Raw genomic sequence first — 57,671 nt, 5'->3', positions numbered from 1 at the left:
GTCCGAGGGATTGCTAACCAATACCGTACGGAGTTCGATACTCAACTGCTCGGCCTAGTCGGCCGTCCTGATCGCACCACGGGACTGGGCACTTTCCCTAACGGAGCCTACCCAGTCGCGCTGTCGTCTGACGGTCATAGCCGCCAGAATACCTTCGACGTGATGGCGAGTGGTCCCTTCGAACTGCTAGGTCGCCAACATGAGCTAGTGGTGGGGGCATCGAGCTCCCATAGCACATCCAACCGGGAGGATATCGCACCGTATTATCCAGGCCTTGTGCCAGTCAATATCTATACGCTGAGCCCAGCCTTCCCAGAACCTAACTTCAGCGCCAAGACACCAACGCCGACTCACACCCGAATCAAACAGAATGGTATCTATAGTGCTGCCCGGTTTTCGCTGGCTGATCCTTTAAAACTCATTATCGGTGGTCGCATCAGCAACTACGAAGTTGACGAAAACGTCAACGGCACACCATCACACTACAAAAAAAGCAGTGAATTCACTCCATACGCAGGCTTGGTCTACGACATCAACAAAACCTATTCGGCCTACGTGAGCTACACAGCTATCTACAATCCGCAAACAGACTATCGGAACAAAAACGGCAACCTGCTCACGCCATCCAAAGGAAAAACCAAAGAAACTGGACTCAAAAGCACCTACCTGGACGGGCGTCTGAATGCATCGGTGTCCTTGTTCGAAACGGAGCTAAACAACGCAGCACAGCTTGTCGCTGGCTCCTATACACCGAGCGGCGCCCAAGCCTACAAAGGCTCAGATGGAACGAAGTCACGCGGGTTCGAGCTGGATTTACAGGGCGAACTGGCGCATGGCTGGAATATCTACGCGGGTCTTGCTCACTTCACCGCGCATGATGGCGATGGCGTCCGTTTGAATTCGCAAATTCCACGCACCACAGCCAAACTTTTCACTACCTACCAGTTACCTGGAGAGTGGAACAAGTTAACGCTCGGCGGAGGGGTGAGATGGCAAAGCCGTTTCTATCAAGCGCCCAATACTGGTACTAGCACCTTGGGAGGGGAACAAGCTTCCTATGCTCTGGTATCGCTAATGGGACGTTACGACATCACCAAAAAGATCAACGTGGCAGTTAACGTCAATAATGTGTTCAACAAGAAGTACGCGCTACAAAAAGGCGACTTTGACACGGTGAGTTATGGCGCACCGCGTAACGTAATGCTAACGCTGAACTACAAGTTGTGAGTGAGCCCTACATGGCACACCCGCTCAGTACTATCCTAACATTATAAGAGAGAAAACTATGTCATCCGAATCTAACTCTTACCAACGGCCTCCCGTGACCTTACCCCAACAGAACAGGGTTGCCTTGTTCTGGCTGACCACTGGCGCAGGTGCCGTGCTTTATGTCACCTTCCAGTTGTTCTTTTACGTAAACAACTTTGTGCGAGCCCATGGAACGGCCCCAGAAATTACCTTTGACCCCCACATACTGTGGGTGTTTTCCGCATTCTATGGTTGTTGGATTGTCACGATCCTGCTGGCCTTGAGCGGAACCACAAAAGCGCAATGGGCTGCATTAATTCTTGGCGGCCTGATGGTTGCCCTGAATACCCTAGGCGGGATTTCCGACGGCTTGCGCGACGGTTGGTACGTTGCCTTCTCAGCCGTTTTCTTTATCACCTTACCAGGCGTGTTCGCCATTGTGACCACCTGGCGCCACCTCAAGAGAAAAGGAGCACATTATGTCAATGAATAGCGCAAACTTCCCCTATGTTTGGATGAGTTTTTCGCACGAGCCAGGGCACGACCACGAAGAGGACTTTTCAGCGTTCGAGGCCACGTTGCAACGCGGGGAGCCCTTCGTGATATTGACCGATAGTGCACCAGACGAAGGCCATGAGCACTCGCCAGCCGAGAAGAAACGCACCGCGCTCTGGATGAAAAAGCACAAGACCGAGTTACGCAAGCTGGTTCAGGCCATGATTCTGATCGAATCCAACTCAGCCAAACGCCTTGGTTTCAAGGCGTTTGCAGTACTCTTCGCCAAATTCTGGGGCTACCCCTTGCTTCTTACTGCGTCCCGTGAGGAAGCGATGGAGATGGCTAAGGGACTGCTGTCTGAACAATCAGCGTCAAGTACTGCGTCATAATACACAGTACTTGACCCATCCCCCAGCCACTGAACACCAGTGACTGGGGGATAATGTCCGCCGTCAACGCGATCTCAGCGCAAGTGCTTAAAGCCTAATCTAGGTCTTTCGGCAACAAGGCTTTGGGGATATTTTGATAACACACTGGGCGCAAGAAACGACGAATCGATAACGTCCCCACGGAGGTTGCCCCAAAGTTCGTGGACGCAGGGTAAGGACCCCCATGTACCATGGTGTCATTGACCTCCACTCCTGTAGGGAAACCATTCGCCAATAACCGCCCGGCTTTGCGCTCCAGAATCGGTAAGAGTTTCTGACACGCGGCATAATCGCCGTCATCAAGGTGTATCGTGCAAGTCAGTTGACCTTCCAAATGACGGGCCAGCTCGACCATCTGCTCAACACTGTCTGCCAATACAACCAAGCCTAATGGGCCAAACACTTCATGGTGCAATGTCGGATTATCCAACCAAGCCTGAGCAGACACGGTAAACAGGTTCGGTAATGCGCTACGTCCTTGGCTATCTTCAGTACGCAGCACGGGCTTGATACCACTTTCATCCATCGCCGCCACCCCTGAACGGTAGGCATCAGCAATACCGTCCGTTAGCATGGTTTGCACAGGTATCTCTGATAACGCAGCGCTCGCCGCTTCAATCATGGCGCGAGAGTCAGCGTTATCCACCATCACCGCAATACCAGGGTTGGTACAGAACTGTCCTGCACCCATGGTTAATGAGCCCGCCCAGCCTTTACCTAGCTCTTGCGCACGATTTTTCAGTGCTTCTGGCATCACAAACATAGGATTCACCGACCCCAGTTCACCAAAAAAAGGAATCGGTTCAGGGCGTGCGGCACATAAATCAAACAAGGCACGACCACCAGCTAAACTGCCGGTAAAGCCTACCGCTTTGATAAACGGATGCTGCACCAGCGCCTGCCCGACTTGGCGATTACCGCCTTGAATTAGCGAAAATACACCGACTGGCATATTGCAACGTTTGATGGCCGCTTCTATCGCCTGCGCCACCAGCTCGCCAGTGCCAGGATGCGCCGAGTGGCCTTTCACAATCACCGGACAACCTGCCGCTAACGCCGCTGCCGTATCGCCACCGGCCGTTGAAAACGCCAACGGAAAGTTAGATGCCCCAAACACGGCAACAGGGCCAATCGGGCGTTGTACCATATACATATCAGGGCGCGGCAGTGGCGCACGATCTGGCAAGGCTTCATCAAAACGACGGTCTAAGTATTCGCCGGATACAATACGCTCTGCGAACAAACGCAGTTGTCCTGTAGTACGACCACGTTCCCCTTGCAAACGCGCAGCGGGTAAACCTGTTTCTTGCACACCCATGTCGGTAATTTGATCACCTAACACATCGATTTCGTCGGCAATGGCATGCAAAAAAGCCGCTCTGTCTTCACGAGCGCTATAGCCATAAACCTCAAATGCCGCTTCGGCGGCTTCCGCCGCTGCGTTCACATCCGCTACCCGACCCACAGCAAACTCATGTGCGGAGCCCGTAGCCGGACTGGAAGAAAATGTTGCATCGCCTTTTACCCATTTACCGGCAATAAAATGCTGTCCTGTTAACATACTTTCTCCTTCTCTTTTTAGTAAAAAACATCAATAAAACCTTATAACCCCCTCCCAGCTTCCCCCTTAGCAAGGGGGAGGAGCTAAGCGCCACAATACAGCTTTCTCTCCTTAGTAAAGGGAAGGAACCCTAGGCATTTCCAGTTCTCTCACCTTAGTAAAGGGGAGGAGCCTGAGGCATTTCCAATGCCCTCCCCTTAGCAAGGGGGAGGAGCTAAGCGCCACAATACAGCTTTCTCTCTTTAGTAAAGGGAAGGAACCCTAGGCATTTCCAGTTCCCTCACCTTAGTAAAGGGGAGGAGCCTGAGGCATTTCCAGTTCCCTCCCCTTATTTAAGGGGAGGGTTAGGGAGGGGTTGAAGAAGTAGACAACCTATTTGATGGCTGTCTTATTGCATCCTAGTGACTGTCTTTTGGCACCGCTGCACCACGGCAACCTTTTAAGAAATCAAAATCGGCTCCAGTGTCCGCCCCTTGCACATGGTCATGGAAAAGCTTGATATAACCGCCTTTGGGTTTTTCCAAATGACTTTCCCAATTGGCTAAGCGCTGGGCCATTTCTTCATCGGAAATATCCACATGTAAACGACGATTTTTCACATCCAGTTCAATCATATCGCCATTTTGAACCACCGCTAATGGCCCGCCAGCGGCGGCTTCCGGCGTAGTATGCAACACTACTGTGCCATAGGCCGTCCCCGACATACGCGCATCGGAAATACGCACCATGTCTTTAATCCCTTTGCGTAACACTTTTGGCGGCAAACCCATATTGCCCACTTCCGCCATACCTGGGTAACCTTTCGGACCACAGTTTTTCAGCACCATGACACAGTTTTCATCGATGTCGAGATTCTCATCGTTGATTTTCGCTTTGTAATCGTCAATGTCTTCAAACACCACCGCACGACCGCGATGTTGTAACAAATGCTCGGACGCCGCAGACGGTTTTAAGACTGCGCCTTTAGGTGCCAAATTCCCTTTCAAAACAACAATACCGCCTTTCTGGGTTAGGGCTTTTTCGACAGGCAAGATGACATCAGGGTTCCAATTTTTGACGTTTTGCACTTCTTCCCATATGGATGAGCCCGATACCGTCAGCGCGTTATTATGCAGTTTGCCTGCTTCGGCGAGATGCTTAATCACCACAGGTAAGCCACCCGCATAGAAGAACTCTTCCATCAAGTATTTGCCCGATGGCATCAGATTCACAATGGTGGCAATGTCTTGGCCAAACTTGTCCCAATCGTCTAAGGTGAGATCCACGCCCACACGGCCGGCAATCGCTAGCAAATGGATCACGGCATTGGTCGAGCCGCCAATGGCACCATTGACACGAATAGCATTTTCAAAGGCCTGACGGGTTAAAATGTCCGACGGTTTCAAATCGTCTTTCACCATATCGACGATACGACGTCCGGTCAGGTGCGCCATGACTCGGCGACGGCTGTCCACGGCCGGAATTGCCGCATTGCCAGATAACGCCAAGCCCAAGGCTTCTGCCATAGACGCCATGGTGCTGGCGGTGCCCATGGTATTACAGGACCCTACGGAGCGAGACATGGACTGCTCGGCCTCAAGGAAATCCTCCTGCGTCATGTTGCCCGCTTTAATGTCTTCCGACATTTGCCACAAAGCGGTCCCTGACCCAACTCGCTCACCTCGAAAGTAACCATTTAGCATAGGGCCACCAGACACCATAATGGCAGGAATATCCACACTGCATGCCCCCATTATCAAAGCAGGGGTGGTTTTATCACAGCCAGCTAACAGCACCACCCCATCCAACGGATTGGCTCGTAGCGCTTCTTCTACATCCATGGCCGCCATGTTGCGATACATCATGGCCGTTGGGCGGAGGGAGCTCTCCCCCACGGAAAACACAGGAAACTCCAAAGGCAGCCCACCCGCCTCATAAATACCGTGTTTGACCCGCTCAGCAAGATCGCGAAGATGGGAATTACATGGTGTTAATTGCGACCAAGTGTTACAAATACCAATCACAGGACGACCATCGAATAAGTCCGCTGGCAAGCCTTGGTTTTTCATCCAACTACGATGATAAATATGATCCCGTGAGGTACCGCCAAACCATTCTGTTGAACGTAATTTGCGTGGCCATTCTTTTGGTACGAACTTGTTTTTTTCAGAATCCGTCATACCCAACCTCCATCAACAATAAAGTTCTGGGCGGAGCACATGGCTGCGGCATCAGAACCTAAAAATAACGCCATATTGGCAACGTGCTTAGGCAGTACTTTGCCCTTTAAACACTGACTTTGTTTGATCTTCTCTTCAGCGGCGTCATCCACCCACAGGCGCAGCTGCTTTTCTGTCATCACCCAGCCTGGCACCAGGGTATTCACGCGAATACCATCGCTGCCTAAATCTCTTGCTAAACAACGGGTTAAACCATGAGCTGCGGCCTTACTTGCGCCATAGGTTGGATAACCTGCCGATGCCATCATCCAGCCCACTGAGCCAAAATTGATAATCGAGCCACCACCTAGTTCACGCATCATGGGCGCCACCGCCTGTGCGGCAAACATGGCATGTTTCATATTGACCGCCACCAGTTCATCAAAACGCGCTTCGGTCAGGGACTCTAGAGAATGGCGTACGTCATTGGCGGCATTATTGAGCAAGATACTGATCGGCCCAAACGCTTCTGCCGCATCACGAATCGCCCGTTGATAATCTGTTACCTTGGTAATATCACAGACCTCAAAACGCACTTCGCCACCTTCTTTTTTAAGGCGTTTCTCTAATGCTTTTCCCGCCGTTTCATCCAAATCGACAAACGCCGTTTTGGCACCTTGTAACGCATAGGCCTCAACAATCGCCGCACCGATGCCCGTTGCGCCACCAGAAACAAACACGGTGCGACCTTTTAAATCTGGGTAAACCGCGTCATTTTGCTTATTCATAATGGAGTAACCTCTGTGTCCAGCTCGTCTGCTTTCGCCAATGGATTACGCAACGGTAAGCCGAAGGTGGGTGACGAAATTTCAAACACATCCCCTTCTTTTGCTTGAATACCATCGGCAAACGACAAGGTGGCTGTGCCAAACATATGCACATGCAAATCCCCCGGTTGACGGAAAATGTCATATTTAAAATGATGGTGTTCAAGGTTCTTAAAGGTGTGAGACATATTCTCTTCACCGGATAAAAAGCCTTTTTCCCATAAGGTTTGCTCACCTCGTTCGATACGCGAATGACCCTCTATATGCTCAGGCAATTCCCCCACCAGCAATTCAGGACCAAACGCCGCCGGACGCAGTTTCGAATGGGCTAGGTATAAATAGTTCTGGCGCTCGGTGACATGATCCGAAAATTCATTCGCCAAGGTATAGCCAATGCGATGGACCTTACCGTTTTTACCAATCAGATAAAAACCGGCGATTTCTGGCTCTTCGCCGCCATCCAAGGCAAACGCAGGGGATGGCAATGCCTCACCCGGCGCGATGACGCCTGCGCCATTACCTTTGTAAAACCATTCAGGCTGCACCCCCACTTCACCGTTGGCGGGCTTGCCACCTTCGACCCCCATTTGAAAGATCTTCATAGAGTCGGTTAACTCCTCGCTTTTGGCATGCATGGCGTTACGTGTGGCGGCCGAGCCTAAGTGAGTCAAGCCTGTTCCCGTCAGATACATGTGTGCTGGGTCTGGATGACGCACCGGACAATCCAAGCGATTGGCCTTAGCCAGCTCGGCTAAGTTCACTTCTTCACCTAGGCCTAATTGCTCAACGAGGGTCGCCAACGAAATACCTTGTTCTATGGCATCACACGCCAATTGATAAATACTGACGGCATGGTTCACTTGATGGGCCATACCATTTGCATCCTCAGGGTAGCGACACACCACTCCGCCTTGTTTGATTTGGGATAAAAACATCATTTAATCACTCCCTTATTAGCGTGCTTTTTGTTTGTTGTAGACATCGAAAATCACCGCTAACAAAAGCACTAGGCCTTTGATAACTTGCTGCCAATCGATCCCGATCCCCATAATCGACATGCCATTGTTCATGACGCCCATGATAAAGGCCCCAATCACCGCACCGATGATTTTCCCCACTCCGCCAGACATGGACGCCCCACCGATAAACACGGCCGCGATTACGTCTAGCTCAAAGGCAAAGCCTGCTTTGGGGGTGGCGGTATTCAAACGCGCGGCGAAAATCAATCCTGCGGCGGCCGCAAGCATCCCCATGTTGGCAAAGGTCAAAAACGTCAATCGTTCGGTATTAATACCAGACAGCTTGGCGGCTTTTTCATTACCACCCAGCGCATAAATACGACGCCCAATAACAGTGCTGTTGGTGACAAAGGTATAAATGGCAATCAAGACGCCCATCGTGATCAATACATTGGGTAAACCACGGTAGGTACTCAGTAAATAGCACAGGTAAATAATCGCCCCAGCAATCAGCGCATTTTTGACGATAAAGAAAACAAACGGCTCATCTTGAATGCCATACTTCAAGGCGCGAGAACGGGTACGAGCGGCGAGAAAGACAATAATGCTGGATGTGATCACACCGATAGCAATCGCCGTGACATTAGGTCGGCCAACCCCGAAGACATCCGGAATAAACCCTGTGCTTAATAATTGAAAACTGTCAGGAAAAGGCCCTACGGATTGACCTTGCAGTAAGGTGAGTGTCAAACCACGAAACACCAACATACCGGCCAGAGTGACAATAAAGGCAGGAATGCGCCAATAGGCAATCCAGTAGCCCTGAATCCCCCCGATGATCAAACCAGCAATGAGGCAAACGGGCACAACAACGATGGTTGGTAGGTGGTAATTCACCGACATCACGGCAGCAAGCGCGCCAATAAAGCCCACCACAGACCCCACTGACAAATCGATATGACCGGCCACAATCACCAGCAACATACCAATGGCCATAATAATGATGTAGCTGTTTTGTAAGAATAAATTCGTCAGGTTCGCCGGACGCATCAAGGTGCCATCGGTGAGAAACTGAAACATGCCCATAATGACAATTAACGCAATCAGCATGCCGTAGTCACGCATGTGCGATTTTAAATAAGCTCCAACAGTCGGTGCCGCTTGCGCCTCTGTGGAGATGGTTTCTTTTGTTGTATCCATTGGTTTACTCCCGTTACGCATTCACAATCATCGACATGATTTTTTCTTGGCTGGCTTGTGCTTTGTCGAGTTCTCCCACAAAGCGACCTTCGTTCATCACATAAATGCGATCACACATCCCTAATAGCTCCGGCATTTCGGAAGAAATCATCACCACTCCTTTGCCGTCATCGGCCAATTGATTAATGATGCTGTAAATCTCAAACTTGGCCCCCACATCTATGCCACGCGTGGGCTCATCGAGAATCAACACATCTGGTTGCGAATACAGCCATTTACTGAGCACCACTTTTTGTTGATTCCCACCGGAAAGGTTCATGACTTTTTGAAACACACTGGGGGTGCGTATGCGCATGGCTTTGCGGTATTCTTCCGAGACTCGGCGTTCTATGGTTTCGTCAATTACACCTCGGGAAGAGACACGTTCTAGATTCGCCAAGGTGGTATTGGTTTGAATGGTTTCTTCGAGGATTAAACCCAGCTCTTTACGGTCTTCCGTTACATAAGCCAAACCACACTGAATGGCTTTCGGGACGGTTGATACATCGACCTCTTGGCCTCGCAGGCTCACCTTACCTTGAATGTTTTTGCCATAACTTTTGCCAAACAAACTCATTGCCAATTCAGTTCGCCCTGAGCCCATTAGCCCTGCAATACCCACCACTTCACCCGCACGCACATGGAACTCAATGTCATGAATCATTTGTCGATCAAGGGAATCTGGATGCCATACATTCCACTCACGAACCTGCATTAATAATTCGCCTATGTGGCTGTCTCGTGCTGGGTATCGGTTGGCAATATCACGGCCCACCATGTCACGAATAATGTCAGCTTCGCTGATGTCGTTAACTTGGCAATCTAGGGTGGATACCGATGCGCCATCGCGAATCACCGTGATGCTGTCCGCCACGCGACTGATTTCATTAAGCTTATGGGTAATCAAAATGGAAGAGATGCCTTGGGCTTTAAACTCCAACAGCAAATCCAGTAGTTTGGCGCTGTCGTTTTCTTGCAAGGCGGATGTGGGCTCATCCAGAATCAGCAGTTTCACATCTTTCGCCAATGCTTTGGCAATTTCCACAAGTTGTTGTTTACCAACGCCCAGACGCCCAACCAAGGTGGCAGAAGATTCTTTTAAGCCGACTTTTTTGAGTAACTCTTGGGTTCTTTTAAAGGTGTGCGGCCAATTAATAATGCCGCCCTCAATATTTTCATTGCCTAAAAATACGTTTTCAGCAATGGATAACAACGGCACTAATGCCAGCTCTTGATGAATGATAATAATGCCTTGCTTTTCGCTGTCGGCGATGCCAGAAAAAGCCATCACTTCGCCATTAAACAGAATATCCCCTTGATAGCTCCCATGGGGATAAACACCACTCAGTACCTTCATTAAGGTGGATTTACCTGCGCCATTTTCACCAACCAAGGCGTGAATTTCTCCCTCCTTGACCTTGAGATTGACATTATCGAGCGCTTTCACACCAGGAAACGTCTTGGTAATGCCGCGCATTTCCAAAATAATATTTTCCATAGGAACCCCGTGAGCGGACGCATCATACGGCGTCCGCTGCTTTCTTGTTGTTATTGTTAAACGATGAGGTGAATACTTATTCGATTTGATCTTTCGTATAGTAGCCACTGCCTAGCAGGACTTTTTGCCAGTTGGATTTATCAACGGTAACCGGCTGAAGCAAATAACTGGGCACAATTTTCACGCCATTGTTATAGGTTTTGGTATCGTTGACTTGAGGTTTCACGCCATGCAGTATTGCTTGAGCCATATTAACCGCTTCATTTGCCAAAACGCGCGTGTCTTTAAAAATTGTGGAATATTGCTCGCCAGCAATGATGGATTTAATAGACGGAATTTCCGCATCTTGCCCCGTCACGATCGGCATGGGCATATCGCCGGAACCGTACCCCACCCCTTTTAAAGAGGATAGGATACCGATGGAAATACCATCGTAGGGGGACAAGACGCCGTCAAGACGTTTATTGGTATAATGAGCAGATAGCAGATCATCCATACGTGCTTGAGCGGTGGCCCCATCCCAACGTAAGGTACCGACTTTCGCCATGCCCATTTGACCTGATGGAATTTTGACCTTACCGGAATCAATCAGAGGCTGAAGCACCGACATGGCGCCGTTATAAAAGAAATAAGCGTTGTTATCGTCTGGCGAGCCACCAAACAGTTCAATGTTGTAAGGCCCTTTACCACGTTTTTCCATGCCACTCATCAAGGATTTGGCCTGTAACACGCCCACTTTAAAGTTATCGAACGTCGCATAGTAATCCACATAAGGAGAGTTTTTGATCAGACGATCATAGGAAATGACTTTGACTCCAGAGGCATGAGCATCTTCTAGGACATTGGTTAAGGTGGTGCCATCAATCGGTGCGATGACCAAAACATTGACGCCTTTCACTATCATGTTTTCGATTTGCGCCAGTTGATTGGGAATTTGGTCTTCCGCATATTGAAGATCTACCTTGTAGCCGGCGTCTTCAAATAATTGTTTCATAGAAGAACCATCGGTAATCCATCTTGCAGAGGATTTGGTTGGCATCGCAATGCCAACGTATTCTTGCGCGGCAAGCACACTATTGGTGCCAAAAATACTTGCCGCCATGATCAATCCGGCGGCCATTTTTTTAAAATAGTTCATTCGCTTCTCCTATCACAACCCCAAAAAAGACGGACTAACCACCTTCACATCAAGGCCATGTTGCGTTTGTTATCATTATTTTGAGCTAAGTCTGGAGCACTTTGGCTATTAAAAGCCTGTCTGGTCATAAGACCAAGTTACACATTAGGAGCTGTTCGCATACCAATCAAATAGAATATAGGTCACTTGATATACCATTTCTGGTATGCATTACTGTTTATGATGGAAAATTCAATGGGGTCTACATAAAACAACGCTTTACCTAATGAGCTTTGAAAGGATATTTCGTATCATGTAGGCGCGCTTTTTCGATCTGTTTTATTCTCCCATTTTAGTAGAAGGACACTATGGAATTTACTTGGATTTTATTCGCTTTTGTCTGTGGTCTGGCCGTTAAAATGATTAACTTGCCACCCCTTATTGGCTTTTTGCTAGCGGGCTTTTTATTAAACTATCTTGGTATGCAACCGAGCAGTATTTTGGACTCTCTTGCCAGTTTGGGGATTACCTTGATGCTGTTTAGCATTGGCTTAAAACTCCATGTAAAAGATTTATTAAAGCGCGAAGTATGGGCCTCTACCTTGGCTCATATGGGAATATGGTCGGTACTCTTTGCAGGCATCGCTCTGCTACTCGGTATTCTGAGTTTACCTTACTTTCATATACTCGATTTCAAAACAGCTGCCTTGCTTGGCTTCGCACTCAGCTTCTCAAGCACCGTATGTGTAATCAAACTGCTAGAAGAAAGCAGCGAGTTAAAAACGCGTCACGGTCAATTGTCCCTTGGTATCTTGGTTATGCAAGACATCGTCGCGGTGGTCTTCTTAGTCGTAGCAACGGGAAAAATTCCCTCGATTTGGGCTTTGGGGTTATTTAGCTTATTGCTGATCCGCCCACTGATCAACAAAATTGTCGATAAAGCGGGGCACGGTGAAATGCTCCCTTTAACAGGACTGTTTCTTGCGTTAGGCGGCTACGAACTCTTTTACCTAGTTGGCGTTAAGGGGGATTTAGGGGCATTAATTATGGGGGTCCTGCTCGCGTCACACCCTAAAGCCTCTGAAATGAATAAATCGCTGATGAATTTTAAAGACTTGTTTCTTATCGGCTTTTTCTTATCCATCGGTTTTACCGCGCTGCCGAGTTTGAGCATGGTCGCCATGAGCTCGATCATTACCCTGATCATTCTCGCCAAATTCGCCCTCTTTTTTGGCGTGTTTACCAAGCTCAAATTACGCAGTCGGACGGCCTTCTTGTCGTCTGTCGTCCTATCTAACTACAGTGAATTTGGCTTAATTGTCGTGGCACTGAGTGTGGCGAATGGCTGGCTGGCCAAAGAATGGTTGGTGGTATTGGCGCTTGCTGTATCGTTCTCCTTTGTGATCACCAGCGTACTCTATCGCAACGTGCACCGCGTCTATCGTAAGAATAAAGAGACCATTCGACGCTTTGAAAGTACAGACTGCTTACCTGAGGATCGTTTCATTCAGCCTCCCAATGCCGAAATTCTGGTGGTCGGCTTAGGCCGAGTCGGACGCGGCGCCTTCGATTCGTTAAAAGGACTGGTGGGAGACACGGTGGCGGGGATGGATGCAGATCGCAACCGGATTAACCAGATGCAAGACGCACAAGAAAATGTCTTCTATGGCGATGGGGAAGACGCCGATTTATGGGAACGTTTAGACACCTCGCGCATTCACCTTGTCCTGCTTGCTCTGCCAGCAGCAGAAGACACCACCAATGTCGCCATACAACTACGTAAAGCCAACTACACTGGGCAAATCGCTGCCATTGCCCGTTACCAAGACGAAAGAGAGATTCTTATCAACAGCGGCATCAATAATGTCTTCAACTTCTACACCGAAGCGGGTACTGGTTTTGCGGAAGAAAGCTTGGCGCTGATTCGTCCACCAGAAAACGCTACAGCATAATAACGGAATAAATAACCTCTCAGGCTATTTATTTAAGACCCAAAAGGCAGTATCTCAAAAGAAGTACTGCCTTTTATCAAAGCCACTCTATGAGTGCTAAATACAGCTTGATGTCTCTGCTGCGCGGTTGAACTTGCACGCCGCAACATAATAATGAATGATACCAGCTGAACATAAAGCATTTTATCTTTTCAAACACACTATCTTCAATTTCGAGCGACGATGACAACGCCTTTATATGATCACGTTTCATTTGAAAGTTCAGGCATTAGCCTGTGGTCTCATCTCGACTCGCCATTGACAGAAGAGATGATTCAGAAACTTTTAAAACCCCATACCAGTGCCAACTATTTTCTGATGTTCGTCAATGACAGCCTTGTTCATTATTGCGTGGATTTAAAAAATATCACGGTATCTGCAGGGCAAGTGCTATTCATCAAGCCGGGGCAAATTCGCATTCCCCCAAGCAGTAAAAACAAAGCAGAATACTACAAAGTTATTTTCAATGAAGAAATCTATGGCCTATTACCTAGCCCTTGCCGTTTTTGGTTGGATCCGCTGAATGAGCAAAAGGTGGCTATGTCAACGCAGGCATGGCAACGAATGAATGATGCATTAATGCTCTTGCGCACCGCTATCCAAACAGCCGCTCCTTTAACTATCAGAATGGCGTATTTAAATTCGGTGTTACAGGAATTAGAACATGCTTATTTTTCTAACGTTGAAAAGGAACCCAAGAAACGACAGGTTCAATCATTCCTTCAGTTCCAAACCCTGATTGAAAACGAGTTCATCGCGCAGCCCGCCATTTCTGAAATAGCAAAGACCCTTGCACTGAGTGATACCAGCCTATATCAGCTGGTAAAAGAATGGGCTGGAGTATCACCGAAAGAATACCTTAATCGCCGAGTTGTTTTAGAAGCTCAACGCCTACTGATTTACTCCAATCTATCGGTAAAAGAACTAGCGGTACAGCTAGGCTTTGCCGATGAAAACTACCTTTCTCGTTTTTTTCGAAAGCAAACAGGGCAATCGATTACAGACTTTTTAATGAAATTTAACGATATGTCTAGCTAGTACAATGATCTGTCTCTGTGTCATGTCCGCCCGTTTTTCTACACTACCTCTATCACAATGTATCAAGAGGTGTCGTAATGAAGAGGGTATTAATCACTGGCGCAAATCAGGGAATAGGGTTGGCAACAGCGAAGCATTTGGCTCATCAAGGATATTATGTTTACTTGGCATGCCGTAACCTAGATGCCGGAGCATTTGCCGTTGAAACGCTAAAAGCGGAAGGGATTGAAAATGCCTCCTGTGTCCTATTAGACGTTACCGATCAGGCATCAATTGATTTAGCGGTAGAAGAGGTGCTAAAGCACTCGAATAGCCTAGATGCGCTCATCAATAACGCGGGTATTCTGGGTAACGTCAACTCAGATGGAAGCGTCTCCATTGAAGAAATTAAACGCGTTTTTGAAACCAATGTTTTTGGCGTGATAAGCGTCACACGTGCTTTTCTTCCCTTGTTGCTACAGTCTGAGGCGCCACGTATTGTCCATATTAGCAGTGGACTTGGATCACTTACGAATCAAAGCGACCCAGACTGGTTGTTTGCTCAATACAAAAGCGAGGCTTACTTTCCCTCTAAAACAGCCCTTAATGCTTATTGTGTGGCACTCGCCGCCAAACTTAAATCAACAAGGTGTAAAGTTAACCTTGTTGATCCAGGCTTTGTCAAAACGGCTTTTAATGGCTTTCAGGGGTTACATGACCCAGCTAAGGCCGCGAAATTTATAAGCTATGCCGCAACGCTTCCTGAAGATGGTCCAACGGGTTGCTTCCTCTCAGAGTCAGAAGGATCATCAAATGGCATAATGCCTTGGTAAACCCCACCCGATCAGACGCTATAAGCGCGGCTTAAAAATAAAAAAATTCCATAAAAAAAACACGGAATCATGCACATGACACCGTGTTTTTTATTCCATCTAGTTACTTACGCTGATGTCGCCTCATCTATCTTGGCTTTTACCGCTTCTGCCTGCTCTGTGAGTTCTGAATAACGTTTGATGTCGCCGCCACGCTGAGCTTGCATGGCTTTTTCCAGCAGTACGCCATACTCTTTATCGAGCTTTTTGATGGGGTCGAACTTGAGAAAAGAAAACATACTTGGCCCTTTTGTCATGTGTGTCGAGTTCATACGCACCTAAAGGGTTTTTAGATGTTTTAATTTGTTCGCATCAAACTCTAAAATGGGTTGGTGTTGTTTGCGATTCTCTGCTCTCTCTAGAATACGTCGCCTGTTCGTATCATCTACGGTGTGCCAATCTAAAATATCCTGTAAGGATCGGTGGCAGCCAATACAGATATCCTTGTCATTTAAGCAACATTGTCGAACACAAGGGGTTTGGATCGTCATAAAAATCGTCCCTAATTCCAATACACAACGCTATAGTTTATCCCTCTAATAGTGCCACATGATTAAAAAATAAACAAAAAAAAATCCTCTCGTAAAACATCTAACTGTCATAAACACACTCTAGGATAGTGCCAAACAAAGTATAGGCAGGTTGTATGCTGAGCGTGAATAATAAAATGAGACAGTATTGGCAGTTGTTTTTTTTCCTTTCCCCGCTGTTGCTGCCTTTGCTTTTATTTTGGGTGTTGCCTTTTATTTGCAGCATCTACATCAGTTTTACGGACTGGGATTACATCTCTCCCACCTACGATTGGGTGGGGATGGATAACTACCGTTATATGCTTGATGATAGCCAATTCCTTCAAGCCCTTAACAATACTCTTGTTTTTTCCTTAGCCGTGGTGATTCCCACCGTTGCCATCGGTTTAGGGTTTGCTCTGCTTTTGCAAAAGCGCTTCGCGGGCAGCAGTTTCTTTCGCGCCATTATTTTTTCACCCTGGATCACCCCCACCGTGGCAGTTTCCATTGTGTGGTCTTGGGTGTTTGATAGCAAACATGGCCTTGCTAATGAACTATTAGGGCTAATAGGTGTTCCTTCTGTGAGTTGGTTTGAACACGGCAATACGGCCATGTTTGTTGTGGTATTAGTAACCATTTGGCAAGCCGTTGGCTGGACCATGCTGTTTTTTATCAGTGCTCTTAATAAGATCCCTTCAAGCATTTATGAAGCCTCGTTAATCGACGGCTGTTCGGCTTGGACACGCTTTCTAAAAATCACGCTCCCCCTTGTGTCACCAACCACGTTTTTCCTATTAATCGTCAATATTATCAATGCCATACAAGCCTTTGACCAATTTCAAATATTAACCCAAGGCGGGCCTGGTGGTGAAACGAGAACCCTACTTTACTGGTTCTATCAGTTGGCTTTCCAACAATATGACATGGGATCAGCCACGGCCACAGCAGTCATCATCTTCCTTATTACTGCGTTATTGACCTCTCTGAACGTCTGGATTGGTAAACGTTGGGTTTATTATTAAAGGGCATTCTTGTGACAACATCGATTCAAGAAAACACTCAGCAAATTCACTTAAGCCACAAAACACCTTGGCTGACGCTAAAACACGTCCAACAAGCCGCAAAGTACCTATTCCTGTCGGCCTGCGGTCTTTTTATGGTGTTTCCTTTTCTATGGATGTTTTTTGGTTCACTCAAGACCAATGATGAGATTTTTTCAAATCCTCTCGAACTGCTCCCCCAGCATTTTCATTGGTACAATTTTGTTGAGACCATGCAAAGCGCTCCCTTTGGCTTGTATATTTTTAACAGTTTCGAAGTCGCGCTCTTCACCACTTTATTGGTACTCGCCAATTCCTCATTGTTTGCCTACGCCCTAACGCGATTTACCTTCCGTGGTAAAACCGCCATGTTTAGCTTAGTGATGGCCAGCTATATGCTGCCTGCGGCGGTCACCTATGTGCCGTCTTACATTGTGCTCGCCAAACTGGACTTATTGGACACCCATGCTGGGTTAATACTCTCAAACGCTGCCAGTGTTTTCGGTGTGTTCTATCTTCGTCAGGTGTTTCTTAAAATCCATCCATCGCTAATCGAAGCAGCTCGAATTGATGGTGCGAGCGAGCTGAAAATCCTCTGGGCCATTGTTCTTCCCCAGTGTAAAGCGGCGCTAACGACCTTAGGTCTGATCACTTTTATCACCAATTACAATAGTTATATGTGGCCCAGTTTGGTCATCAATACTGCGGATAAGAACCTCATCGCGACAGGAATACGCCAATTTTTTATTGCGCAAGGGAACTACGGGTTGAACTGGTCTCATATCATGGCGGCAAGCACCATCGCCGTTGTTCCACTGCTGATTCTGTTCATGATCAGCCAAAAAATCATCCTGTCTGGCATCGCCGATAATGGCATTAAAGAGTGACTTTTATGATTCGAAATACAGTAACTTGGATTGGCTCCGCGTTGATCGCCTCATCGTTATTAGTAAGCCAAATGGCACAAGCCAAAACAACGGTCGAATTTTGGTATTCTGGCGGTACCAAACCACAAATCATGATGAAAAAATTGATCAAGGAGTTTAACCAAAGCCAAGATCAATACACTATTGTTCCTTCTCTGCAAGGCAATTACACAGAGACCTATCAAAAACTGCAAGCGGGGCTGGCTTCTGGTACCGCACCAGCCTTGACACTATTAGGTGGCGACCGTGCCAAAATCATGAACGATCGTCATTTAGTAGAAGATTTACGCCCATTAATGACGCCGTCTTTTCACTGGGATGATTTTTTGGGCGCCTTTCGTAAGCAGGTAACAGACAAAGATGGTATGGTCTTCGGCTTGCCCGCTTACGGCACCACGCAAATTTTGTACTACAACAAAAACATCTTAGCCAAATATGGTTTCACTAAAAAAGATCTGTCAACTTGGCAGGGTCTGGCGAAAGTTGCTAAAGCCGTCACACAAAAAAACAGCGATGGACAAGTGACCTTCTACGGCTGGGAGCCGATGTGGGGCGCGGGTAACCTCATGGATGCAGCTTATTCCAATGGAGGCCGTGTGATTAGTAAAGATGGTAAAAAAATCCTTTTCGACTCCCCGCAATGGATTACCGTATGGGACAGCTTCCGAAAATGGATACACAAAGATAACATCATGCGCATCCATAATGGCGGTCAAGGCTGGGAATATTGGTATAAAACCATTGACGATGTGATGAAAGACAGAGCATTAGGATACACCGGGTCATCTGGCGACCAAGGGGATTTAGACTTCACCAAACTGGCGGCAACCATTCAACCTGGTTGGGGCAATCACCCTGCGGCACCAGAAGCCAGTGCATTAGTATTACAAATTCCTAAGGGCACCAGTAAAGCCAAAGCCAAAGGGGCTTTCGCCTTTATGGCCTTTTATACCGATGCCAAAAACACCGCCGCTTGGTCTATGTATACAGGTTATATTCCCGTTCGTAAAAGCGCAGAAAAAGATGCTGATTACCAAGCGTTTGTGAAAGATCATCCCCAAGCGTTGGTACCGTTAGAGCAAACAAAATTGGCCACTCCCCTTTTTACCGATCCAACCAAGGGTAAGATTATAGACGCGCTGAGAGTCGCAGCCGATCAAGTGGAAATTCAAAACATTCCAGCGGCAACCGCACTCAAACAGGCAGCCAGAACGGCACAACGCGCTTTAGATCGTGCTAATCGCCAACATTAGTCGGATCAGGCAGGCCTCTGGCCTGCCGATTCTCGGGAGATAAATCATGCTGCAATTCTCTGATGAAGTGAGCTTCGGACATCACACGCAAACCTTCACCGTCAGTGACCCCATCTCGACACTCACTATTGAAGGTTCGACTGTTAAGCGCGGCTTTCTTTACCTATTGGTTATTGATCCCAATGGGGCATTACGGGCCAATGTCTTATTAGAAAAAAGACACAAACGATTGGCCATGAGCGAAACACAAGCGAGTGTCGGGGCGATTAAAGGCGAATTACCAACGGGCACTTGGCGTTTGGAGTTTGTTAACGTAGAAGGCGAGTTTCGACAACTTAAACCCATGCAATACAGCCTAGACATAACTTTTGATGCGCCAATAGACAATGCCTTTGTTGGTGTCGAATCGCTCAAGGGCGACCAACACATTCACTTCGATATGCAACGTAGTCTGTCGTCTGAATCTCGTTGGTATCGAGGCGACTTACATGCTCATACTAACTTGTCTGATGGACAAAACCCTTTAGAAGACGTTCTGCCCATCGCCAAATCTCAAAAACTCGATTTTCTCTTTATCACTGAGCACAACATGTGCCATGGTCAATTACCCGAAGACCCAGAGTGTCTTATTTTACCGGCAATGGAAATCACCACAGATTTAGGACATTGCAATATTCATGGTCCCGCCAGAACCTTGGACATGCTGGATTCTGACATCACCAGTAGCGCCTTGTTGGATCAAGCCGTTGACATCAAAGAGCAACGGGGCAACTTAAGCATCAACCATCCAATGATGCTGCCCTGGCATTGGCATTACGATCATCTCCCTTTAAGGGCGATTACCTCCTTAGAAATATGTTGTGACCCCACTTGGTCGACCTCCCCCCAAGCCACAGAAAAAGCCTTGGCGTTATTAACCCTCCTATGGAATGCAGGGCATCGTGTTACCGCCGTTGGCGGCAGCGACAGCCACCTCACTCCAGAACAACGTAACCCCAAAGCGACTGAGCCTTCTATCTATGGCGACCCAGCCACCTATGTTTGGGCAAACACCTTAAATGGCGAGGCCATTTTGTCTGGCATTCAAGCCGGGCACGTGTACTTTGAGCGCACCTGCAAACTGCATGTCGCCATCAACCAAGGTAACGTGTTCCCCGGTGACGATGTGGGCAATGGGCTAGTGACCTGGCAAATTTCTGTCGATAACCAAGACCATGAGTTTTATGGCCAATGGATTGCTGATGGCGACCTCATCGCAGAACATGATCTCACCACTCAGGCACAAAGCATCCAAGTGTCCATGGAAGATTATGCTTGGGTACGAGTGGATATCCGTCGTCGAAACCGAGAGAAGCATGGCGGGCAAGGCGACATTGATGGCGTCATCAATGCCGTTTACAACGGTAACCGTCCCTGTTTCCACCAGCCGACGGCCTCTTACTGGTCAGATCTCAACCTAGCTAACACCATCAGTCTGTTTTAGATGTCTGAGACAAACAACATCCTATTTTGGTCTTAATCGTACACGGGAAATTGACATGGCAGCTGTCACGCTCAATCAAATAGAAAAAACCTACCCAAATGGCTTTCAAGCCGTTCATGGTATCGATCTGCACGTTCAAGATGGCGAATTTATGGTACTGGTGGGTCCATCGGGTTGCGCTAAATCAACCACTCTTAGAATGATTGCAGGCCTTGAAGACATCAGCTCAGGAAAGCTCAGTATTGGCGACAAGCAAGTTAACCACTTACCTCCGAAAGACCGTGGTATTGCCATGGTGTTTCAGAACTATGCCCTTTACCCACATATGTCTGCTTATGAGAATATGGCCTTTGGATTAAAGCAGCTCAAATTGCCTAAAGAAGAAATACAAGCGCGTATTAATCAAGCGGCACAAAGCTTGGAAATCACCAATTTATTACAGCAAAAGCCTAATGAAATGTCAGGAGGTCAACGCCAACGTGTCGCATTGGGCAGAGCCATCGTTCGCAAACCGGATGTTTTTTTGTTTGATGAACCTCTGTCTAATTTGGACGCTAAACTACGTGTATCCACTCGTATTGGTATCGCCAAATTACATCAAGACCTAAAAGCCTCTGGACAACAGGCCACGATGATTTACGTCACTCATGATCAAGTGGAAGCCATGACCTTAGGAGACCGAATTTGTGTACTCAATGCGGGCAAAATTATGCAAGTGGATAAACCCATGCATTTGTATCATTACCCTGCGAATAAGTTTGTGGCGGGGTTCATCGGCTCACCGGCAATGAATTTGGCCAAAGCCATGCTAGAGCGTAAAGACCAACATTGGTTTATTACGATTGGCTCCCTCTCATGGCGCTTACCGGATGTGTTGACGACACGTTTGACCGTAGACAGTTCTCAGCCTGTTTGGCTGGGTATTCGTCCTGAGCACATTCGTCAGGCAAAAACAGAAGCGAGGCATGATAACACCATCGATGTGGTCATTAGCGTGGTAGAAGCCATGGGGAATGAGCAATATCTCTACTTTGAATGGTTAGGACAAGAGTGGATCTCGCGAATGGGGCTGGAGGGCCTAGAGCATATTCAAATTAACAGCCCTCAAGCACTCACCCTTGATCTAACAAACGTCCATTTGTTTGATCAAGACACAGAACAAAGCTTACTTCGTCCCACTTTCTAGACATTAAAAAAGCCTCTCCCAATCTGGAGAGGCTTTATCGTTACTCTGATCCACCTAGAGGTATGAGATAGATGGAAACAGCTTATACATCTAGAAAGTCCATGATGCCTTCAGCGGCTTTACGACCTTCATCAATGGCGGTAACCACCAAATCCGAACCGCGCACCATATCACCACCAGCAAAGATTTTTTCATTGGTTGTTTGGTACATAAAGGCGCCTTTTTTCGGTGCTACCACACGACCACGTGAATCCGTCTCAATGCCAAAAGTTTCAAACCAAGGCGCTGGGCTGGCTTGGAAACCAAAGGCAATCAAGACCGCATCCGCAGGAATAATCTGTTCACTGCCTTCGATCACTTCTGCGACTCGACGGCCATTTTCATCTGGCTCGCCCATTTGAGTCTCAACGACTTTCACCCCTTCCACTTTGCCATCGCCGATGATTTCAACTGGCTGACGATTAAAGACAAATTGCACGCCCTCTTCACGGGCGTTTTTCACCTCGCGACGGGATCCTGGCATACTTTCTTCGTCACGACGGTAGGCACATGTCACCCCTTTCACCCCTTGACGAATCGCCGTACGGTTACAGTCCATCGCGGTATCGCCCCCGCCCAAGACAACGACTTGCTTACCTTTTAGGTTGATATAGTCGTCTTCACTTTCCTCGAAATCGAGGCAGTGGTTGACGTTAGAAATCAGGTAATCCAAAGCATCATAAACCCCTGGTAGGTCTTCCCCGGGGAAGCCCCCTTTCATGTATTTATAGGTTCCCATGCCAAGGAAAACCGCATCATACTCTTCTAATACATGATCAAATGGCACATCTTCGCCAACGGACGTATCCAAAACAAACTCGACGCCCATTTCTTCAAAAATTTCGCGACGACGGGTCATGACGCTTTTTTCTAGTTTGAATTCTGGAATACCAAACGTCAGCAAGCCGCCAATTTCCGGGCGTTTATCAAATACGACGGGCTTGATGCCATTACGAACCAGTACGTCAGCACAGGCTAATCCGGCAGGGCCCGCACCAACAATGGCAACCGTTTTATTCACTGGCACCACGTGAGACATATCCGGACGCCAGCCTAAAGCAAATGCGGTGTCGGTAATGTATTTTTCGACTGAGCCGATGGTTACCGCACCAAATCCCCCTTCCCCAAGGGTACAGGCCCCTTCACATAAACGGTCTTGTGGGCACACACGACCACACACTTCAGGTAAAGAGTTGGTTTGGTGGCTAAGCTCCGCCGCTTCAATAATACTGCCCTCACTGACCAGTTTTAGCCAGTTTGGAATGTAGTTGTGAACCGGACACTTCCATTCACAATAGGGATTACCACACTCTAGGCAACGGTGAGATTGATCCTTTGCATTGGTCTCTTCAAAGGGTCGATAAATTTCGACGAACTGAGACTTCCGAGTGATTAAAGGCTTCTTCTTCGGATCCTTACGGTCTACTTCGACGAATTGAAATGCGTTGTTCAAGCGCTCAGACATAAGCTGCTATCTCCTGTGGCCGCTTGCTTGCAAGCGGCACTGTTCTTCAAATGGGTCAAACTGATTCATATACGGTGTCCAAGACACCCCAACCAACAGCGTGTTTTATTCCGGACGTTGACGAGTATTCGCCAAAAGGGCCCCTAAACTGGCGGCTTTTGGTTTCACTAGCCAGAACTTACCAATGTAGTCATAGAAGTTCTCTAGGATTTCTTGGCCCCATTCGCTGCCTGTTTCACGCACATATTCTTCAATAACACTACGAAGATGCGAACGATATTCTTCAGTAATCTCGGTACCTACCCGTTGGATTTCCACCAATTCATGGTTGTACTTATCGACAAAGGTACGATCTAAGTCGAGAACATAGGCGAAACCGCCCGTCATCCCCGCACCAAAGTTGTACCCTGTATCCCCTAGTACCGTTACCAAGCCGCCTGTCATGTACTCACAACAGTGGTCTCCAGCACCTTCGATGACTGCATAGGCCCCTGAATTACGAACCCCAAAACGCTCACCCGCTGTACCAGCCGCAAACAATTTACCGCCCGTTGCACCGTACAAACAGGTGTTACCAATAATGGCTGATTGTTGCGATTTGAACATCGAGCCTTTTGGTGGACGAATCACCAGCTTACCACCCGTCATGCCTTTACCAACATAATCGTTAGCATCGCCTTCAAGGTACATATTCAAACCACCCGCATTCCACACGCCAAAGCTCTGGCCTGCGGTTCCGGTTAATTTCAAGGTTAATGGTGCATCAGACATGCCTTGGTTGCCATAACGTTTAGCAATTTCACCTGATAAACGAGCACCGATAGAGCGATCACAGTTTGTCACATCAAAAGTAAACTCACCGCCTTCTTTTTCTTCTACTGCGTCTTTTACCGCCTCCCACATTTTGAGCGCCAATAGGCCTTTATCATGGGGTGGGTTAAAGGGCGTCTGGCAATATTGCACTTTTTCCGCCGAGATCAGGTCATTTTGTAAAATCGGTGACAGATCCAAATTATGCTGTTTATCCGTTTCACCCGGCAAAATGGCCAGTAGATCCGTACGTCCAATCAAATCTTGCAGACTTGCTACACCCAGCTTCGCCAACCATTGACGGGTATCTTCAGCCATAAAACGGAAGAAATTCTTCAACATGTCAACCGTGCCAATAAAGTGCTCGTCTCGTAACATTTGATCCTGAGTCGCCACCCCTGTCGCACAGTTATTCAAGTGACAGATACGCAAGAATTTACAGCCCATCGCAATCATTGGCGTGGTACCAAAACCAAAGCTCTCAGCCCCCAAAATGGCCGCTTTCACAACGTCTAGGCCAGTTTTTAAGCCGCCATCTGTTTGTAGCCGAATTTTGCCACGCAGGTCGTTAGAGCGCAGCGCTTGCTGTGCTTCGGCTAGACCTAACTCCCAAGGCGACCCCGCATGGCGAATCGAAGTAATTGGCGATGCCGCCGTACCACCGTCGTAACCAGAAATGGTGATCAAATCGGCATACGCTTTGGCAACACCAGCAGCAATCGTCCCCACACCCGGTTCGGAAACCAGCTTCACTGAGACCAAAGCATCTGGGTTGACTTGTTTCAAGTCGAAAATAAGCTGAGCCAAATCCTCGATAGAGTAAATATCATGATGAGGTGGCGGAGAAATCAAGGTCACGCCCGGTACCGCATAACGCAAACGAGCAATTAAGCCATTTACTTTACCACCTGGCAGCTGACCACCTTCCCCCGGTTTGGCACCTTGCGCCACTTTAATCTGCAGCACTTCTGCGTTTACCAGGTATTCTGGTGTCACACCGAAACGACCAGAGGCAATCTGCTTAATCTTAGAACGACGTTCTGTCCCATGACGAGCGGGATCTTCCCCACCCTCGCCAGAGTTAGAGCGACAACCTAATTCGTTCATCGCCTGTGCTAAGGCTTCGTGTGCCTCAGGAGATAATGCCCCTAAAGACATACCAGCCGAGTCAAAACGAGGCAAAATCTCTTCAATCGATTCCACCTCATCAAGGGCGATAGGTTTGGCTTTATCAGAAATGGTAAACAAATCACGCAACATGGATGCTGGACGGTTATTCACCAGTTCGGTGTATTTGGTGAAGTCCTCAAAACGACCACTACCCACCGCTACCTGCAGATTACGTACCACATCTGGGTTAAACGCGTGATACTCGGCTTCGTGGACGTATTTTAAGTAGCCCCCCTGTTGGATAGGTTTACGCATCTTCCAGGCATTATTTGCGATCTTCTGCTGATCTTTCTGGAAGTCCTCAAAACGTGCGCCCTTAATACGACTAGGAACGCCTTTGAAACACAGATCAACGACCTTGTCATCCAGCCCCACGGCTTCAAATAGTTGTGCACCGCGATAAGAGGCAATGGTGGAAATACCCATTTTCGAGATAATTTTCATCAGGCCTTTGTTAATACCTTTACGGTATTTCACGTGGCAGGCAATCGGATCGCCCAATACTTCACCTTTATCAATCATATCGTTGATTAAACGGTACGACAGATAAGGGTAAACAGCAGTGGCGCCAAAGCCCAATAACACCGCGAATTGATGGGGATCACGAGCAAACCCCGTATCAGCAATGATATTTGAATCGCAGCGTAGACCTTTCTTGGTTAAATAATGGTGAACCGCTCCCACTGCCATGGGGGCAGGAATTGGTAATAAACCTTTTTCCAAATCGCGGTCTGTCAAAACGACTATTACAGCACCGTTACGCACCACTTCTTCTGCGCTCAGTTGCAAGTTTTTAATTGCTTGCTCAAGGGAGATCTCTTCTGGATTGTAATAGGTACTCAAACGCACCAAACGGAAACGATGATCATCCAATGCTAACAAACGGCTGTATTTGCGTGCCGATAAAATGGGCGACGACAGAATAATACGGTTAGCGTGTTTAGGCGTTTCTTCAAATAAGTTACGTTCGACACCAATACAGGTCTCCAACGACATCACCACAGACTCACGTAGCGGGTCAATGGGCGGGTTAGTCACCTGAGCAAACTTCTGACGGAAATAATCCGTTACAGGACGTGTCTGGCTCGACATGACCGCCATCGGCGTATCGTCCCCCATTGAGCCAACGGCTTCATGACCGCTCTCAGCTAAAGGACGGAAAATCTGTTCACGCTCTTCAAAAGACACTTGGAACATCTTCTGATAGGTGGACATTTGGTCTTTGGTAAAAGGTTCAAACTCAAGGGATGACTCTTCCAACAAAGATTCGATACGAATGGCTTCTTGCTTCAACCATTTTTTATATGGATGCATCGACTTAAGACGATTATCAATATCGTCTGTATGCAACACTTGGCCAGTTTGTGTATCAACCACCAGCATCTGACCTGGGCCAACACGACCTTTGGACACCACATCTTCTGGTTTATAACCATAGGTGCCAACTTCTGAAGCCAGGGTAATAAAGCCATTTTTGGTGACTACCCAACGTGCAGGGCGCAGACCATTACGATCCAGCATACAGATGGCGTGACGACCATCGGTCATTACCAAGCCCGCTGGGCCATCCCAAGGATCCATGTGCATCGAATTGTACTGGTAAAAAGCACGCAACTCTGGGTCCATGTTTTCGACGTTTTGCCACGCAGGTGGAATGATCAAACGAGCCGCACGGAAAATATCCACCCCACCAGTAACCAAGACCTCCAGCATGTTATCCATGGAAGATGAGTCGGAACCCGTTAGATTAACAATCGGTTTAAGGTCTTGTAGCTCAGGAATCAGCGGCGTGCGCAACTTGCTGCTACGTGCCAATGCCCAGTTACGGTTGCCTTCGATGGTGTTGATCTCACCATTGTGCGCCAACATGCGGAAAGGCTGGGCCAATGGCCATTTAGGCAAGGTGTTGGTAGAGAAACGTTGGTGGAATACACAAATTGAGGTTTGCATTTTTTCGTTGCCTAAATCTTTATAAAAGAATGGCAAATCCACTGGCATCATTAAGCCTTTGTAGGCCAACACTTTGTCAGACAAAGAGCAGATGTAGAAGTTTTCGTATTCCGCGAGCGCCATTTCACTTTGACGACGCGCCACAAACAAGCGTGTTGAGAAGGTACGTGCATCCATACGGTTGCTATCAACAAACACTTGCTCGATCCGAGGCAAGCATTCCATGGCGATCACACCAAGACAAGACGCATCGATTGGCACTTCGCGCCAACCCACGACATTTAAGCCTTCATCCGTCAGCTTTTGACTTAGCGTATCGCGTTGCTGACTGGCAAGCGCTTCGTCTTGATCAAGAAATACCATGCCAATGCCATACAGATCAGACAAAGTATGGCCAAATAAGGTTTGTGCCTCACCACGTAAAAACAAATCAGGCTTCTGAATCAGAAGACCACAGCCGTCGCCAGTTTTGCCGTCGGCTGCGATACCTCCACGGTGTGTCATACATGTCAAAGACTCAATGGCTGTCTTAAGCAATTCATGACTCGTATTGCCTTCCATGTGAGCAATTAAGCCAAAGCCACAGTTGTCTTTGAACTCGCCAGGACGATAAAGGCCTGCATTCATACACCAACTCCCACAGTTGAAACGTAAATAGTTTGAATAGAACTGAATTAAAAAATCGTCGGACAGATGAACTTTATTGAAGCTTTATTAAGGTGCAAAACGCGCTTCGAAATGATTGTTATTGCGTCCAATCTGCCTAAAAGGAAAATCATACTACCTCGCGACGAGACGCGACTCAAATCATGTTCGGCTCTTTTTCGCTTAATTTGGCGTTATTTAGCAGTGCTTTAACAGGAATTAGAGTGTCTAAGGAGAATTATCTATGGTTGGGGAATTTACAAACAGAAAAATCCTCTGTTCATTGAGATTTTTCAGAGAAAAATGGTTTTTTACACTTTTTATTGAGACAGCGAATAAAAAATAGACGCGAAACTGACGAAGGAAGACGTCCATTCAAGCCAAAAACCCTCTGACTAAGAGGGTATCCCCCTCTCCCCCAGACGTTTCAACTAAGCTTGTCATCATTAGAAGATTATTCTGCTTTTTTGATGTCTTGCTGAATGCCTCGTACACTTCGCGACCAAGGATCTAACTTGCGTAAGTCTTTTGGCAAAGACTCAGAGGCACTAATCGCTTCACTACGGTTGCTGTATAAACCATATACCACCACATACCAATCTCGGCCCTTGTGTTTCGTTTTAAAATAACTAAACACACTGATGCTGCCCTGATCTTTGATAAAATCTTTCACCGTACTGAGACTGTAGGTACCCAGTAACTGCAAGGTGTAATCTCTAGGGTTTTGCGTCAGCCACCACTGGGTTTTATTAAATGGGTCTGCACTTTTGTCTACATCGACACTCTCTTTTGAGACAGCTACGGGAACGGGGGTAGAGGATGCGACTGTCGAGTCTCCCGTTTCAGACGATGGCGCAATCGTTGGCGCAGGTTTCGCTTGCGGTGCTTCATTACGAATGGGCGCGGTCGGCACAGACTGCGTCATTGAGGGCTGAACAGATGTAACCTGATCTTCTTTAGGCTCGGCGGGAATGGGCGGTAAGCTAATTTTCCCTTCCCCAATTTTACGTTGCATTTCATCAATTTTAGCCATGGTGGCTGACGTAGACGTCTTCTGTTGTGACGCAACCTTAGGCGGCGAAAGAGGAATCACGTTGCTCTCTTTCGTCGTAAACACATCCTCGTTTTTATCCGCCCCAGAGCCATTAAATAAAACCGCCACTAGAATACCCAACATCACCACACACAATAACGCCATGTGAACCAAGGGAAACCCCAAGGCGATATTAAAACGGCCTTTTTTGGGTGGCTTGCCACCATTGCCCATCATGGCTTGAGCTATTTCATTAATGGGTCCTGGGTAACCGCCAGAGTCATGATGAATTTGTTTAATTTGCTTGTCATTGAAGGGCAAATTAATATTTCCCCCTACGGCGCGCACCCGATGTAGTAAGTACGCTCTCGTCTGCTCCAAGGAATAGGGCGTCATTGTCAAAGAATGGCTTAGCTGCTCATAACGCGTGCGCTGATAGGCATCCAGGTTTCGTCCTAGAGACTGTTCCGTGAATAACGCCACGTGTGGTACGGATTGATTTTCTGTCGCCAAAGACATCATATCTAGCAACATGGTAATGGCATCGGTATTTAGCTCTTGAGCATTATCAATCAGCACCAGCGCTTTTTGCCCACGGGATTCCAAATCATGAGAAAATTTCAATAAAGGCCCGAAGGTTGCCTCATTTGGCGGTTCCTTCATGAACTTGGAAAAGCCGCCATAAATGGCTTGCAACAACTGCCCCGCCGTCATTAGCATAGTGGCTTTGACTTCGCTAATAATAGTGCTGTCATCCTGATTACGGGCAAACTCCATTAAAAAGCGACTTTTTCCACTGCCTTTTGGGCCTAGCACGACAGATAGCAAATTACTGTAACGACTGAGGTGCTCCAAAAGCGCAAGCTGTTGGTTACCTTCCTCACTAGCAAAATAGGCAGAGGTGTCTTTCGAGCCGAAAGGATCCCGCAGCGTCGTTTTGGGCGGCTGATCAAGGGCTTTTTCTAAATCGAACTGAAAATTCGGCTCTGACATATTTGTCCTTTGGAAGTCGATACTAAGTTACTGACTGGCCTCTATGGCGTCGCTTAAACAAGCATTGAAATCATCCATTGGGAAATCCGATGTCACCATCGCATTCCCGAATTTCTCTAATAATACTAAACGCAAACTACCGTCTAAAACCTTTTTGTCCAAGGCCATGTGAGAAACAAAATGGTCACGAGTCATTTCCTTTGGCGGCAACACGGGCAGCTTTGCAGCACGGAACAAGTTTACAGTTCGGCTGAGATCCTGCTCGGTGATGTTCCCCATACGCCAAGACAAATCGGCGGCTAAGACACAGCCTGCTGCCACCGCTTCCCCATGCAACCAATGACCGTATCCCATTTGCGTTTCAATGGCATGCCCAAAGGTATGTCCGAGATTTAGGATCGCTCTAATTCCCCCTTCCCTTTCGTCTTGCGTCACCACATTGGCCTTCGCTGCACAGGAACGATAAATGGCTTCGGTTATTTTAACCGCATCTAACGACATTAAAGCGTCAATTTCTGCTTCTAACCAGTCAAAAAATGCGGCATCACAGATCAATCCATATTTAATGACTTCTGACATACCAGCGGACAACTCTCGCGGAGGCAAGGTTTCCAAGGTCTGTATGTCAATAATCACCGCTTGAGGCTGATAAAAAGCCCCTATCATATTTTTGCCCAACGGATGGTTCACACCGGTTTTCCCGCCCACAGACGAATCCACTTGAGAGAGCAGCGTGGTGGGCACTTGAATAAAAGGCACCCCTCGTTGATAGGTCGCTGCAGCAAAACCCGCCATGTCGCCAACGACGCCACCACCTAAGGCAATGACGGTAGTGGTACGGTTATGTTTGGCTTCCAACAAAGCCGTCATAATGCGGGCGTAGGTCTCTAGGTTTTTATAGGCCTCGCCATCAGGTAACACACAGGTATCCACTTGATAGTCTGGCGACAACAAATCAACCAACGCATCTAAGTAAAGTGGGGCGATCGTCTCATTCGTGACCACCATCACCTGCTTGCCATGAATGGCCGCATCAAAAAGCGCCTTTTGCTGACGAATACCATGGCCTATGTAAATAGGGTAACGGCGATCACCCAGTTCAACGGTTAACGTTTGCATTGAAAAATGTCTTCTCCGTTTTTAAATGACGTTTAATAGCATCTAACGCTTTATTAGCGACTGATTTTGGATGACGAGAGTCAGTTTCTACAATCACATTCGCCACCTCGCGATACAAAGGGTCTCGTACTTGAAACAGTTTTTTCAGTGTGGCTTTCGGATCACCATTTTGTAAAAGCGGTCGATGATTACTTTTGGAAGTACGATATAATTGTTGGGCGACAGAAGCATAGAGATAAACCACCAGCGCATTACTGTCACGCAGAAGCTTACGATTTTCATCTCGCATGACAATGCCCCCACCCGTCGCGAGCACGATACGCTCATCTTGATGGTTGAGCATATGAGCCAGTGTGCAGGTTTCACGCTTACGAAACCCCTCTTCACCTTCTTTATCGAAAATCCATGGGATGTCAGCCCCAGCATTTTCTTCTATGACTTTATCAGAGTCATAGAACTCTCTGGCCAGGGACTGGGAAAGCAAACGACCTATAGTCGTTTTTCCGGCACCCATTGGGCCGACTAAAATAATATTGGGGACGTTTATCATTGTATTCAATTACATCGGAATTAGCTGATTCAGGCTATCGCCTAGTTAACTGACATTTGTAGCAGCTTTGGTGTAATAAATACAAGCAATTCAACCTTTTCTTCTTGTTCTGAGTGTTTTTTAAAAAGCGCTCCCAGATAAGGAATGTCTCCTAGCAAAGGAACTTGACTGTTGGTTGTGAACTTTTCTTTACGGAAAATCCCGCCTAAAACCAAGGTTTCCTGATCTTTCACAACCACTTGTGTTTTTACAATATTGGTTTTGATACTCGGTACGCCATTCACCAGATCTCCGACAGAATCTTGATGGATGGTGAGCTGCAAAGAGATACGATTTTTTTCTTTCACATAAGGCGTCACCTCTAACACCAACGCCGCCTGACGAAATTCAACCTTCACGTTATCGTCATCTACCGTCTGATAAGGCACTTCGGTGCCTGATTCAATACGCGCCTTTTCCCCCTCCGACGCCACCACTTTAGGCTTAGACAATACTTTTGCCAGCCCTTCACTCTCTAACATGTCCAACGTAAAAGACAATAATCCCAGCCCATTGTGATTGGCAAAAGACAACTGACTTGTCGGAGCCAAGGCCCCTAAATCCACCGCTCCGCCCGCAGAAGTCCGTACGCTATCAGCTAGGTTCGCCTGCCAATTCACCCCAAACTGCGATTGAGCCGAGGTACTCACTTGTGCAATGCGAGCACTGATCTCGATTTGTCTTAGCGGCACATCCAGCCAAGCAAGTGTTTTCGTCAGCCCGCTCACCTCGTTACACGAATAAGTAATGATAGAGTTAGTTCTGTCATCCACCACAATAGACATTTTGGGGTACAGGGTTTTAAGCTGCTTACCCACTTCTTTGGCTTTAGCATTGCGCAACATCCAGAAAGATCGCTGACAAGAATGAGTACTTGCTGTGGTCGCTTGGGACGTTGCGGCAGGCATCAGTACCGCCACGCCATTTTGCCATTGTAGCGAGATATCAGGTTCTTTAGACACGGCATTAATCACGTCTTTCCACGTGGCATTTTTGATTGAGAGGGTGAGTACATCATCAATCTTGGGGCTGATCACCAAACTTTTATTCATTTTAGCCGCCAGCCAAGGCAATACTTCCTGAATAGGACGCGACTCAAAAAACACATCCATCGCCTGCAAAGGCGAAAAACAATACATCCCCATCAACAATAGGAAGACACACTTATTCATGAGCGCCTCCTTTTGGATAAAGACGTAAAGCTGCCACAGTCCCTGCTCGCGATATAAGACGCACTTGCTTTGACGAGATAGACGCCACAGAAGCGCCTAACTCGGGTAACCAGCTGCCTTCCGTCACCCAAAGAGTATGATGGTAAGCGTCTTTCAGCAGCGCCGAGGCCTTACCCTGTTGCCGCATAATGGATACCAACTGCCAATTCGTTGTCTTGACTGGACGCTCCCCGACACGCACTGGCAGCCAATTTTGGTAGGTGGCATTAGCTCGTGCAGGGACAACGTCAAATTGTAGGCGGCCTTTCCATCGTCCATCATTTTGCAACCACCAACGAACCGACTGCAGACGTAGGGATACCTGTTTCTGCGCCGTTTCTTGCAACGTCTGCCAATCCACCAAGGATGCTGTTCCGGTTAATTGCCAATGAGCCTGATGAGTTGCCAGCATAACCTGCAAGCGAGTCTGAAAAAGGGTCTTATTAATCCATGCATGATGACGTAATTGTTGAATCTGCCGCTGCCATTGTTTTTTAGCATAGGCATCTTGGAGAACCCGCTGTTCTGCGCGATTCACCTGATCAAGCCTTGATTTAATCGGTGAATACCATACGGCAAATTGTAATAACACCAGAAGGCTCAATAGTGGCCAACTGGGGGTAGGTAAGGACAGAGTGTTAGCCCGATGAAATCGAGATACCCACATTGATAACCTCCTTGTTACCTCTTTTACTCATACCTCTGACTTCGACCAAAGAGTGCCCTTCCTCTTGTACATTGAACTGCCAATCAGGAAACTCCGTTTGCCAACGCGCCAATAATGATGTCATCTCTTCCATAGATAGACTCAATGCGATAAAGGCTTTATTGTCGTAACTCTTCAGCGCGGATAAACGCACCTGCTCAGGTAAAGCACGAACCGCTGCTAATACTTTCGTCAGCAAAGGCGAGGGAGAATCATACAGCGAGATGTCATGAATCACTTGGTGATGCTCGCCCGCAAAATGCTCAAATTCCTTATTTAAATAATAATCATACAGCAGTAATCCCACGTTTAAGATCACACAAACCACAAAAAACGCCAACCATACGGTTCGATGTCGATGACCAATATCTCGGTCCGGCTCAAACGGCAATAACGCCTGTTGTTGTAAACGAAACCGGCCAAATGGCAACGACTGATAAGCATTCCAATGGGATAAAGGCACCACACAACAGCGAATACCAACTGCTTTAAACGGGCGACATACTTGCTCTACTAAATTTTGGTGGCAAGATAGTACAGCGAGGTGAGAGCCCCGTCGGCGACGGGAGACCTGATAATGAAACCACAGTGTTTCGGGTGGTGTGAAATGTTGTTCTGCCGCGCAAGCCAGTGCCGCCAACGAAGCCAACTCCCTTGGCACTTTATACTCTATGTCCTGCTCTGTTCTCGACAACCATTCATCAGGCAAGACAATAAAGCTAAATGCTTTGTTTTTGTAGCTCTCCGGGTCAACCTGCGCTTGCAGTTCGGCCAGGTTGCTCTCTCTTGGTAGAGGACCAGAGAAGTCTAATTGAGAAAAATCATGAACAGGAATATGCTCAATATCATAAAAACGACATGATGTGGCGCTATAAAAAACCACACAATCGGGGCTAATCGGCTTCATTATTCATCCTTGACGTATGCAGCTCGTTATTTACTAGGTATCCTACCAAATACTAGCAAGATAACACGATTTGCTGCAAAGTTAAGCACCTACATTGTGATGAAGTTCGCTATAATGGCGCTTTTTTAATCCATCTGTATCGGATCTGTATGTTGAAAGCACTCAAAATCTTCCTATATTTAACGATCTTTGGCATCGTCAGTGGCGCCATTGCAACCTTTATAGTCTATGAACATGTCAAAGATCGCATCCCCACTGTGGCAGAACTCAAAGACATTCAATTACAAATCCCATTAAGGATCTACACGGCGGATCACAAATTAATTGGCGAGTTTGGCGAACAACGTCGAACCCCCATCACCTATGCACAGCTACCGCCAGGATTAGAGCACGCCATTTTGTCGGCGGAAGACAGTAATTTCTATCATCACCCTGGGGTAGACATCATGGGCTTGGGACGCGCCGCTATGCAGTTGATTACCACAGGACAAATTCAAGGTGGTGGCAGTACCATCACCATGCAGGTCGCCCGTAACTATTTCTTATCTTTCAAACAAACTTTTACGCGCAAATTTACCGAAATCTTTATTTCCTTAAAAATGGAGCGCGAGCTGACCAAGCACGATATCCTGACCCTTTACGTCAATAAAATTTATCTGGGTAATCGCGCATATGGCTTCCAAGCCGCCTCTCAGGTTTACTACAACAAACCCTTAAAAGACTTAGACATTGCCCAATATGCCATGTTGGCGGGGCTACCCAAGGCACCATCCAGTTTTAACCCGGTAGCGAACCCTTCTCGTGCCCTTATTCGTCGCAACTGGATTTTGCAGCGCATGTTGTCTTTGGGATACATCACCAAAGATCAGTATCAAACGGCGGTAGAAGCACCGATTACCGCGAAAGACCACGGCATCACACCGCAAGTGGATGCAGGCTATGTGGCTGAAATGGTACGCTCAGAACTGCACGATACCTATAAAGACGACCTCTATACGGCAGGCCTCACTGTCTACACCACCATTGATTCCAAAAAACAGAAGGATGCAAATGAAGCGGTCTACGACGGTGTTCTGGCCTACGATACTCGCCATGGCTATCGCGGAGTACTCGATAAAAAGCCGGACTTATTGCAAGATACTCAAGCCGAGCAGATAAAAGCGCTTAACAGCTATTCTGGCTTACAGAAATGGCGAACTGCTCTGGTGCTTTCCACAACGGATCAAACAGCCAACCTGTTATTGTCTGATGGCACCACCTACACCCTACCATGGGATGGCATGAGCTGGGCAAAACCTTATATTGACGAAAACTCGCAAGGTCCAGCCCCCACTAAAACGACGGATATTATGCAAGCGGGTGATATTATCCGCGTCAGACCCGACCAAAACCAAGGCTGGCTGTTAGCGCAAATCCCCAAACTACAAAGTGCCCTAGTCTCTTTACGCAGCAAAGATGGCGCAATACAAGCCTTGGTTGGCGGGTTTAACTACTACGAAAGTAAATATAACCGTGTCACGCAATCCAAGCGTCAACCAGGTTCTAACTTCAAGCCTTTCATCTACTCCAGCGCCCTGAGCCACGGTTATACCGCCGCGACGACGATCAACGATGCCCCTGTGGTATTTAGTGATACAGGGCTAGCCAAAGCCTGGCGGCCAACCAATGACGGCGGTAAGTTCTATGGTCCAACACGTCTAAGACCCGCCTTATATCGTTCCCAGAACATCGTATCGGTGCGTCTATTGGATGATCTAGGTATTCCACCCACATTGAAATTTTTACGCCGTTTTGGGTTCAATCCAGACGAGTTACCCCACAACCTTTCGCTAGCACTGGGGACCGCTAACCTATCGCCATTGCAAATTGCGACGGGGTATGCCGTATTCTCTAATGGTGGCTATCAGGTCAAACCTTATTTGATTGACCACATCACTGATCGTAACAACAAAGTCATTTTTCAAGCCAACCCTGTCACCGTATGCGATAGCTGTACGCTGCTAGACAAGTCCTCCGATGGCGATCAACAAATGGGCTTATTTAACACACCAGAAGGCGTTCGCAGTCTTCCTGTCGCGCCACAGGTTCTGGACCCAAGTGTCGATTACATCATGTATAGCATTATGCGAGACGTTATTAAACTCGGTACGGGACGTCGTGCTCGTGTATTGGATCGCCCCGATCTTGCAGGTAAAACCGGTACCACCAACGATGGTAAAGATGCTTGGTTCTCCGGCTTTAATGGCAAAATCGTTGCAACAGTCTGGAGTGGCTTTGATAACTCAACCAGTTTGGGGACAGACACCAATGGCTATCAAGAATGGGGGGGATCGGTTTCCTTACCGACTTGGATCGATTATATGCGTCCCGCCTTGGAAGGCACTCCACCTGCTTATATCTATAAGCCTTCCTCATTGGTTACCGTTCGAATTGATCCAAAAACCGGACAACGGGCCTTACCAGGCCAGAAAAATGCCATCTTCGAGATCTTCCGTAAAGATCACGTGCCGCCGCGACGCACTCAAAGCAGTTTGGGGTCGGACAACGGCCAAGATAATGATGCCCAGCAAGAAAAACAAACCGATAACGCACTGGAAAATCTCTTCTAGGCAACCTGTTATTAGGCTGGGGTTAAGACATCTGTTCTACAGAAAAAACCAAGCTCATGGCTTGGTTTTTTTGTCTGTAGTGTTGGTGATACGTGGTGCTTAAGCACACTGAGCCTAGACAGACTCAAGCCCACTTTTGCGCGGGGGCTTGGTATGTTTCAAACGCCGCTAATAAATCTTCGGGGGTTTGGGCGCGTATTAGCATGTCTACATAAGGGGCTTTGACAAAACCGGCTTCAAACATACGATCAACCATCGTAAATAAGGGATCATAAAAGCCTTCAATATTGTAAAAGGCACAAGGCTTTTCATGAAGACCAATCTGCGCCCAGGTCCAGACTTCAAAAATCTCTTCTAAGGTACCAATGCCACCCGGTAACGCCACAAAGGCATCGGCCAATTCCGCCATTTTGGCCTTACGCTCATGCATGTCTTCAACCACGTATAAATCGGTCAAATTGGGGTGAGCAATCTCTTTGTCTTCAAGATGTTTAGTAATCACACCAATGACGTTACCGCCTGCGGCGATCATTGCATCAGCCATCTCACCCATTAATCCAACTTTTCCGCCACCGTACACCACTTCAATGTCTTTCTCAGCAAAATAGGTGGCCAGTGCCTTCACACCTGCAACGAAATTAGGATTGTTTCCTTTCGCAGAACCACAATAAATCGCAACTTTCATATCCATCCTCATTCTGTTGATGTTCTATTGAGTATCTTTTTTATTATGTTCCTAAGTATCAGAAACAAAAAAGACGATGCTTATCAACATCGCCTTTTTATTGTGTCAATCGCCTTGTTATGACACACAAGACGACCCATTCAGTTTACACGCCAAACTGGTCTAGATTCTGCAGCGGGTAAAAATCAGGGTAAGGTAAAGTAGCCACTCCCGATTCAATTGCCGCTTTCGCAACCGCATCAGACACAACCGTTAGCAAACGTGTATCCATTGGTTTTGGCAAAATATATTCTTTACCAAAACTCAATGCCGCACCACCATAAGCGGCCACAACATCCGCTGGCGCTTCTTCTTTGGCCAGATTTTTAAGTGCGTGAACGGCGGCGATTTTCATCTCTTCATTAATCTTGGTAGCACGAACATCTAACGCACCACGGAAGATAAAGGGGAAGCCCAATACATTGTTTACCTGATTTGGGTAATCAGAACGACCCGTCGCCATGATCAAGTCATCACGAGTCGCACGGGCAAGGTCTGGATTAATTTCAGGATCAGGGTTAGAACAAGCAAAGACAATTGGATTTGGTGCCATCTTAGCCAATTGCTCGCCAGTTAAAAGGTCTGGCCCCGAGACACCAATGAACACATCGGCGCCATCGATTGCATCGTCCAATGTACGCTTGTCTGTCTCATTAGCAAACATCGCTTTAAACTGGTTCAAGTCATCGCGACCAGAATGGATCACACCCTTACGATCAAGCACAAAGATGTTCTCAATTTGCGCGCCACACGCAATGATCAGCTTCATACAAGCCGTGGCAGCCGCACCAGCACCAAGACAGACAATTTTTGCCGTTTCGATGTCTTTGCCTTGCAGCTCAAGGGCATTCAATAAACCAGCGGCGGTAACAATTGCCGTACCATGTTGGTCATCGTGAAAAACGGGAATAGAACAACGCTCAATCAACTGACGTTCGATTTCGAAGCACTCAGGGGCTTTGATATCTTCTAAATTGATACCACCGTAGGTATTCGCAATACGCGCTACCGTGTCGATGAAGGCTTGTGGACTTTCTGATTCAACTTCCACATCAACAGAGTTTACGCCAGCAAAGCGCTTGAATAAAACGCCCTTACCTTCCATAACAGGTTTACTTGCTAATGGACCGATATTGCCAAGGCCAAGAACCGCCGTGCCATCCGAAATGACAGCCACAAGATTGCCCTTACCTGTATAGCGATACGCGGCTTCTGGATCTTTGGCGATTTCACGACACGGCTCAGCCACACCTGGGCTGTAAGCCAAGGATAAATCGCGAGCGGTTGCAGTGGGTTTGGTAATAGTGACGCTTAGCTTTCCAGGTACTGGATGTTCATGGTACTCCAGCGCAGCTTTTTTTAGATCTTCTGCCATTTTGATGTTTCCGTCTATTATTTGGTGTTTTATTAAAGAATACAAATTGGGCCTTAATTTTGACGACGACACGTCAAAAGGTGACACCTTATTATTATAATCACAGAACAGCCTATCACATCTCTCATTCAGGCATACCCAAATCCTGTAAATCATTTGGGTATTTGACCGACAAAACCCAAGATTTATAGCGTGATGAGCGACTTTTTCTATGATGTTGCCAACCACGGACTTCGACGTTATGCCCTTTTAAAAAGTAGACTTTCTGAGCAGGCCAATAGTCCTCAGAACTGAGGGGTAAATGAATAACCAGATCATGATCTGTCGCCAACCACCAGCCACCTCGGTTCTTTGTGATGGACGAGATCACTACCTGTGATACAACAAAACCGCTATGCGGTCGCCACGCCAGTGATTGCGTCCAAACACCGAGCCCCGCCTTTCGAGCGGTTTGCTCTGCTTGAATAAAACAAGATTGATAAGCCACATTAGGTGGTATCGCAATACGATATCCAAGCCCTTTCGATAGTAACTGACTTGATAATGAAATACGATCTTTATCGAAAACGTAGAAAAGATATCGTCCGTAATGATCACGGGGGTCTTTCCCTGCCTGCAAGTAGACATAATTGCCCACCAAAGCGCGTAATGTCTGGGTCGCCGCCACGGCATAGGGCTCATGGTGGCCTTTTTTATGGTCTAACTCTGGGGTATTAATTCCAATAAAACGCACTCGTCTACCATCGCTCAGATACAGGGTATCTCCATCGACTATGCGTTTCACTTTGGCGCGCTCAAGCGGGCCTTTAGCGTGACATAAGGCATTATCTGCGAGTGTTTTGGCAAACCCAGTAGTGCAAAATACAAACAAAAAAAGCGCCAAGATAACTTGACGCTTTTTCTGGAAAAACACGTTTATTCGACCAATTACTTAGTTGAACGACGCGCTCCGAAACGCTTCTTAAAGCGATCAACACGACCACCAGTGTCCAACATTTTCTGTTGGCCAGTGTAGAAAGGGTGGCATTGGCTACATACGTCGATGTGCATGTCTTTGCCAGCAGTCGAATTAAGAGTCAATGTGTTACCACAAGTACAAGTTGCAGTAATGGTTGCATAATTTGGGTGGATATCTTTTTTCATTGCGTTTACCTCAAGTTTGGTGTGCCGCCACTTAGTCTAATAATTAGCTTTCGCCGCCTACAAATGGGCTTTCGCCTAGCCAAGCACCGCACGATTCGTTGTACAGACATTGTACAGTGGTTCCAAGAGCTGCGTATTTTAGGGATCAATTGACTAATCAGCAACCTTTTTATAACGCTTTACCAATAAAATTCTCTCTCGCCCCCACTAGCCAGAGTAACGTACACTAGAGAGACTAGGATCCATTAGATGTATTTTTCAATATAAGGTTACGAATCCAAGCATGCAAGAGGCACTTCTTACTCCTTACCCATACGTGCAAGTGGCGCTACCCGTGCCCATGCGTACGCTATTTGACTATAAAATCCCTAAGGCCATGGCATTACGTCACGCCTTACAGGCCGGTATGCGAGTGAAAGTCCCTTTTGGCAAAGGCAGTCGTCTCGGCGTCATCGTTTCCTTTAGTCATACCAGCGAATGGGACGAAAACCAGTTAAAATCCCTTACCTCCCTACAAGATGAAGCCCCGGTTATACCAAGTGAACTCATGGCCTTATGTGAGTGGGCAGCACGTTATTACCACCACCCCATCGGTGACGTTATTTTTCATGCTCTGCCCGTTTCTTTGCGAAAAGGCGAAAACGCTGAATTTCGAACGGAAAACTGGTGGTTTGTGACAGAGACAGGTCGCACAATCGACATTGAATTACTCAGCCGAGCCCCCCGCCAGCAAGACTTCTTAAAAGCCGTACAACAACACCCAAATGGCATGAGTCAAAACGCCATCACCTTACTTGGTCTCATGCCAAATGCTGGCAAGTCTCTTGAACAGAAAGGCTTGATACGACGCGAACAACGTTCTTTCAATACAGCAGGCGAAAAGCACTCTCACCAAACACAAGTTCCTCCTGTGCTGAATCGTGAGCAAACCATGGCCATGGAAGAAATACTTGATATGAAAAATCGCTTTGGTGTGGCATTGCTAGATGGCATCACTGGCAGCGGCAAAACTGAAGTGTTCTTACGCGTTATGGAGAAACTGATCGCCGAGGATAAACAAGTCCTCGTTATGGTGCCTGAAATCGGTTTGACACCACAAACCTTTAAGCGCTTTGAAAATCGCCTCAATACCAATATTGTGCTGATGCATTCCAACATGACGGATCGAGAGCGTCTAGATGCCTGGCTGTTATCCTCAAGTGGTCACGCCAAGGTTATTATCGGCACCCGCTCAGCCGCCTTTGTGCCCGCCGCCAATCTTGGCATGATTATCATAGACGAAGAGCACGATGCCTCTTACAAACAACATGAAGGTTTTCGTTATCACGCACGGGACTTGGCCATCAAACGCGCCCAGAATCTAAGCATTCCAGTACTGTTGGCGTCGGCAACACCTTCCTTTGAAAGCCTCGCCAATGCCATACAAAAGCGTTTTACTTGGCTAAAGCTACGTCAGCGGGCTGGCAACGCCCATATTCCAGAAATGGAGCGTGTGGATTTACGCGGCCAAACGCTGGTTCACGGTTTTAGCGAGCAGGCTCTGCAAGCCATGAAGCGCTGTTTAGATCAACGTGAACAAGTGCTGATTTTTTTAAATCGCCGTGGCTATGCCCCAACGCTCATGTGTCACGATTGTGGCTGGATCGCCAGTTGTGATCACTGTGATGTCAACCTTACCGTGCACAAACGCGCCAATAAACTCCATTGCCATCATTGTGATGCACAAAAGGCGCTGCTTCATACTTGTCCAGAATGCCAATCAACTGAGCTTTTCACGGTGGGCGAAGGGACAGAGCAAATCGAGACGCAATTAAGCCCCTTATTCAAGGACGTACCGATTTTGCGCATAGACCGAGACAGCACCCAACGCAAATCGGCGATGACGCAACTAACACAAAAAATCCATGAGCACGACCAAGCCATCTTAATCGGCACCCAGATGCTCGCCAAAGGTCATCATTTTCCCAATGTGACCCTAGTCATCGTTATGGACGCCGACGCGGGATTATTTTCAGCGGATTTTCGCGGCATGGAACGAACGGCTCAGCTCATTACCCAAGTAGCAGGAAGGGCAGGACGTGCGAAAAAGCCAGGTCATGTGTTACTGCAAACCTATCATCCTGACCACACCGCCATCGAGTGCCTGTGTACATTGGGTTATGAGCAGTTTGCGTTGAATGGCCTATCAGAACGTAAAGCGCTCTCTCTGCCACCTTTCTATCATCAGGTCTTGATTCGAGCCGAATCCGGCAATGAACAAGAAGCCATGCAACTCCTGACCAATATGCGCTTAGAACTTGAGCCCCATTTCCCTCCAGATATTGCTATGGTTGGCCCTTATACCGCCATTATTGTTCGTAAAGCAGGCCAGCATCGCGCCCTGCTATCGCTCAAATCGGCCCAACGCGCCCCGCTCCATCAAGTGACCGCCATGATGACCGCATGGCTTGAGCATGCCACTCGCCAACAGCATAAGGTTCGCTACGCGGTCGATGTGGACCCACTGGAAACCTATTAGAAAACGCTAAATCGTCAATCCACGAGGCATTTACTTTACCTAGACTGGAAACTTAAGGTTCAAGCCAGCATAATGTGCCCTATTTCTAACAAAGCCTAAACTATGTTTACACCAATCAATATTGCAGCCAAAGGAAGTCGCCCGAAAAAGGGTGCAACACGCCGGACGCCCCCCCCACCAAAACGCAAAACCCCTTGGTGGTTATGGATTATTGTTCCGGTGATTCTAATCGCCTTTATTTATGGTTTAACCAGGTTAAGTCATGTAAAACAAAAGCCCGTTACTCAACCTATCCCAGCCGCCAAGCCAAAGGTCGAAAGCAAAGCGGCACCCAAAGCGGAAGCGAAGAAAGCCGAGCCGAAAAAAGCGGAAGCAAAGCCGGCAGACAAAAAGAAAGAGTCGTTTGATTTTTATAGCATTTTACAAGATAGCGAAGTCAAAACAGAGCACGTTAAGGCTTATCAGTACGAGCCTCGCGGTGAGCAGGATTTCCTCTATATGCTTCAAGCGGCCTCCTTTAGAAACCCTAAAGATGCGGACCGTTTACGGGCCAAGCTGATTCTATCCGGTATTGTCGACACCAGCGTGCGCAAAACCCTTAGCACCAAAGATGGTAAGCCGTGGTATCGTGTTGTCATTGGGCCATTCAATGATCGTTCTGTCATGAACCATATTGAAGATAAATTAGTCGATATGCGCATCGAGTCTTACCCTTACAAAATCAAAAAAGAAAACCAATAATCTTTTCCCATGACTTTCTTCTGGCGACGAACGCTCTTTTCAACATCGCCGCCAGAAGAAATCCTCCTTACAACTAGGGGTGAACTTTCCCTTGCAGACCCACCAACCCCACTAGAATCCCCAAAATAAAGCAAAAGACATTTCAAAAGTTCGCACATAACAAGGAAGACGTTTGTCAGACGCTCTCCTGCTTGAAAATCGTCGAACTGCCCCCACTTTGTTTAGAATCGAAACTGGAGTAGACCCATGACAACGATTTTAACGGTACGCAAAGGTAATCAAGTCGTCGTAGGCGGCGATGGACAAGTGTCTCTAGGCAACACAGTTATGAAAGGCAATGCACGTAAAGTACGCCGCTTATATCGTGGTGAAGTCATTGCTGGATTTGCTGGCGGTACAGCGGACGCCTTCACTTTATTCGAACGCTTCGAAGGGCAACTGGAAAAGCACCAAGGTCACTTGGTACGCGCCGCTGTCGATCTGGCGAAAGACTGGCGCTCCGACAAAGCATTGCGTCGCCTTGAAGCGATGTTGATTGTCGCCAACAAAGACAGCACGTTAATCATTACAGGGACCGGTGATGTTGTTGAGCCACAACACGGCGCCTTAGCCATTGGCTCTGGTGGCAACTTTGCTGAAGCCTCAGCCCGTGCCTTAATCGACAATACCGACCTATCGGCAAAAGAGATTGTTGAGAAAAGTCTAAACATCGCCGCCGATATTTGTGTCTTCACTAACCATAGCTTAACCATTGAAGAAATCATTATCGACCCTAAGCTTGAAGACAACTCAACCAAAAACATTTCCTCAGAAGACACTTCTGACAAAGATAATTAAGAGAGCCAAGATGAGCAGCATGACCCCAAGAGAGACGGTTAACGCGTTAGACAATCATATTATTGGTCAACAAAAAGCCAAGCGTGCGGTGGCCATAGCCCTACGTAACCGCTGGCGTCGCATGCAACTCCCTGAAGACATGCGTGCCGAAATCACCCCAAAAAATATCTTAATGATTGGCCCCACCGGGGTTGGTAAAACCGAGATTGCCCGTCGTTTGGCGAAACTGGCTAACGCCCCTTTTATCAAAATCGAAGCGACTAAATTCACCGAAGTGGGTTATGTGGGCCGTGATGTAGAATCCATCATTCGTGACTTGGTCGAAATGTCGATCAAAATGCTACGCGAGCAAGAAACGGCTAAACTGCGTCATAAAGCCGAAGATGCCGCAGAAGATCGTATTTTAGATGTGCTACTGCCCCCCGCACGAGGTGGTGACCCAGAATTGGAAGATAACAGCACACGCCAAGCTTTCCGTAAAAAATTGCGCGAAGGCAAACTAGACGATAAAGAAATAGAAATCGACGTGGCTGATACACCCATTGGCGTCGAGATCATGACACCTCCTGGCATGGAAGAAATGACCAGCCAGCTACAAAACATGTTCTCAAGCTTAGGCTCCCACAAAACCAAGAGCCGTAAAATGAAACTAAAAGATGCCCTTCGCCAAGTACGTGACGAAGAAGCGTCTAAATTGATTAACGAAGACGAATTAAAAGCCCGTGCGGTGGAAGCCGTTGAACAAAATGGTATCGTCTTCCTAGACGAAATCGATAAAGTGGCAAAAAGCTCCGAGCGCTCTGGTGGTGAAGTCTCCCGAGAAGGGGTACAACGTGACTTACTGCCTCTTGTAGAAGGCTGCACGGTCAGTACCAAATACGGCATGATCAAAACAGATCACATTTTATTTATCGCCTCAGGGGCATTCCATTTAACCAAACCATCGGATTTGATTCCTGAATTACAAGGTCGCCTGCCGATTCGAGTTGAACTGGATGCTCTTACGGTAAATGACTTCGAGCGCATTTTGGTAGAACCCAGTGCCTCACTGACGCAGCAATACATTGCATTAGCGGCTACAGAAAACATTAACATCAACTTCACCAAAGAAGGGATCCATCGCATTGCGGAAATCGCCTTCCAAGTGAATGAGCGGACAGAAAACATCGGTGCTCGCCGTCTACATACCGTATTAGAGCGACTGTTAGAAGAAGTCTCTTACTCGGCCAGTGACATGCCTGATGGTCAAGAAGTGGATATTACCGCCGCTTACGTCGATGAACAGCTGGGCGAGATCATCGAAAACGAAGACCTTAGCCAATACATCCTTTAATCCAACACAAAACAAGAGAAAGCACTCATGGCAACCACACCCACTCCGACAAAAGTTCACTACCATAAGAAGTCTCGTGAATTGGAGCTGGCGTTTGCTGATGGGCAAGTATTCCGCCTCAGTGCGGAGTACTTGCGAGTGCACTCCCCGTCCGCTGAAGTGCGCGGACATGGTTTAACCATCCCCATTTTACAAGTTGGCAAAAAAGACGTCGCTATTAACAATATCGAAGGGGCCGGCAACTATGCCCTAAAAATCACCTTTGATGATGGCCACGACTCCGGCCTCTACTCTTGGGATTACCTCTACAATCTCGGCCAACATTACGATGAACTTTGGCAAATATACCTAGAGCGCCTTGAAAAAGAAGGTCAGACGCGAGAAACTTCCGTGATTCAAATTCATCAAGTTTAACCCGTTGTTTTATCATCACTAGGAATTGTCATGAGCTCGCTTAGTTTGTCTGCCATTAGCGCCATTGAACGCGCCGTCAATCTTGCCCTAAAACAAGATGAACCTTCTCAAGCACGTCTCAGCAAACTGGCTGGCCAGCAAATTTTCCTACATATCGAAGACTTTTCTCTGACACTGCAAGTTCATATTCTTGAACAAGGCGTTATGTTGCATCGTCCAGAAAGCTTAGATGAAATCGACTTGGATCCTCGCCTAGATACCCTAGTTCAAGGGCCAAGCTCAGCCTATCGTAAGCTGCTCGAAGGCGATGGTCTGTTTGATGGTGACTTGCGCATTCAAGGCAACGCACAAGCCTTAATGACACTACACAAAGTCATGGAAAACTTTGAACTGGATTGGGAAGGCTTACTTGCCGATCATATTGGTGATCTGCCTGCCGCCGCCCTAGCTCGTCTGCTTCGCAAGCAATGGTCTTGGGGCAAAGAAACCGCCACCACGCTTCGTCTACAACTGGTTCAATACCTGCAAACCAATAGTCAACTACTGCCTAGCAAAATCGAATTCAACAGCTTCGTCGACGATATGGAACGCCTTGGTACACAGCTCGACCGCACCGAAGCAAAAGTCAGACTATTAGATAAAAAACGCGCTTGATAGAACGCTTACCAGATACAGGTAAACACGTTTTCATGTTCTAAGAGGCTTGGTGAACTTCATCAGGCCTTTTTAATAACCAACATAAAATGAACTCTAAGCGGGCTTCGCTCGGCTTAAATACACACCTGCAATGGTCACAACAAAACCAGTGATTTGTACCCATGTCATATGCTCATTAAATAAGAAGTAGCTTTCGACCGCCGCTAGGGGTGGAACCAATAGCATGACGGTGGTGACTTGTGAGGCTTTCACTTTGCGCAGTAGCCAAACCATTAAGAACACGCCACCACAGGATAAAACAATAATACCCCATGCAATAAGTGCGAAGGTTTCAAGTTGTACTTTAAAGACATGTTCACCTAGCACCAATGCAAAACAGAACGTCACGACGGCGGCGGCCAAATTTTGTATTGCCATTGATGAGAATAAATCGGAAGAAGAAATCGACATTTTCTGGTAAGTCACCCCTAGGGATAAGGATAAAATACCTAAACACGCAAACAATAAGGTGAGAAAAGAAACCCCACCATGGCTCAAATCCAACTCAAAAACCGGACTCAAGACCAACACCAACCCCACCATACCAATCAGCATTCCTATGATGCCTTTTATCGAGGTTTTTTCTTTGATCAGTAAGAAGGCAAGCAGGGTGACTAACGCTGGCTGTAGCGCTCCAATCAGCGCCATAATACCTGCAGGTAAACCTTTCGCGATGGCCACATAGGCGAATGCTAAGTAAAAGCCATTCATCAGCATCCCTGCGATAATGTGCTTAGGTAGTTCATTCCAACTAGGAAAGCGGCGCCTTTGAAATACGGCGATAAGAGTAAAAAGCCCACCCACCCCCAAAAAACGAATAGTGAGGTAAATATTAGGATCAATTAAACCAACTAAAAACTTGCCGGTAATAAAGCCAGTCGACCAAATGAGAACCAAGAGTACATACAAGAGCGCCATATAAAATCCGTTTTAAAGAGAGAGTTCATCAGAAACAAAAGTTTACATAATCGCATTGTAAGTTTTTTATCCCGTCATTGGCTAGCCTCTCTCCCTCAAGATGGCCTATTTTATTTTTTTACCAAGCCGCGATAATTTGCTGACGCGACAGCCCTTGACCAATCAAAAAATGCAGTTTGACAAAAGCCGCTTCGTAAGTCATGTCTAAGCCCGAGATCACGCCCGCCTCGACGAGCGCAGACCCTGCTGCGTAAGCCCCTGCGGCAACACTGCCCGCTCCACATTGACTAACGTTCACAATGGTCACACCACGGTCGGATGCAGTGTTTAGCAAGGCAAGTAATTCAGGGTCTTTATCTGGGGCGTTCCCCGCACCATAACTTAATAAAACAGCCCCCTTCACCTTATCATTCAGCAACCCTTGCCAATGTATTGCTTGTACACCCGGAAAGACAGGAAGAATCGTCACTGCGCTGTCTTGCATCGCTGGAATGTGAATACTCATGGGAGCGTGATGAATGTCTTCAGAACGCCAGCGCCAATCAATGCCTAATACGCCACGTTCTGGGTAATTAGGAGAACTAAAGGCTTGCCAATCCGTAGTGTGGGCTTTGTGTGCTCGATCCCCTTCGATCAATCGACCAGCAAAAAAGAGAAACACGCCTTGTACCCCTTCTTCACATGCTGAAATGGCCCCCATGACATTGATCATGGCGTCTGTTCGCACTTTATACATAGGTACTTGTGATCCGGTCAGGATAATGGCCTTATCACTATTGGCAAACATCAAAGACAAAGCACAGGCGCTATAAGCCATGGTGTCCGTACCATGAAGGACGATAAAGGCATCAAACTCATGCCATTTGCTTTCAATATCATGGGCGATATTTTGCCAATCTTGTGGTGTCGCGTTAGAAGAATCAATCAAGTTCTCATAACGTTGGATCACAAATTCATGAACGAATTCGTCCGATTCATTGAGGTGCTGGCTTAAGTGGTCGGCAAAAGCGGCGTCAGGCACTAAGCCATTATCAGAAGGTACCATGCCAATGGTGCCACCGGTGTAAGCAATATAAATTTTCATATTGGTCTCAAATTATGTGATAGCCAAAGAAACACGAAAAACAAAAAGGCGCGTTTCCCATGAGAAAAGCGCCTTTTAACGAGGTATGAATACAACAATATTCTACTTCATACCGTGACGGACAAACGCCTCGTTAGCGACTACATGCGCTCCAAGGTCTCAATACCCAACAAGTTCAAGCCTTGCTGCAACGTCGAGGCGGTCGCCAATGCCAATTGCAAACGGCTGATTTTCACGTCGTCTTGGGCATTCAAGATTGGGCAAGCTTCATAGAAGGTCATAAAAGTACCTGCCAAGTCGTATAAATACGCACTCAGAAAATGGGGCATCCCATCGTTCACCACTTGCTGAATCGCTTCTTCAAATTGCACCAGCTGCATCGCAAGCGCCCGTTCTTGAGCCTCTTGGATTACGATATCACCTTGTAAATCATCAATCTTCATTTCTGAACGACGTACAATGCTGGCCACACGAGAGTAGGCGTATAACAGGTAAGGGGCGGTATTCCCCTCAAAGCTCAACATACTGTCCCAATTAAACTGGTAGTCGCTGGTGCGGCTTTTCGATAAATCAGCGTATTTGACTGACGCAATGCCCACCACACGACCAATGTTACGCTGCTCGTCTTCTGGCATGTCTGGATTTTTAGACGCCACCAATTTGAAAGCACGCTCTTGCGCTTCTTCTAACAAAGCCGACAATTTTGCCACACCACCAGAGCGCGTTTTGAAGGGTTTGCCATCGCTGCCCATCACGGTACCAAATGGCATGTGTTCAAGACGAGCGTCCTGTGGAGCAAAACCCGCTTTACGAGATAACGTGAAGATCTGCTGGAAATGCAAGGATTGGCGAGCGTCGACGAAATACAAACAACGATCGGCTTTTAATGTATTGTAGCGGTAGCGCACGGCTGCCAAATCGGTCGTTGCATATAAGAAACCACCACCGCTTTTTTGCACAATAATCGGGGTAATTTCACCGTCTTTATTGGCAAACTCTTCCAAGAAGACACACTGTGCCCCATTCGATTCGGTTAATAATCCTTGTGCTTTTAAATCATCGATAACCTGTGGCAAATCATCATTATAAGCACTCTCCGGCATCACATCTTTTCGAGTTAAAGAGACACCCAACATGGTGTAGGTCTCTTCACAGTGATTCAGCGAGATATTGATAAACTCATTCCAAAGCGCCAAGCAGTCTTTATCGCCAGATTGCAACGCCACCACTAATTCACGGGCACGATTCGCAAATTCAGGATCTTCATCAAAGCACAGTTTGGCCGCACGGTAAAAGGTTTCAAGATCGGACAGCGCCATACTGACTTGTTGGTTTTCGGCACGTAATCGCTCCATATACGCCAACAACATACCGAATTGTGTGCCCCAATCGCCCACATGGTTCTGACGAATCACCTTGTGTCCTAAGAATTCCAAGGTGCGAACCACCGCATCCCCAATCACAGTAGAACGCAAATGACCGACGTGCATTTCTTTGGCAAGGTTAGGCGCAGAGTAATCCACTACCACGGTTTCTTTGATGTCGGCCATCGGCACATCTAATCGATCGCTGTGACGCAAACGCATCAACGCTTCACTCAACCAAGTATTTTTTAGAAAAATATTAATAAAACCTGGGCCTGCGATTTCGACTTTGTCGGCAAGATCGTCCAGTTCAAGCTTTTCTAATACTTGCTCCGCTAATTGGCGAGGGTTCATCTTTAACTTTTTCGCCACCCCCATAATGCCATTAGCTTGGTAATCACCAAATTGCGCTTTCGCCGATTGACGAACCAGTGCGGGGGCGTCTTCAGGTGCACCAACTGCCACCATAGCCGCTTGAATACGTTGATTTAACAAAGTTTGAATGTTCACAGGAAACCTTTAATGCTCGACTTAATGCACAACATTTTGTGCCGAATCAGAACCACACAACCCGTGTTTTGCTCTGGCAAAACACGGGTTGTGTGGCATGTTATAAAATTAGCTTAATAATAACCGATTTTTGCCTAGTTAGCGAAAAACAGCTTACAAGCAGGGTTGTCATTCTCATCTTGGTAAGGATAACCCAACTCGTCTAAATAACGGGTCACATCGGTTTCCTCACCGACGGCTTGTAGTCCCACCAACACACGACCATAGGCATCCCCATGGTTTCGATAATGGAACATAGAAATATTCCAATGACCGCCCAGCGTATTGAGGAATTTCAACAACGCACCAGGACGCTCTGGGAACTCAAAACTGTAGATCAATTCGCCCTTATCACTGTGCAGGTGCCCACCAATCATGTGGCGAACATGCACTTTGGTGGTTTCATCGTCGGTCAAATCGATGATTTCATAGCCTTTCAAATCGGCCAATAATTCTTTGCGGCTATGTGGACTGCCACCCAACGCCACCCCCACAAAAATCACCGCTTGGTTATCATCACCGTAGCGGTAATTGAATTCGGTAATATTGCGTCCTACTAGCGCCTGACAGAAATCTTTAAAACTGCCGGGCTTTTCAGGGATCTTAACCGCAATGATGGCTTCACGTTTTTCCCCCAACTCAGCGCGTTCCGACACATGGCGCAAACGGTCAAAGTTCACATTGGCCCCGCTGTTGATCGCAATCAGCGTTTGTCCTTTCGCCCCTTCACGCTCAATATACTTTTTCAAACCAGCAAGCGCACATGCACCGGCCGGCTCGGTGATAGAACGCGTATCATCATAGATGTCTTTGATCGCCGCACACATTTCATCTGTGGTCACAGTTATCACTTCGTCCACCGTATCTTTGGCAATGGCAAAGGTGTTTTTCCCAATTTCAGCCACGGCCACCCCTTCCGCAAAAATCCCCACAGTAGCCAAGCGAGTGGGCTCGCCTTTTTCCAAGGCGATTTTTAGGCAAGCAGCATCTTCTGGCTCAACGCCAATAATTTTGACCTCTGGACGAAGATATTTGATATAAGCAGAAATCCCTGCAATTAAGCCACCACCACCAACGGGCACAAAAATCGCGTCAATATTGCCTTCATGTTGGTGCAAGATCTCCATGCCAATGGTTCCTTGACCCGCGATGGTGTCAAGATCATCGAAGGGGTGCACATAGACTTGACCCGTCTCATCCATAATTTCGCGAGATCTGGCAGACGCTTCATCAAACGCATCACCGAATAACACTACTTCGGCACCATGGTTACGCACCGCTGTGACTTTGACTTCTGGCGTCGTCGCAGGCATGACAATTGTCGCTTGAATACCAAGCTTTTTGGCCGCCAAAGCCAATCCCTGTGCGTGATTACCCGCCGAGGCAGCAATCACGCCACGGGCACGTTCTTCGGGTGTTAACTGACAAATTTTGTTGTATGCCCCACGAATCTTGAAAGAGAAAACTGGCTGCAAATCTTCTCGCTTCAAAATAATCTCATTGCCTAATCGAGTCGATAATTGATTAGCACGAGACAGTGGTGTTTCCACGGCAACGTCATAAACGCGCGCCTGTAGAATCTTTTTGATCATGGTATGAGGCATAGTGTGTCCTAAATGAAAAATAAATCGACAACGCAACATCCTTGGTGACGCCTACGCTGTCGCTGCGAGTCAAAAAACTGAGTAGGAAATATACTCTTTTGGCTCACTTCACGCAAAGGTCGATCTCCCTTTGCGCGTCATCAAAAGCGCATAAAATCGGCAAATACGAGACTAACAATAGGCATCTGAAGCGCTTATAATACGCCCACCATCAGAGGAGGCTTATTTGTCATAATAATGCTCCCAAAATCAGGCGTTCTTTGCACCACCTCACACGTGGCAAGAGCAAAACACGCTTATCTCTATAATAAAAGAAAAGGCGAAACGTCCCATGACGCAAGATGAATTAAAGCAAGCCGTCGCCGAAGCGGCAATCGAGTACATTCTCCCTATGCTAAAGGCCGATACCATTGTCGGCGTCGGCACAGGCTCCACCGCCAATCTGTTTATTGATGAATTGGCCAAGCACAAACATCGTTTTGATGGCACCGTCGCCAGTTCTGAAGCCTCGACGTTGCGTCTAAAAGGCCATGGTATTCCTGTTTACAGCCTCAATGCCGTCAACGAAGTGCGTGTTTACATCGATGGTGCCGATGAGTCAGACCATCATTTAAACCTGATCAAAGGCGGTGGCGCAGCGCTTACCCGTGAAAAAATCGTGGCCGCCTGTAGTGATCTATTCGTCTGCATCGCGGATGAGTCAAAATTAGTGGATGTGTTGGGAGCCTTCCCGCTGCCAATTGAAGTGATTCCAATGGCACGCGGTCATGTGGCTCGAGAACTGGTCAAACTGGGAGGCACGCCTGTTTATCGTGAAAATGTCATTACCGATAACGGCAATCAGATTTTAGATGTCTACAACCTCGACATTCTTGACCCCGTGGCGCTTGAGAAAAGCATCAACAACATCGTAGGCGTGGTGACCAATGGTTTATTTGCCGCCCGCCCGGCTGACGTATTGTTATTAGGTACCAAAGACGGCATCAAAACCCTGGAAAAATAAATCAGACAAAGCCTTAGATTCTCTATCAAAGGCTTTGATCTATTTCAACGAGCTTACCTCGTCTAGAACCAGCGACTCTTACGCATAACCAGAAATTGAGTGGTGCCTAACAGCGCCAACGCACCACAAAAAATCCAAAAAGCGGCGCTATTATTTGTGCCAGGCATACCGCCGATATTGATACCAAATAACCCAGTTAGAAACCCTAAAGGCATAAAAATGCCTGACAATATGGACAGAACATACATCCGAGCATTCATCTTCTCAGATTGCGCATTCACGAACTCTTCTTGCATCAAAATACAGCGTTCACGCAATGAATCTAACGCCTCAACATAACGTGTCAGTTCGTTGGCCGCCTCTTGCACCTGAACCAGCTGATCTCTTGTCATCCATGTCTGGAATTCCACTATCAACTTGTGGATGGCTTCCTTTTGCGGAACAAGAAAGCGCCGTAAACGAATCGACTCCAAACGTCGTTGTACCAACTCACCACGCTGGTCGGCTTCAATGCGCTGACTCATATTTTCTTCTAAATCATCCAGCTCATCTTCAAGACCATCAATCACCGACGCCATGCGGCTAATCAAGGTATGTGTTAACGTCGACACTAAGTCTGCTGTACTCACTGGCCCTTCATTATTCTCCAAGTTCTCGATCACATCTTGAACCGATAGTAAGCGGCGTTTTCGAACCGAAATAATAAAGTGTGGTGTAACCCAGAGGCGCAAAGACACCATATCGGACGGATCAGAACCGGGGTTGAGATTAACACCTCTAAGCGTTAATAAGATCCCCGTCCCCATTTTCACCAAACGTGGCCGAGTTTCATCCGCAAACAAGGCTTCTACCAAGCTATATGGCACATCAGGCAACGAAGCGAACCATTCTTGTGCCATATCATCGCTTCTGTCCACATGTATCCAACGGCTCCCTTCTTGCGGCAGCGTAACCGGAAGATCACTTGCTTCTAATACCTTTGCTCCACCAGAACCATCTAACTCTAGATTATACAAAACAAACTCAGACATAACGTTTCCTTAAACGATTCTTTCACCGTAACCTAGTCGAGATAGCCTAGTCGAAATACTAAGCCATGGACAATTATTTTACCGACAACTCATCACTTGGCTGACACCTCCCTCAGGCAATGGCATAATTTCTACATTCTCTAAAAACAAGGAAAAGCAGACCATGCAAAACCTATCTCAAGTTTTAGCAGCCAGCGCCACCCCTGAGTCGTTACAATCTGTATTGAACGTCACCGTGAACACCTGTGTCGATATTTCCAACGCTCTCAAAAAAGGCTCTCTTGCTGGCATTTTAGGCATGGCTGGCAATGAAAACGTTCAAGGTGAAGAGCAGAAGAAACTGGATGTCATTTCCAACAACATGTTAAAAGACGCCCTGTTAGCCTGTCCCGCAGTGCGCGCCATTGCCTCTGAAGAAGAAGACGACATAGTACCCGCTAATACCAATGGCGAATACCTAATCGCCTTTGACCCACTCGATGGCTCATCTAATATCGACATCAACGCCATGGTCGGTACCATTTTTTCCCTCTACCGCCAAACTGGGGATAACCCTGCGACAGAACAAGACTTTTTGATCCAAGGCAAAGAACAAGTGGCCGCTGGCTATGTCCTCTATGGCCCATCCAGCATGCTGGTACTAACGACTGGGAAGGGCGTCAATATGTTTACCCTCGACCCTGATACTCATACCTTTTTACTCACCAGAGAAAACGTACAAGTCGCCCAAGACACCCAAGAATTTGCTATCAACATGTCCAACCAACGCTTCTGGGCAGACAGCATGCAAAACTACGTGAACGATCTTGTCGCTGGAAAAAATGGCAGTAGAAACAAAGACTTCAATATGCGCTGGGTAGCCGCTATGGTCGGCGATGTACACCGCATCTTATGCCGTGGTGGTATCTTTATCTACCCATGGGACAACAAAGACCCAAGCAAACCTGGCAAACTACGCCTAATGTACGAAGCCAACCCAATGGCCATGCTGCTAGAGCAAGCTGGTGGTAAAGCCCACACCCATACACAGCGGATTCTAGACATCCAACCAGAAGCCATTCACCAGCGCGTCGCTGTCATCTTAGGCGCTGCAAACGAAGTGGATAAGTGCCTAAGTTATTAACAGATCAGAAATAATGGATGCTTTTAGGCTCACTGTGGATGGGTTTATTTAGATTGGAAAAGACGCCGAGGAGCGTCTTTTTTATTAAGGATAGAAAATCAACATCAGATAAAACTAAGCCTACTTCACCTCAGCCATTTGAACGACTCAGCTAAAAATTGGTCGGCATTCTCCCTAACAATCTCACCATGAGACATGACCAATATTTTTGGACACCAATCGAATAACCGCTTGAAGTGTTTACGAGCATCAGACTTACCAAATATAAAGCTTAAACGCCAATCTAAAGGAGTTTTCCCATTAGGGGCAAGAATACCAACACATTTAGCAATCCCCCTTTGCCAATAAGTAAAGTCCTTACCTGAAAAGTTTTCGACCAAATCAGTGACAATTAACGTGCCTGAGCCTGTGTGGTAAAACACACACTCCTCCATTAAAGGAGACCCAGAAAACAACTCTTGCTCAATATCCGATCCCCAAGCCCAATCTTGAATAGTATTAAGAGAGCCATGGAAGGAAATATCACGACGTTTTTTGATCACCTCGTTTGTACCATAGACTTCAGCATTTGGATAAAACGCGATCCATTCAGGTAAGAAGAGGTGATGTAGATGATTAGGGGCAATCAAGTATTTAACGCGACCTAAACCGTCGAGTTGCGCTTTGATTGAGTCCGATAATTTAATAGGGCTATGAACCCAAAGCTCACCGCTCGTTAATCGAACCACTGTCATCCGAGTGGAAAATGGCAGCCCTAAGAATTGAACAGAGTCACCATTAAATATCCATATGCCATCTGCTAACTTTTCCATACTCCTCCGATCCTATCTGCATAATAACTCACCATGAGAACTCGCCTCAGACTTTACCGATTAGCGTAAAGCCAGCGCCATGACATATCAAGTGGGAGGGTACCATAGGATCAGCTGGTTCAACGCGACTGATGGTTTAAACGTTTCTTGATACGTAAAAAAGCCCCGACCATTTCTGATCAGGACTTTCTCAAATTAAATCTTGATAACGACCTCACGGATCTAACGCTATGTGTTATCCTGCTTCGCAGCGCCTCCGGCGTCTTTGGCTGGTTCCTTCGGAACATAACCAATCACATGACTGTCTAATTCAGCCTAGCCCACACTACCATCTGCGATGGCGAGCGCCTACGGCGAAAAAAGAGTCACTTCTGAGTTCCGAGATGGAACCCTTGATCTAACGCTCTATCTTTGAAAAGATTAACTCAGATCAATCGTCACCATGCTATTGGATTCGCGCCGACGCGTTGAGCCTGCGAAACAGGCGCAAGCGAATACGATAGCAAGGTGCGTCTAATTTTTAGGGAGGTTGACTCCCCTTTTTTATTTTTTAGATTTTCTGTAGACGAAAAAAAGCCCCAACAGCATAAGCTATCAGGGCTTCCTATTTAAAATCTTGATACGACCTACTTTCACATGCTTGTCTGTTATAGAGAGCCCAACACGACCATCGGCGATGGTTGAGATGCCCCATAACGAAAAAACCCCACCCTGCTTAGCAGGATAGGGTTTCTCTTAATTAAATCTTGATAACGACCTACTCTCACATGGGATCTCCCACACTACCATCGGCGATGGCACTTTTCACTTCTGAGTTCGGGATGGGATCAGGTGGTTCAATGCCTCTATGATCATCAAGAAAACTGGTTTGTTTTACTAGCAACTGTCTAATAAAACCAAATTCTTAACTGCCTAATAACTCATTAGGACTTCTTAACTTAAAGCTTGATAACGACCTACTCTCACATGACTTTCTAATTCAACCAAGCCCACACTACCATCGGTGATGGCGAGCGCTGCGGCGAATTTGAGAGTCACTTCTGAGAACGTCTGTGGCGTTTATCAGGTGGTTCAATGCATCTATGATCATCAAGAAAACTGGTTTGTTTTATTAGCAACTGTCTAATAAAACCAAATTCTTAACTGCCTAATTATTGATTAGGACTTCTTAATTTAAAGCTTGACGGCGACCTACTCTCACATGGGATCTCCCACACTACCATCGGCGATGGCGCTTTTCACTTCTGAGTTCGGGATGGGATCAGGTGGTTCAACGCCTCTATGACCGTCAAGCAAACAGGTGTGCGCAATGCGCAAATTCGTTCACTTGTCTCTGTTAACAATTCTTTTTTGAAATAGCGATAAC

General features: G+C 47.1%; 47 protein-coding genes and 2 rRNA genes (1 of these 49 running past the window's edge). 20 read left to right on the top strand and 29 right to left on the bottom strand.

The window, feature by feature from the left end; genetic code table 11:
* The 3 genes in view from JHD45_RS09460 to JHD45_RS09450 are tightly spaced (at most 58 nt apart) and all read left to right on the top strand, a layout consistent with a single transcriptional unit that may run on beyond the window.
* On the top strand, nt 1–1,227 hold the 3' portion of the coding sequence (locus JHD45_RS09460; RefSeq protein ID WP_199476272.1) for a TonB-dependent siderophore receptor. It extends 1,128 nt beyond the left edge of the window; 1,227 of the gene's 2,355 nt are visible here — the last part of the coding sequence; its start codon lies off the left edge, out of view; its stop codon occupies nt 1,225–1,227.
* A 58-nt stretch (nt 1,228–1,285) separates the two neighbouring features.
* The gene (locus JHD45_RS09455) at nt 1,286–1,741 is read left to right on the top strand and encodes a hypothetical protein (protein WP_199476271.1); all 456 of its coding nucleotides are present in this window, start codon (nt 1,286–1,288) and stop codon (nt 1,739–1,741) included.
* Nucleotides 1,728–2,135 carry a hypothetical protein gene (locus JHD45_RS09450; RefSeq protein ID WP_199476270.1) on the top strand — a complete coding sequence of 136 codons (408 nt, stop codon included), beginning with the start codon at nt 1,728–1,730 and terminating at the stop codon, nt 2,133–2,135. The genes JHD45_RS09455 and JHD45_RS09450 overlap by 14 nt, the downstream gene beginning before the upstream one ends.
* Before the next feature lie 94 nt (nt 2,136–2,229).
* Here the strand turns inward: JHD45_RS09450 and JHD45_RS09445 are convergent, their stop codons facing one another.
* The 7 genes from JHD45_RS09445 to chvE all read right to left on the bottom strand — a co-directional run bounded on the left by JHD45_RS09445 (nt 2,230) and on the right by chvE (nt 11,534).
* Nucleotides 2,230–3,735: an aldehyde dehydrogenase (NADP(+)) gene (locus tag JHD45_RS09445; protein ID WP_199476269.1), complete on the bottom strand. Its 1,506-nt coding sequence runs from the start codon at nt 3,733–3,735 to the stop codon at nt 2,230–2,232.
* A 398-nt stretch (nt 3,736–4,133) separates the two neighbouring features.
* The gene (araD, locus tag JHD45_RS09440; RefSeq protein WP_199476268.1) at nt 4,134–5,894 is read right to left on the bottom strand and encodes an L-arabinonate dehydratase; all 1,761 of its coding nucleotides are present in this window, start codon (nt 5,892–5,894) and stop codon (nt 4,134–4,136) included.
* Nucleotides 5,891–6,661 carry an SDR family NAD(P)-dependent oxidoreductase gene (locus JHD45_RS09435; protein ID WP_199476267.1) on the bottom strand — a complete coding sequence of 257 codons (771 nt, stop codon included), beginning with the start codon at nt 6,659–6,661 and terminating at the stop codon, nt 5,891–5,893. Before JHD45_RS09435 ends, araD begins: the two co-directional genes overlap by 4 nt.
* Nucleotides 6,658–7,638, bottom strand: a complete 981-nt coding sequence (gene araD1 / locus JHD45_RS09430; RefSeq protein WP_199476266.1) for an AraD1 family protein — start codon at nt 7,636–7,638, stop codon at nt 6,658–6,660. Before araD1 ends, JHD45_RS09435 begins: the two co-directional genes overlap by 4 nt.
* Before the next feature lie 15 nt (nt 7,639–7,653).
* Nucleotides 7,654–8,859 (bottom strand): multiple monosaccharide ABC transporter permease, encoded by a 1,206-nt coding sequence (gene mmsB / locus JHD45_RS09425; RefSeq protein WP_199476265.1) that lies wholly within the window; start codon nt 8,857–8,859, stop codon nt 7,654–7,656.
* A 13-nt stretch (nt 8,860–8,872) separates the two neighbouring features.
* On the bottom strand, nt 8,873–10,396 hold the full coding sequence (mmsA, locus tag JHD45_RS09420) for a multiple monosaccharide ABC transporter ATP-binding protein (RefSeq protein ID WP_199476264.1): 1,524 nt from the start codon (nt 10,394–10,396) through the stop codon (nt 8,873–8,875).
* A 76-nt stretch (nt 10,397–10,472) separates the two neighbouring features.
* Nucleotides 10,473–11,534 (bottom strand): multiple monosaccharide ABC transporter substrate-binding protein, encoded by a 1,062-nt coding sequence (gene chvE, locus JHD45_RS09415; protein WP_199476263.1) that lies wholly within the window; start codon nt 11,532–11,534, stop codon nt 10,473–10,475.
* A gap of 347 nt (nt 11,535–11,881) precedes the next feature.
* On the opposite strand from chvE, the gene JHD45_RS09410 reads away from it, so the two are divergent.
* From JHD45_RS09410 to JHD45_RS09400, 3 genes are all read left to right on the top strand, one after another.
* Nucleotides 11,882–13,465: a cation:proton antiporter family protein gene (locus JHD45_RS09410; protein ID WP_199476262.1), complete on the top strand. Its 1,584-nt coding sequence runs from the start codon at nt 11,882–11,884 to the stop codon at nt 13,463–13,465.
* Nucleotides 13,466–13,687: 222 nt separating this feature from the next.
* A complete protein-coding gene (locus JHD45_RS09405; RefSeq protein WP_199476261.1) occupies nt 13,688–14,542 on the top strand; it encodes a helix-turn-helix domain-containing protein in 855 nt (284 codons plus the stop codon).
* Nucleotides 14,543–14,619: 77 nt separating this feature from the next.
* Nucleotides 14,620–15,354 (top strand): SDR family oxidoreductase, encoded by a 735-nt coding sequence (locus JHD45_RS09400; protein WP_199476260.1) that lies wholly within the window; start codon nt 14,620–14,622, stop codon nt 15,352–15,354.
* A 107-nt stretch (nt 15,355–15,461) separates the two neighbouring features.
* Here the strand turns inward: JHD45_RS09400 and JHD45_RS09395 are convergent, their stop codons facing one another.
* Nucleotides 15,462–15,632 (bottom strand): DUF6435 family protein, encoded by a 171-nt coding sequence (locus JHD45_RS09395; protein ID WP_199476259.1) that lies wholly within the window; start codon nt 15,630–15,632, stop codon nt 15,462–15,464.
* Nucleotides 15,633–15,671: 39 nt separating this feature from the next.
* Nucleotides 15,672–15,884: a DUF1289 domain-containing protein gene (locus JHD45_RS09390; RefSeq protein WP_199476258.1), complete on the bottom strand. Its 213-nt coding sequence runs from the start codon at nt 15,882–15,884 to the stop codon at nt 15,672–15,674.
* Between the two features lie 155 nt (nt 15,885–16,039).
* Here JHD45_RS09390 and JHD45_RS09385 point away from each other — a divergent pair, with 155 nt between their 5' ends.
* From JHD45_RS09385 to JHD45_RS09365, 5 genes are read left to right on the top strand one after another with little or no spacing between them, the layout of a single operon-like run.
* Complete coding sequence (locus JHD45_RS09385) at nt 16,040–16,924, top strand: carbohydrate ABC transporter permease (RefSeq protein ID WP_199476257.1); 885 nt, start codon at nt 16,040–16,042, stop codon at nt 16,922–16,924.
* 11 nt (nt 16,925–16,935) lie between these two features.
* Nucleotides 16,936–17,829 carry a carbohydrate ABC transporter permease gene (locus JHD45_RS22260; RefSeq protein WP_199476256.1) on the top strand — a complete coding sequence of 298 codons (894 nt, stop codon included), beginning with the start codon at nt 16,936–16,938 and terminating at the stop codon, nt 17,827–17,829.
* A gap of 5 nt (nt 17,830–17,834) precedes the next feature.
* Entirely contained in the window at nt 17,835–19,121 is a 1,287-nt protein-coding gene (locus JHD45_RS09375; RefSeq protein WP_199476255.1) for an extracellular solute-binding protein, read from the top strand.
* Between the two features lie 46 nt (nt 19,122–19,167).
* Nucleotides 19,168–20,604 (top strand): CehA/McbA family metallohydrolase, encoded by a 1,437-nt coding sequence (locus JHD45_RS09370; RefSeq protein WP_199476254.1) that lies wholly within the window; start codon nt 19,168–19,170, stop codon nt 20,602–20,604.
* Between the two features lie 55 nt (nt 20,605–20,659).
* Nucleotides 20,660–21,790, top strand: a complete 1,131-nt coding sequence (locus JHD45_RS09365; protein ID WP_199476253.1) for an ABC transporter ATP-binding protein — start codon at nt 20,660–20,662, stop codon at nt 21,788–21,790.
* Nucleotides 21,791–21,872: 82 nt separating this feature from the next.
* Here the strand turns inward: JHD45_RS09365 and JHD45_RS09360 are convergent, their stop codons facing one another.
* From JHD45_RS09360 to JHD45_RS09325, 8 genes are all read right to left on the bottom strand, one after another.
* Nucleotides 21,873–23,294: an FAD-dependent oxidoreductase gene (locus JHD45_RS09360; protein WP_199476252.1), complete on the bottom strand. Its 1,422-nt coding sequence runs from the start codon at nt 23,292–23,294 to the stop codon at nt 21,873–21,875.
* A gap of 105 nt (nt 23,295–23,399) precedes the next feature.
* The gene (gene gltB, locus JHD45_RS09355; RefSeq protein ID WP_199476251.1) at nt 23,400–27,851 is read right to left on the bottom strand and encodes a glutamate synthase large subunit; all 4,452 of its coding nucleotides are present in this window, start codon (nt 27,849–27,851) and stop codon (nt 23,400–23,402) included.
* Between the two features lie 472 nt (nt 27,852–28,323).
* Nucleotides 28,324–29,895 (bottom strand): SPOR domain-containing protein, encoded by a 1,572-nt coding sequence (locus tag JHD45_RS09350; RefSeq protein ID WP_199476250.1) that lies wholly within the window; start codon nt 29,893–29,895, stop codon nt 28,324–28,326.
* A gap of 27 nt (nt 29,896–29,922) precedes the next feature.
* On the bottom strand, nt 29,923–31,014 hold the full coding sequence (gene aroB / locus JHD45_RS09345; RefSeq protein WP_199476249.1) for a 3-dehydroquinate synthase: 1,092 nt from the start codon (nt 31,012–31,014) through the stop codon (nt 29,923–29,925).
* The gene (locus JHD45_RS09340; protein ID WP_199476248.1) at nt 30,995–31,564 is read right to left on the bottom strand and encodes a shikimate kinase; all 570 of its coding nucleotides are present in this window, start codon (nt 31,562–31,564) and stop codon (nt 30,995–30,997) included. The genes aroB and JHD45_RS09340 overlap by 20 nt, the downstream gene beginning before the upstream one ends.
* Before the next feature lie 41 nt (nt 31,565–31,605).
* Nucleotides 31,606–32,775 (bottom strand): type II and III secretion system protein, encoded by a 1,170-nt coding sequence (locus JHD45_RS09335; protein ID WP_199476247.1) that lies wholly within the window; start codon nt 32,773–32,775, stop codon nt 31,606–31,608.
* Nucleotides 32,768–33,481, bottom strand: coding sequence for a hypothetical protein (locus JHD45_RS09330; RefSeq protein WP_199476246.1), 714 nt, complete (start codon nt 33,479–33,481; stop codon nt 32,768–32,770). Before JHD45_RS09330 ends, JHD45_RS09335 begins: the two co-directional genes overlap by 8 nt.
* Nucleotides 33,453–34,427 carry a hypothetical protein gene (locus tag JHD45_RS09325; RefSeq protein WP_199476245.1) on the bottom strand — a complete coding sequence of 325 codons (975 nt, stop codon included), beginning with the start codon at nt 34,425–34,427 and terminating at the stop codon, nt 33,453–33,455. The genes JHD45_RS09330 and JHD45_RS09325 overlap by 29 nt, the downstream gene beginning before the upstream one ends.
* 149 nt (nt 34,428–34,576) lie before the next feature.
* On the opposite strand from JHD45_RS09325, the gene JHD45_RS09320 reads away from it, so the two are divergent.
* The gene (locus tag JHD45_RS09320; protein ID WP_199476244.1) at nt 34,577–37,036 is read left to right on the top strand and encodes a penicillin-binding protein 1A; all 2,460 of its coding nucleotides are present in this window, start codon (nt 34,577–34,579) and stop codon (nt 37,034–37,036) included.
* A 124-nt stretch (nt 37,037–37,160) separates the two neighbouring features.
* Here JHD45_RS09320 and JHD45_RS09315 read toward each other — a convergent pair whose 3' ends face one another.
* From JHD45_RS09315 to rpmE, 4 genes are all read right to left on the bottom strand, one after another.
* Entirely contained in the window at nt 37,161–37,721 is a 561-nt protein-coding gene (locus tag JHD45_RS09315; RefSeq protein WP_199476243.1) for a TIGR00730 family Rossman fold protein, read from the bottom strand.
* 145 nt (nt 37,722–37,866) lie between these two features.
* Nucleotides 37,867–39,135, bottom strand: a complete 1,269-nt coding sequence (locus JHD45_RS09310) for a malic enzyme-like NAD(P)-binding protein (RefSeq protein WP_199476242.1) — start codon at nt 39,133–39,135, stop codon at nt 37,867–37,869.
* 124 nt (nt 39,136–39,259) lie between these two features.
* Entirely contained in the window at nt 39,260–40,006 is a 747-nt protein-coding gene (locus JHD45_RS09305; protein ID WP_233407735.1) for a thermonuclease family protein, read from the bottom strand.
* A gap of 56 nt (nt 40,007–40,062) precedes the next feature.
* A complete protein-coding gene (rpmE, locus tag JHD45_RS09300; protein WP_083201018.1) occupies nt 40,063–40,278 on the bottom strand; it encodes a 50S ribosomal protein L31 in 216 nt (71 codons plus the stop codon).
* A 283-nt stretch (nt 40,279–40,561) separates the two neighbouring features.
* Here rpmE and JHD45_RS09295 point away from each other — a divergent pair, with 283 nt between their 5' ends.
* The 6 genes from JHD45_RS09295 to JHD45_RS09270 all read left to right on the top strand — a co-directional run bounded on the left by JHD45_RS09295 (nt 40,562) and on the right by JHD45_RS09270 (nt 46,775).
* Complete coding sequence (locus JHD45_RS09295; protein ID WP_199476241.1) at nt 40,562–42,796, top strand: primosomal protein N'; 2,235 nt, start codon at nt 40,562–40,564, stop codon at nt 42,794–42,796.
* Nucleotides 42,797–42,898: 102 nt separating this feature from the next.
* Nucleotides 42,899–43,537 (top strand): SPOR domain-containing protein, encoded by a 639-nt coding sequence (locus JHD45_RS09290; RefSeq protein WP_199476240.1) that lies wholly within the window; start codon nt 42,899–42,901, stop codon nt 43,535–43,537.
* 246 nt (nt 43,538–43,783) lie between these two features.
* Entirely contained in the window at nt 43,784–44,374 is a 591-nt protein-coding gene (hslV, locus tag JHD45_RS09285) for an ATP-dependent protease subunit HslV (protein WP_199476239.1), read from the top strand.
* A 10-nt stretch (nt 44,375–44,384) separates the two neighbouring features.
* Entirely contained in the window at nt 44,385–45,707 is a 1,323-nt protein-coding gene (gene hslU / locus JHD45_RS09280; RefSeq protein ID WP_199476238.1) for an ATP-dependent protease ATPase subunit HslU, read from the top strand.
* A 27-nt stretch (nt 45,708–45,734) separates the two neighbouring features.
* Nucleotides 45,735–46,121 carry a gamma-butyrobetaine hydroxylase-like domain-containing protein gene (locus JHD45_RS09275; protein WP_199476237.1) on the top strand — a complete coding sequence of 129 codons (387 nt, stop codon included), beginning with the start codon at nt 45,735–45,737 and terminating at the stop codon, nt 46,119–46,121.
* A gap of 30 nt (nt 46,122–46,151) precedes the next feature.
* The gene (locus tag JHD45_RS09270) at nt 46,152–46,775 is read left to right on the top strand and encodes a ubiquinone biosynthesis accessory factor UbiJ (protein ID WP_199476236.1); all 624 of its coding nucleotides are present in this window, start codon (nt 46,152–46,154) and stop codon (nt 46,773–46,775) included.
* Nucleotides 46,776–46,871: 96 nt separating this feature from the next.
* On the opposite strand, the gene JHD45_RS09265 is transcribed toward JHD45_RS09270, so the two are convergent.
* The 4 genes from JHD45_RS09265 to ilvA form a co-directional block, all read right to left on the bottom strand.
* Nucleotides 46,872–47,735, bottom strand: coding sequence for a DMT family transporter (locus JHD45_RS09265; protein WP_199476235.1), 864 nt, complete (start codon nt 47,733–47,735; stop codon nt 46,872–46,874).
* A gap of 118 nt (nt 47,736–47,853) precedes the next feature.
* Nucleotides 47,854–48,819, bottom strand: coding sequence for an asparaginase (locus tag JHD45_RS09260; protein ID WP_199476234.1), 966 nt, complete (start codon nt 48,817–48,819; stop codon nt 47,854–47,856).
* 140 nt (nt 48,820–48,959) lie between these two features.
* Complete coding sequence (gene argS, locus JHD45_RS09255; RefSeq protein ID WP_199476233.1) at nt 48,960–50,693, bottom strand: arginine--tRNA ligase; 1,734 nt, start codon at nt 50,691–50,693, stop codon at nt 48,960–48,962.
* Nucleotides 50,694–50,827: 134 nt separating this feature from the next.
* Nucleotides 50,828–52,336, bottom strand: coding sequence for a threonine ammonia-lyase, biosynthetic (gene ilvA / locus JHD45_RS09250; RefSeq protein ID WP_199476232.1), 1,509 nt, complete (start codon nt 52,334–52,336; stop codon nt 50,828–50,830).
* A 331-nt stretch (nt 52,337–52,667) separates the two neighbouring features.
* Between ilvA and rpiA the strand changes: the two genes are divergently transcribed.
* Nucleotides 52,668–53,339, top strand: coding sequence for a ribose-5-phosphate isomerase RpiA (gene rpiA / locus JHD45_RS09245; RefSeq protein WP_199476231.1), 672 nt, complete (start codon nt 52,668–52,670; stop codon nt 53,337–53,339).
* A gap of 62 nt (nt 53,340–53,401) precedes the next feature.
* Here the strand turns inward: rpiA and JHD45_RS09240 are convergent, their stop codons facing one another.
* Entirely contained in the window at nt 53,402–54,370 is a 969-nt protein-coding gene (locus tag JHD45_RS09240; protein ID WP_199476230.1) for a zinc transporter ZntB, read from the bottom strand.
* Nucleotides 54,371–54,533: 163 nt separating this feature from the next.
* Here JHD45_RS09240 and JHD45_RS09235 point away from each other — a divergent pair, with 163 nt between their 5' ends.
* Entirely contained in the window at nt 54,534–55,493 is a 960-nt protein-coding gene (locus tag JHD45_RS09235) for a class 1 fructose-bisphosphatase (RefSeq protein ID WP_199476229.1), read from the top strand.
* 125 nt (nt 55,494–55,618) lie between these two features.
* Here JHD45_RS09235 and JHD45_RS09230 read toward each other — a convergent pair whose 3' ends face one another.
* The 3 genes from JHD45_RS09230 to rrf (JHD45_RS09220) form a co-directional block, all read right to left on the bottom strand.
* Nucleotides 55,619–56,305, bottom strand: a complete 687-nt coding sequence (locus tag JHD45_RS09230) for a DUF4336 domain-containing protein (protein ID WP_199476228.1) — start codon at nt 56,303–56,305, stop codon at nt 55,619–55,621.
* A 744-nt stretch (nt 56,306–57,049) separates the two neighbouring features.
* Nucleotides 57,050–57,164 (bottom strand): 5S ribosomal RNA (gene rrf / locus JHD45_RS09225).
* A gap of 319 nt (nt 57,165–57,483) precedes the next feature.
* Nucleotides 57,484–57,598 (bottom strand): 5S ribosomal RNA (rrf, locus tag JHD45_RS09220).
* Between the last annotated feature and the right edge of the window lie 73 nt (nt 57,599–57,671).

This window comes from Marinomonas spartinae, assembly GCF_016461715.1.
GTDB lineage: Bacteria > Pseudomonadota > Gammaproteobacteria > Pseudomonadales > Marinomonadaceae > Marinomonas > Marinomonas spartinae_A.
This window is presented reverse-complemented; position numbering and strand designations above follow the sequence as displayed.

Bases quoted from the DNA above. Each gene is read 5' to 3' on its own strand.
- JHD45_RS09455 (WP_199476271.1), top strand. From the start codon at position 1,286: ATGTCATCCGAATCTAACTCTTACCAACGGCCTCCCGTGACCTTACCC.
- JHD45_RS09450 (WP_199476270.1), top strand. From the start codon at position 1,728: ATGTCAATGAATAGCGCAAACTTCCCCTATGTTTGGATGAGTTTTTCG.
- JHD45_RS09445 (WP_199476269.1), bottom strand. From the start codon at position 3,735: ATGTTAACAGGACAGCATTTTATTGCCGGTAAATGGGTAAAAGGCGAT.
- araD (WP_199476268.1), bottom strand. From the start codon at position 5,894: ATGACGGATTCTGAAAAAAACAAGTTCGTACCAAAAGAATGGCCACGC.
- JHD45_RS09435 (WP_199476267.1), bottom strand. From the start codon at position 6,661: ATGAATAAGCAAAATGACGCGGTTTACCCAGATTTAAAAGGTCGCACC.
- araD1 (WP_199476266.1), bottom strand. From the start codon at position 7,638: ATGATGTTTTTATCCCAAATCAAACAAGGCGGAGTGGTGTGTCGCTAC.
- mmsB (WP_199476265.1), bottom strand. From the start codon at position 8,859: ATGGATACAACAAAAGAAACCATCTCCACAGAGGCGCAAGCGGCACCG.
- mmsA (WP_199476264.1), bottom strand. From the start codon at position 10,396: ATGGAAAATATTATTTTGGAAATGCGCGGCATTACCAAGACGTTTCCT.
- chvE (WP_199476263.1), bottom strand. From the start codon at position 11,534: ATGAACTATTTTAAAAAAATGGCCGCCGGATTGATCATGGCGGCAAGT.
- JHD45_RS09410 (WP_199476262.1), top strand. From the start codon at position 11,882: ATGGAATTTACTTGGATTTTATTCGCTTTTGTCTGTGGTCTGGCCGTT.
- JHD45_RS09405 (WP_199476261.1), top strand. From the start codon at position 13,688: ATGACAACGCCTTTATATGATCACGTTTCATTTGAAAGTTCAGGCATT.
- JHD45_RS09400 (WP_199476260.1), top strand. From the start codon at position 14,620: ATGAAGAGGGTATTAATCACTGGCGCAAATCAGGGAATAGGGTTGGCA.
- JHD45_RS09395 (WP_199476259.1), bottom strand. From the start codon at position 15,632: ATGTTTTCTTTTCTCAAGTTCGACCCCATCAAAAAGCTCGATAAAGAG.
- JHD45_RS09390 (WP_199476258.1), bottom strand. From the start codon at position 15,884: ATGACGATCCAAACCCCTTGTGTTCGACAATGTTGCTTAAATGACAAG.
- JHD45_RS09385 (WP_199476257.1), top strand. From the start codon at position 16,040: ATGCTGAGCGTGAATAATAAAATGAGACAGTATTGGCAGTTGTTTTTT.
- JHD45_RS09375 (WP_199476255.1), top strand. From the start codon at position 17,835: ATGATTCGAAATACAGTAACTTGGATTGGCTCCGCGTTGATCGCCTCA.
- JHD45_RS09370 (WP_199476254.1), top strand. From the start codon at position 19,168: ATGCTGCAATTCTCTGATGAAGTGAGCTTCGGACATCACACGCAAACC.
- JHD45_RS09365 (WP_199476253.1), top strand. From the start codon at position 20,660: ATGGCAGCTGTCACGCTCAATCAAATAGAAAAAACCTACCCAAATGGC.
- JHD45_RS09360 (WP_199476252.1), bottom strand. From the start codon at position 23,294: ATGTCTGAGCGCTTGAACAACGCATTTCAATTCGTCGAAGTAGACCGT.
- gltB (WP_199476251.1), bottom strand. From the start codon at position 27,851: ATGAATGCAGGCCTTTATCGTCCTGGCGAGTTCAAAGACAACTGTGGC.
- JHD45_RS09350 (WP_199476250.1), bottom strand. From the start codon at position 29,895: ATGTCAGAGCCGAATTTTCAGTTCGATTTAGAAAAAGCCCTTGATCAG.
- aroB (WP_199476249.1), bottom strand. From the start codon at position 31,014: ATGCAAACGTTAACCGTTGAACTGGGTGATCGCCGTTACCCTATTTAC.
- JHD45_RS09340 (WP_199476248.1), bottom strand. From the start codon at position 31,564: ATGATAAACGTCCCCAATATTATTTTAGTCGGCCCAATGGGTGCCGGA.
- JHD45_RS09335 (WP_199476247.1), bottom strand. From the start codon at position 32,775: ATGAATAAGTGTGTCTTCCTATTGTTGATGGGGATGTATTGTTTTTCG.
- JHD45_RS09330 (WP_199476246.1), bottom strand. From the start codon at position 33,481: ATGTGGGTATCTCGATTTCATCGGGCTAACACTCTGTCCTTACCTACC.
- JHD45_RS09325 (WP_199476245.1), bottom strand. From the start codon at position 34,427: ATGAAGCCGATTAGCCCCGATTGTGTGGTTTTTTATAGCGCCACATCA.
- JHD45_RS09320 (WP_199476244.1), top strand. From the start codon at position 34,577: ATGTTGAAAGCACTCAAAATCTTCCTATATTTAACGATCTTTGGCATC.
- JHD45_RS09315 (WP_199476243.1), bottom strand. From the start codon at position 37,721: ATGAAAGTTGCGATTTATTGTGGTTCTGCGAAAGGAAACAATCCTAAT.
- JHD45_RS09310 (WP_199476242.1), bottom strand. From the start codon at position 39,135: ATGGCAGAAGATCTAAAAAAAGCTGCGCTGGAGTACCATGAACATCCA.
- rpmE (WP_083201018.1), bottom strand. From the start codon at position 40,278: ATGAAAAAAGATATCCACCCAAATTATGCAACCATTACTGCAACTTGT.
- JHD45_RS09295 (WP_199476241.1), top strand. From the start codon at position 40,562: ATGCAAGAGGCACTTCTTACTCCTTACCCATACGTGCAAGTGGCGCTA.
- JHD45_RS09290 (WP_199476240.1), top strand. From the start codon at position 42,899: ATGTTTACACCAATCAATATTGCAGCCAAAGGAAGTCGCCCGAAAAAG.
- hslV (WP_199476239.1), top strand. From the start codon at position 43,784: ATGACAACGATTTTAACGGTACGCAAAGGTAATCAAGTCGTCGTAGGC.
- hslU (WP_199476238.1), top strand. From the start codon at position 44,385: ATGAGCAGCATGACCCCAAGAGAGACGGTTAACGCGTTAGACAATCAT.
- JHD45_RS09275 (WP_199476237.1), top strand. From the start codon at position 45,735: ATGGCAACCACACCCACTCCGACAAAAGTTCACTACCATAAGAAGTCT.
- JHD45_RS09270 (WP_199476236.1), top strand. From the start codon at position 46,152: ATGAGCTCGCTTAGTTTGTCTGCCATTAGCGCCATTGAACGCGCCGTC.
- JHD45_RS09265 (WP_199476235.1), bottom strand. From the start codon at position 47,735: ATGGCGCTCTTGTATGTACTCTTGGTTCTCATTTGGTCGACTGGCTTT.
- JHD45_RS09260 (WP_199476234.1), bottom strand. From the start codon at position 48,819: ATGAAAATTTATATTGCTTACACCGGTGGCACCATTGGCATGGTACCT.
- ilvA (WP_199476232.1), bottom strand. From the start codon at position 52,336: ATGCCTCATACCATGATCAAAAAGATTCTACAGGCGCGCGTTTATGAC.
- rpiA (WP_199476231.1), top strand. From the start codon at position 52,668: ATGACGCAAGATGAATTAAAGCAAGCCGTCGCCGAAGCGGCAATCGAG.
- JHD45_RS09240 (WP_199476230.1), bottom strand. From the start codon at position 54,370: ATGTCTGAGTTTGTTTTGTATAATCTAGAGTTAGATGGTTCTGGTGGA.
- JHD45_RS09235 (WP_199476229.1), top strand. From the start codon at position 54,534: ATGCAAAACCTATCTCAAGTTTTAGCAGCCAGCGCCACCCCTGAGTCG.
- JHD45_RS09230 (WP_199476228.1), bottom strand. From the start codon at position 56,305: ATGGAAAAGTTAGCAGATGGCATATGGATATTTAATGGTGACTCTGTT.